The following is a 56,152-nucleotide window of genomic DNA, read 5'->3' as shown; positions in this document are numbered from 1 at the left end:
CCCCCCGCCCTCACCTCACCAGCGCGTCGATCATGCAGTTGTGGTGGGTCATGAGGCGGCATCAAGGCGGATGAAACGGGCGCCAAAACTGCATGATCGACGCCGCGCTGGGCGACGCCGCGCTGGGCGACGCCGCGCTGGGCGACGCCGCGCTGGGCGACGCCGCGCTGGGCGACGCCGCGCTGGGCGACGCCGGGGATGGGGGCGGGGGCAGCGACGCCCCCGCTCGGCGGGGCCGGGCGGGGGCGTCGAGGTGGTGCGGGTCAGCCGAGGTCGACGGCCGGGTAGAGCGGGAAGCCGGTCAGCAGGTCGCTGGCCTGCTTGCTGATCCGGTCGGCGACGGCCGGGTCGAGGACGTACTTGGCCTTGGACGGGGTGCCGTCCGGGTTGGCGCCCGGCTTGGTCTGGCTGAGCACGGTGTGGATCAGCTCGGCCGTCTCGTCCATCTGCGCGGTGCCGAGACCCCGGCTGGTGAGCGCCGGGGTGCCGATCCGGATGCCGGAGGTGTACCAGGCGCCGTTCGGGTCCTGCGGGACGGAGTTGCGGTTGGTGACGATGCCCGAGTCGAGCAGCGCCTGCTCGGCCTGCCGGCCGGTCAGCCCGTAGCCGGAGACGTCGATCAGCACCAGGTGGTTGTCGGTGCCGCCGGTGACCAGCTTGCCGCCGCGCCGCAGCAGCCCCTCGGCGAGCGCCTGCGCGTTGTCGACGATCCGCTGCGCGTAGTCGGCGAAGTCGGGGCGGCGGGCCTCGGCGAGGGCGACGGCCTTGGCGGCCATCACGTGCGGCAGCGGGCCGCCGAGCACCATCGGGCAGCCCCGGTCCACCTGGTCGGCCAGCTCGGGCTGGCAGAGCACCATGCCGCCGCGCGGGCCGCGCAGCGACTTGTGGGTGGTGGTGGTGACGATGTGCGCGTGCGGCACCGGGTCGAAGTCGCCGGTGAAGACCTTCCCGGCGACCAGGCCGGCGAAGTGCGCCATGTCGACCATGAAGGTGGCGCCGACCGAGTCGGCGATCTCCCGCATGATCCGGAAGTTGACCTTCCGCGGGTACGCCGAGTAGCCGGCCACCAGGATCAGCGGCTTGAACTCGCGGGCCGCCTCGGCGACCTTGTCGTAGTCCACGAGGCCGGTGACCGGGTCGGTGCCGTAGCTGCGCTGGTCGAACATCTTGCCGGAGATGTTCGGCCGGAACCCGTGGGTGAGGTGGCCGCCGGCGTCCAGCGACATGCCGAGCATCCGCTGGTTGCCCAATTCCCGGCGCAGCGCGAACCAGTCCGCCTCGGTGAGGTCGTTGACCTGCCGCACCTGGGCCTTCTTCAGCGCCGGCGACTCCACCCGGTCGGCCAGGATCGCCCAGAACGCCACCAAATTGGCGTCGATGCCGGAGTGCGGCTGCACGTACGCGTGGGCGGCGCCGAACAGCTCCCGGGCGTGCTCGGCGGCGAGCGCCTCGACGGTGTCGACGTTCTGGCAGCCCGCGTAGAAGCGGCGCCCGACGGTGCCCTCGGCGTACTTGTCGCTGAACCAGTTGCCCATGGTCAGCAGGGTCGCGGGGGAGGCGTAGTTCTCGCTGGCGATGAGCTTGAGCGACTCGCGCTGGTCGGCGAGCTCGGCGCCGATGGCGTCGGCCACCCGGGGCTCGACGGCGCGGATCACCTCGAGGGCGCTGCGGAAGGCGGTGGATTCGGCGTTCAGCGACGACATGCGACCTCCAGTGACGTGCGGAAGGCCCAGGCGCTCGGCATGCGTCCTCATGACGGGACCGCTTCCCGATGGTTCTCCATCCCCACGCGCCAGTCACGGCCCGCGCCGATCCTACCGGGTCGACCCCGGCGGTCCCCGGCCCACCTCGCCCCGGCGGCGGGCCCCGGCGAGGTGGGCGGGTGCGGACGTGGGGGTTAGGCGGCCCGGGCCGGGGCACAGCACACCCGGGACGGGCTCGGGTGCGCGGGCCGCCCGCCGACGAGGGGAGTGACGAGCAGATGACCACATCGGGCACGGACCGGCCGTTCGCCGTGGTGACCGGCGCGTCCAGCGGCATCGGGTACGAACTGGCGGTCCAGTTCGTCGAGCACGGGTACGACCTGGTGATCGCCGCCGAGGACGACGGGATCGGCACCGTGGCGGAGCGGCTGCGGCGCGACGGGGGTCCGCGGGTGGATCCCGTCCGGGTCGACCTGACCCGCGCCGAGGGGGTCGAGGAGCTGGCGGCGGCGGTGGCGGCGGCCGGCCGCCCGGTCGACGCGCTGGCGCTCAACGCCGGGCGGGGCGCCGGTGGGGAGTTCGTCGGGGGCACCACCCTCGCGGACGAGCTGGCCGTCGTGGACCTGAACGTACGCTCGACGGTGCACCTGGCCAAGCTGCTGCTGCCCGCGATGGTGCGGCGCGGCGCCGGGCGGGTCCTGTTCACCTCGTCGATCGCCGCCACGATGCCGGGACCCTTCCAGGCCGTCTACAACGCGTCGAAGTCGTTCGTGCAGTCCTTCGCGGAGGCGCTGCGCAACGAGCTGAAGGACACCGGGGTGACGGTGACGTCGCTGATGCCGGGGCCGACCGACACGGAGTTCTTCGACCGTGCCGAGATGGCGGACACCCGGGTCGGCTCCGGGCGCAAGGACGACCCGCGGACCGTGGCCGAGCAGGGCTTCGCGGCGATGCTGCGGGGCGACCAGACGGTGACCGCGGGTTCGCTGCTCAACAAGGTGCAGACCGCCGCCGGCAAGATCGTCCCGGACAAGCTCAAGGCGGCGCAGCACCGCAGGATGGCCGAGCCTGGCTCCGGCAGCTGACCCCTTCCGGGTCCCGGCGGCGGGTCGTGCGGCCCGCCGCCGGCACGGGGGCCTCGCGGCCGGGCGCGCCGCTGCCTAGGATCAGCGGCATGGCGGGGGAGGACGGCGAGGGCGGCAGCCTGCTCGCCATCAGCGACCTGCACGTCGGTCACCGGGGCAACCGGGAGGTGGTCGAGGGGCTGCGCCCCGCATCGCCGCAGGACTGGCTGCTGGTCGCCGGGGACGTGGGTGACACCGTGGCCGACGTGGAGTGGGCCCTCGGCCTGCTCAGTCGCCGCTTCGCGAAGGTCGTCTGGGCGCCGGGCAACCACGAGCTGTGGACGCCGCCCGCCGACCCGGTGGCGCTGCGCGGGGCCGCGCGCTACGCGTACCTGGTGGACGCCTGCCGGCGGCTGGGCGTGCTGACCCCGGAGGACCCGTACCCGGTGTGGCGGGGGGCGGGCGGCCCGGTGCTGGTGGCGCCGCTGTTCCTGCTCTACGACCACAGCTGGCGCCCGGACGGGTTCGACACCCCCGAGGCGGCGCTGGAGGAGGCGTACCGGACGGGGATCGTGTGCACGGACGAGTTCCTGCTGCACCCCGACCCGTACCCGAGCCGGTCGGCGTGGTGCGCGGCCCGCGTCGCCGAGGCCGCGCGTCGGCTCGCCGAACGGGAGCCGGGGCTGCCGACGGTGCTGGTCAACCACTGGCCGCTGCTGCGCGAGCCGACCCGGGTGCTGCGCTACCCGATCTTCGCCCAGTGGTGCGGCACCGAGTCCACCGCCGACTGGCACCTGCGCTTCGACGCCGCCGCGGTGGTCTACGGCCACCTGCACATCCCCCGTACCACCTGGCACGACGGGGTGCGCTTCGAGGAGGTCTCGGTGGGCTACCCGCGGGAGTGGCGGCCCCGGGCCGCGCCCCCGGCGCTGCGGCGGATCCTGCCCGCGCCCCCGGCGTGACGACGGGCCCCGGCGCACCGGGGCCCGTGGAGGTTTCGTCCGCTCAGGCCGTCACGGCGTCCAGCGACTTCTTGATCGCCTTCGGGTCGGTCGGCTTGCGCGGTGCGTCCGCGCGCAGCGCGATCATCCGCTCGCCGATCTCCTGGAGCTGCTTACGGCCGAGGGCCTCGCGCACCTTCGGGAACCACTCCTGCTCCTCCTCCTCGACGTGGTGCAGGACGTTCTCGATCAGCACCGTGGTCTTGGCGTTGAAGCGCTCGTCGCCGGCGTCCATGGTGAACAGCTCGGCGCAGAGCACGTCGGCGACGTGGTGCTCCTCGTACGACTCGAGGATGTCGTCCTCCAGGTCGGGCAGGAGCTTGCGGACCTCCGGGTACATCACCTCGTTCTCGAGGTAGGTGTGGACCGTGAGGGCTTCCAGGATCTCGTTCACCAGCTTCTGCCGCCGCGCCGCCGGACCCTCCTCGGCATCCTGGAACGCCTTGAACAGGCGGCGCATCTCCTTGTGGTCCTCTTTCAACAGGACGATGGCATCGGTGGACACCGTTGACCTCCTCGCTCGGCTGACGACTTCTCCCGTACCCCCGGCGTGAGCAGCCAAAACGGGCAGGGCCCGGCGGTGAACCGCCGGGCCCTGCCACTGTCGTGCCGTGGTGTCAGCGCACCACGTTGTACGCGTTGACCATGCCGGAGCCGTAGAAGCCGTTGCGCTTGCCGCCGGAGCAGGTCGCGTCGTAGGCGTTCGGACCGGCCGCGATCAGCGGCACCGGGTTGTAGACGCCACCGGGGCAGGCGATCGCCTCGGTGGTGTTGCCCAGGAAGGCCGACAGCTGACCGGGCGTCATGCCCGGGTGCGCCGAGACGGCCAGGGCCGCCACGCCGGCGGCGTGCGGCGAGGACATCGAGGTGCCCTGCTTGTAACCCCAGCCGTTGGTCTTCGTGGTGGTGTTGTAGGTGGTGGACAGGATGCCGTCGGAGGGGGTCGAGCTGGCACCCCGGGTGCGGAAGCGGGTGTCGCCACCCGGCGCCGTCACCTCGACCACGCCCTGGCCGTAGGAGGAGTAGTAGCTCTTCTGCCCGGTCGGGCCGACCGCCGACACGGTCACCACACCCGGCGCCTCACCCGGCAGGATGAGGCAGGAGTTGGTGAGGTTCTCGCGCTCCTCGGGCGTCCCGTTGTTCGGGCTGCCCGTGTCGGTGATCTTGTGGGCGAGGTCCCAGTTGCTGTTACCCGCGGACGCCACGTGCAGCACGCCCTTGCCCTGCGAGTAACGCAGGGCCCGCTGGACCGCCTTCCACACCGGACGCTGGCGCGCGTCGTTGCGGCAGTTGAGCTGCCACGGGTCGATGTAGTAGCTGTTGTTGGTCACCTGCATGCCCTGCTCGGCGGCCCACATGAACCCGCAGACCGCGGCCTCCGGGTAGATGTAGCCGTCGTCGTTGACCACCTTGACGGCGGCCACCTTGACGCCCGGGGCGACCCCGGTCACGCCGACGCCGTTGACGGCGGCGGCGATGGTGCCGGCCACGTGGGTGCCGTGGTCGGAGGTGGTCGGGTTCCAGGCGGCCTCGGTGGTGTCGGAGACGCCACCGATGCAGGACGTGCTCTTGTTCTTCGCGATCTGGCTGGCCAGATCCGGGTGGCTGGAGGAGATGCCGCTGTCCAGCACGCCCACCACCACGCCGGCGTTGCCGGCGTTGACGGCGTGGGCCTGCGGGACGTCGATCATCGGCATGTCCCACTGCTGACCGAAGAGGGGCTCCTTGGTCGGGTCGGCGGTCGTGTTGGCCGGCTCGGCCGCGGAGACCTCGACGGTCTCGCCCTCGTCGAGGGCGCTGCCCAGGCCGGCGGTGGACGCCACCGAGTCGACGCCCGCGCCCGCCACGTCCGTGGCGAAGGCGGGGTTGGTCGACCGGACGACGAGCACGCCGATCTGGTCGTAGCTGGCCACCACGGTGCCCTTGGCGGCGGCCACGCGGGCCGCCGCCTTGTCGGTCTTGGCGCCCTGCGGAGCGAGCACCAGAAACGTGGTGTCCGGCCCGGCGGCCGACGCCGCCGGGGTCAGCCCGCCGGTGACGGCGAGGCCGACACCGAGCGTCACTGCGGACGCGGCAGCCAGTGTCTTGCGACGGAGGTTCTTCACACAGACTCCCAGGGGCTGTCTCCAGCCGGGGTACGCCCCCTGGCGGGGAGCGGCCGGCGGGAGGCGGGCGGAATGCACGCCTCCGCAACCACCAGCGCCGCGTGGTGAGCTGGCGTTACACGCCTGCGTGGGTCCCGGACAAAAGGTGTCAGACGGTCGCCAGGGTGTGGGGAATCTCGTCGAGCAGCTCCCGGGCGAGGAATCCGATCCGGCCGAACCGGGGGACCAGCCGCTGACCGCTGACCGCGTGGGCGAACGCCGCCCAGCACGCCGCCTGTGCCGGCTGCGCGCCCCGCGACAGCAGCCCGGCCAGCAGCCCGGCGCGGACGTCCCCGCTGCCGGAGGTGCCCAGTCCGGCGTCGCCGCTCTCCTCCCGCCAGCTCCGGCCGTCGGGGGTGGCGATGTGGCCGTAGAGCGACACCACCGCGTCGTACCGGCGGGCCAGCTCCGTCGCCTCGGCGTCGAGGTCGTCACCGGGCTCCCGGTCGAGCAGGTGCCGGGCCTCGGTGAGGTTGGGGGTGAGCACCACCGGCCGCCCGGACCCGACCAGCAGGTCCGGGGCGTGGCTGAGGGCCCCCAGGGCGTACGCGTCGAGCACCAGTGACGTCTCCGGACCGGCCGCGTCGAGCACCACGCGCAGCAGACGGCCGGTCTCGTCGATGTCCTTGAGGCCGGGGCCGACGGCCACCACGTCCGCCTCCGCCACCAGGTCGCCCAGCAGCTCGCCGGGCTGCCCCGCGACCGCCCCGTCGGCGGTCTCCGGCAGCCCCACCACCAGCGCCTCGGGCACCTGGATGCTCAGCGCGGCGGCGGTGGACTCGGCGGCGGCGAGCTGGAGCACCCCGGCCCCGGCCCGCAGCGCGGCCACCCCGGCGAGCAGCACCGCGCCGGGGGTGAAGCGCGAGCCGCCGACCACCAGCACCGTGCCCCGGGCCTCCTTGCCACCGGTCGGCACGGGCAGCGCCCAGTCCCGCAGCAGGCCGGGGGTGATCACCCGGGTGTCAGACCGGTTCGGCATGGACCTCGTCCTCCCTGGTCGGCCGGGCACCCTGCTCGTGCAGGTGGCCGACGTCGTTGAACACGTCCGGGGCCAGCCGGCCGTCGGCACCGGCGGACCACGCGGTGATCGAGCAGTTGGCGATGACGTGTTCGCGGGTCAACGCCATCAGCTCCGTCTCGGTGAGCCCCTCCACCAGGTAACGGGTCAGGAAGACCAGGGCGTCGTGGCCGAACAGCAGCACGCGCCGGCCCTCGTGGTCGCGGCGCAGGTCGCCGAGGAGGGCACGCAGGCGCAGCGCCACGTCGGTCCAGGACTCCCCGCCCGGCGGCCGGTAGTAGAACTTGCCGAGCCGGTCGCGGCGCGCCGCCTCCTCCGGGTGCCGCCGGCGCACCCCCTGCCCGGTCAGGCCGTCCAGGATGCCCAGCTCCCGGTCGCGCAGCCGTTCGTCGCGGGTGAGCGGGATCCCGGTGCCGGCCAGGGCCAGCTCGGCGGTCCGCACCGCCCGCAGGTACGGCGACACCACCGCCACGTCGGGCCGGCGGGCCTCGGGCAGCCCGGCCAGCCACCGTGCGGTGGCCCGCGCCTGCTCCTCCCCGGTGGGGCTCAACGGCACGTCCGCGTCCCGGTGGGTCAGGTCGATCAGCTCGGCGCCGGACGCCTCGGCCGCCGTGGCCGCCACGTTCGCCGTGCTCTCGCCGTGCCGGACGATCCAGAGCGTCGCCAGTTCCGCCATGCGGCAACCCCTACCCGGGGCACGCGCCGGGTAACCGCACCCGCTGGCCGACAGTGTCCGCTCCCACTGGAGACCGGCCGGTCCCGCCACCGGTTCCGTCCGCACCGGGCTCCGTGGGGCGGGGCCGGTGCGGTTCGATACGCCGGATGACACGGTGCGCCGGGCGGCCAGCCCCGAACCCGGCCGCCCGGCGCGACCGGTCACCGCCGGCGGGTCGGCGTGGCGCGGGCGACGCCGAGGACCTCCCGCCGGATCTCCTCCAGCCGGTCGGCCAGCTCACGCGGCCGGCTGAGGGCCACGGGATGCCCGCCGTCCATCTCGTCGGGCGTGACGCCCAGCCGGTCGGACACCAGCCGGCGGAGGAAGTCGATCGGGAAGAAGCGGTCCCCCCGGCAGAGCAGCGCCCGGGTCGGCACCTCGGGCCAGGCGCCGAGCGGCCAGGGCCTGCCGAACGGCGTCCCCGACTGGTCCCGGGCGTTCGCCGTGGCCTCCTCGACCAGCGGCGGCGGCAGCTCGTGGAAGAAGATGACGCCGGGGTCCCCGTCCTGCTCCGGCGTCCAGCCCTCGCGCTCGGCCTGGACCTGCCTGGCGTGCGCGTAGCCGGTGTTCTCCCACCACTCGCCCGGCGACTCACCGGGCGAGGGCACCATCGGGGTCAGCAACACGAGCAGCTCGGCGTCGACGCGGTCGCACACCAGCGGGCCGGTGAACGCACCGAACGACTGGGCCACGACGACCAGGTCCGTACGGTCTCCGATGGCCCGGACGGCGGCGTCGGCGTACTCCGTCAGTCCCGCCGAGTCGTCGGCGCACGGCAGGTCGACCGCCACCACGTCGTGCCCCCGGTCCCGCAACTGGCCTGCCAGGAGGTGCCAGTACCAGGGCCCGCTGCCCGCGGGGGGAATCAACACGTAGGTCGCCATGGTCAGCGCTGCTCCAGTTCCGTCGGGTGGCCGACGACCCGCGCGGGCATCCGGTCACGATGCCCGGTCCCGTGGTGTCGATCGTCGTACCGGTCGTGGTGCCGCCACCACTGCTGCGGGTATTCCAGCTCCGCCTCCTGCCGGCCCAGCGCCGTCAGGTCGAGGTAGTTGTAGGTGTTGATCAGCGCGTCGCCGCCGCGGGAGAAGGCCGAGTAGGTGTGGAACACGTCCCCGCCGTCGCGCAGGAACACGCTCAGCCCGGAGCACTCCGCGTCGCCCCTGGTGGCCCCGAAGTCGGGATTGAAGTCCCCACCGAAGGACGAGAACCAGGCGACCGTCCACCCCATCCGCCGCCGGAACGGCTCGATCCTGGCCAGCGGTGCCCGGGACACCAGCACCAGCCTGGTGTCCCGGGCGTGCAGGTGAGCCGGGTGGCCGAGGTTGTCGACCTGCAGGGAGCAGCCGACGCAGCCCTCGTCCCAGTCGGGATGGAACATGAAGTGCCGGACGATGAGCTGACGACGGCCGTCGAACAGGCCCGGAAGGTCCACCGGGCCGTCCGGAGACCCGAAGACGTACTCCTTGTCGATCCGGACCATCGGCAGCCGGCGCCGTTGGGCGCTCAACGCGTCGCGTGCCCGCGTCAGCTCCTTCTCCTTGACGAGCAGCTCCGCACGGGCCGTCTCCCACTCGTCCCGGCTGACAACTCTCCGCTGGGTCATGCTGGTTCGCTCCTGCCTCTGTCTCCCGGGTGCGTCAGCGGCGCGCCGCCACCGCCGGCCGCCCTGGTTGAGACGGTCGGGGCACGGCGAACTCATCGCCGCCGCCGTGGTCACCGGGTCAGCGGCAGCCCGAAGGCCGCAAAGACGCGGGGCGGGAACGCGGTCACCTCCACGATCTCGCCACCCTCGATGCGGAGCACGTCGAGGCCCAGCGCCCGGTAGCGGGCCCGGCCCGGCTCACGCACGTAGCCGGCGACGGCGGGCTGGCGGTTTGCCCGGATGGGCACGTGACACCAGTCCTTCCCGCCGGCGGGTCCGACCAGCGCGGGGGCCCAGCACTCGACGATCGCGGCCCGTCCCTCGTACCAGGTCGGTTCGGGTGGCATGGTGAAGCGGGCGTCCTCACTCAGCAGCGCCGCCAGTGCCGTCAGGTCCCCGCGTTCGGTGGCCTCCACGTACCGCTGGAGCACCGCCCGTTCCTCATGGCTCGGATCGGTCGTCGTCGACCACTCCATCCGTCGTCGCGGCAGGTGCTGCCGGAGGGTGGCGCGCGCCCGCTGGAGGGCGCTGTTGACCGCGGCGACCGTGCCGTCGAGCAGCGCGGCGGTGTCGGCCGCCGGCCAGCCGAGCACGTCGCGCAGGATGAGCACCGCCCGCTGCCGGGACGGCAGGTGCTGGATCGCGGCGAGGAACGCCAGCTCGATGGTCTCCTTCGCCACCAGTGCGGTGTCCGGCTCGCCGTCGGACGGCGCGGCCGGATCGAGCAACCGGTCCGGGTACGGCTGGAGCCAGGGGACCTCCACCTGCGGCAACGAGGTCCGGCCCGGCTTGGCGGCGCGGGACACGGTCGGCACGACGAGCGGACGTGGCTGCCGGTGACGGCGGTCGAGGAAGTCGAGGCAGGCGTTGGTCGCGATCCGGTAGAGCCAGGCCCGCACCGTGGACCGGCCCTGGAAGGTCTCCCGCCTGCGCCAGGCCCGCAGGAACGTCTCCTGCACGAGGTCCTCGGCGTCGTCGAACGAGCCGAGCATCCGGTAGCAGTGCACCTGCAACTCCCGCCGGTGCCGATCGGTCAGCTCCGCGAACGCCTGTGCGTCGCCCTCCCGGACGGCGTCACCCACCGTTCTCTCGCCGACCCCGCCCGGTCCCGTGCCACCTTCACCCACGAACCGTCCTCCGTCCTGTCCACCCGATCATCGCGTGCCGCCGTCCGGAGATATGACGACCGGCGGACGACGGAGTCATCGCCCCGGGGCGTCCGATCTCGGAGGAGACCGTCGACCAGGTCCGCCGGGAGGCGCCGGGACCCGCCGCCGGGCGTGATCGGTGCCGGGCCGGGTAAGCGTCGCCTCCACCGATCACCGAGACGGGGAGGTGCGCCATGGGCACCATGGTCACAGGGTTGGCGAGCCCGGTGATGGACCAGAACTACGACCTGATCCACGTGTTGCAGGAGTCTTTGCAGCACATCGGGCGGTTGGAGACGTACATCGCCGACGCCGACGCGCGGGGCGACACGGAACTGGCCACCTGGTTCCGGAAGATGCAGGAGAACAACCGCAGGGCAAGCGAACAGGGCAAGAAGATGCTCATGGCGCGCCTCCAGGAGGAGATGAGCTGACCCCGCGTGGAGGGTGTAAGGAAGGGCCCCTTGTTAACGCATAGCGTTAACAAGGGGCCCTTCCTTACACCCGGCGTGGGGCGCGGCGGGTGGGCGGGCGGTTACGGTGTGGGCGTGGCGACGCCGGCAGAGGAGATCCAGGTGGGGGAGCGGCTGGTGCGCGTCTCCAGCCCCGACAAGCCGTACTTCCCGGAGCTCGGGCTGACCAAGCGGGACGTGGTGTCCTACTTCCTCGCCGTCGGCGACGGCATCCTGCGCGCCCTGCGGGACCGGCCGACCATGCTGGAGCGGTGGCCGCGCGGCGTGTTCGAGGGGGCGAAGATCGGCACCCGGCAGGACAACCGGGGCGACGCCTTCTACCAGAAGCGGCTGCCGGCGGGCGCGCCCGACTGGGTACGCACCGCCCACATCACCTTCCCGAGCGGGCGTACGGCCGACGAGGTCGCGCCGGGCGAGCTGGCGGTGGTGATCTGGGCGGCCAACCTCGGCACGCTGCGGTTCCATCCGTGGCCGGTCTCCGCCGCCGACGTCGAGCGGCCCGACCAGCTGCGCATCGACCTGGACCCGATGCCGGGGGTGGGCTTCGACCAGGTGGTGCCGGTGGCCCACGAGGTACGCGCGTTCCTGACCGAGCTGGGGCTGACCGGCTACCCGAAGACCACCGGCGGACGGGGCCTGCACGTCTACCTCTCCATCGAGCCCCGGTGGAGCTTCGGCGACTGCCGGCGCGCGGTGCTGGCGCTGGGCCGGGAGATGCAACGCCGGCTGCCGGAACTGGTCACCACCACATGGTGGCGCGAGCAGCGGGACCGGCCGATCTTCGTCGACTACAACCAGATGTCCCGGGACCACACGATGGCCTCGGCGTACTCGATCCGTCCCACCCCGCAGGCGCTGGTCTCCGCGCCGCTGGACTGGTCGGAGCTGGACGACGCCCGGCCGGAGGACTTCGCCGTCACCACGATGCCCGCCCGGTTCGCCGAGCGCGGCGACCCGCACGCCGGCCTCGACGACCGGCGGTTCTCCCTGGAGCCGCTGCTGGAACTGGCCGACCGGGAGGGGCTGGAGGCCCCACCGGAGCGCTGAGCGGGGAGACCGCCGCGCCGGTTCACTCCCACGGGCTGCGTTCGCCGTCGAACTCCTCGAAGACCAGCCAGGTGCGCGTGGAGAGCACGCCGGCGATGCTCTGCACCCGACCCAGCACCACGTCGCGCAGGGTGGCGTTGTCCGGCGCCCGGACCAGGGCCAGCACGTCGTGGTCGCCGCCGAGCAGGGCGGCGTGCTCGATGTAGCGGACCCGGGCCAGCTCCGCCGACACCTCCCGCCAGGTGTTCTGTTCGATCTTCAACGCGATGTACGCCGAGGTGCCCAGCCCCGCCGCCTCGGGCGCGACCTGGGCCCGGAAGCCGGTGATCACCCCGTCGCGCAGCAGCCGCTCGACCCGGGCGTACGCGTTGGTGCGGGAGATGTGGATGCGCTCGGCGAGGGTGCGCACCGACGTGCGGCCGTCGCGGACCAGCTCGTCGAGGATCCGCCGGTCCACGTCGTCCAACGGTCGCGCCGAACGTCCCGTTCCGGCCACCGGCTCCGCCGCGCCCCCGGACTCCTGGCTCATCTCGCCGCCTGTCCCATGCCATCCGTCCCGCGTTTGTCCTGGATCTTGAGTCAATCATCCGACAGCAGGAGCATAGGCCCACCACACGTCCAGGAGGTCCCGCCGTGACGACCACACCCGAGGCGGTCCGCAGGGCATCCCCGCGCAGCCGTCGGAAGGCCACCCCACCCGACTCGGCCACGCCGCTGCTCCCGGCCACCGAGCCCGTCCGCCTGCTCGATCCGACCGGCACGCCACTGCGCGCCCCCGCCGACTACCCCGAGCCGCCCGTCGAGGCGCTCGTCGAGATGCACCGGCGGATGGTCGTCGGCCGCCGCTTCGACGTCCAGGCCACCGCCCTGACCAAGCAGGGCCGGCTGGCCGTCTACCCGTCCTCGCGCGGCCAGGAGGCCTGCCAGGTCGGCGCCGTCCTCGCCCTGCGCGACACGGACTGGGTCTTCCCGACCTACCGGGAGTCGATGGCCCTGGTCTCCCGGGGCATCGATCCGGTCGAGGTGCTGACCCTGCTGCGCGGGGACTGGCACTGCGGCTACGACCCCGCCGAGCGGCACACCGCCCCGCAGTGCACCCCGCTGGCGACCCAGTGCGTGCACGCCGCCGGGCTGGCCTACGGCGAGGCGTACCAGGGGCGCGACACCGTCGCGCTGGCGTTCATCGGTGACGGGGCGACCAGCGAGGGCGACTTCCACGAGGGCGTCAACTTCGCCGCCGTGTTCAAGGCCCCCGTCGTCTACTTCGTGCAGAACAACCGGTACGCCATCAGCGTCCCGCTGTCGCGGCAGACCGCCGCGCCGTCGCTGGCGTACAAGGGCGTGGGCTACGGCGTGCCCAGCGAGCAGGTCGACGGCAACGACCCGGTCGCCGTGCTCGCGGTGCTCACCCGCGCGGTGGAGCACGCCCGTTCCGGCAAGGGCCCGTTCCTGGTCGAGGCGCACACCTACCGGATGGAGGCGCACACCAACGCCGACGACGCGAGCCGCTACCGCGACGGCGCCGAGGTCGAGGCGTGGCGGGACCGGGACCCGGTGGCCCGGCTGGAGACGTACCTGCGGGCCCGGGGCGCGCTCGACGACGCCGCCGTCGCCGCGGTCGCCGAGGAGGCCGAGGCGTACGCCGCCGACCTGCGCACCCGCATGAACACGCAGCCGACGGTCGACCCGATGAGCCTCTTCGCGCACGTCTACGCCGAGCCCACCCCACAGCTGGTCGAGCAGCGCGAGCAGGTCCGCGCCGAGCTGGCCGCCGCCCAGGACGAGGAGGGTGAGCGCTGATGGCCGCCCTGACCATGGCGAAGGCGCTCAACGCCGCGCTCGCCGACGCGATGCGCGACGACGACCGGGTGGTCGTCTTCGGCGAGGACGTCGGGGCGCTCGGCGGCGTCTTCCGGATCACCGACGGCCTCCAGGCCCGCTTCGGCGACAAGCGCTGCTTCGACACGCCGCTCGCCGAGGCCGGCATCGTCGGCTTCGCCGTCGGCATGGCCATGTCCGGGCTGCGCCCGGTCGTCGAGATGCAGTTCGACGCGTTCGCCTACCCGGCGTTCGAGCAGATCGCCTCGCACGTGGCGAAGCTGCGCAACCGCACCCGGGGCGCGCTCAGCGTGCCGATCGTGATCCGGGTGCCGTACGCCGGCGGCATCGGCGGCGTCGAGCACCACTGCGACTCCAGCGAGGCCTACTACGCGCACACCCCCGGCCTGAAGGTCGTCACCCCGGCCACGGTCGAGGACGCGTACTCGCTGCTGCGCCAGGCGATCGACGATCCCGACCCGGTCGTGTTCATGGAGCCGAAGAAGCTCTACTTCTCCAGCGGCGAGGCGGAACTGCCGGCCAGCACCGCGCCGATCGGCCGGGCGGTCGTGCGTCGCCCCGGCCGCGACGCCACCCTCGTCGCGTACGGGCCGGCGGTGCCGGTGGCGCTGGAGGCCGCCGAGGCAGCCCGCGAGGAGGGCTGGGACCTGGAGGTCCTGGACGTGCGCAGCATCGTGCCGTTCGACGACGAGACCGTCACCGCGTCGGTCCGGCGTACCGGCCGGTGCGTGGTGATCCAGGAGGCGCAGGGCTTCGCCGGGGTGGGCGCCGAGATCGCCGCCCGGGTGCAGGAGCGCTGCTTCCACGCCCTGCACGCCCCGGTGCTGCGGGTGTCCGGGCTGGACATCCCGTACCCGGCGCCGATGCTGGAGCACACCCACCTGCCGTCGGTGGACCGGATCCTCGACACGGTGGCCCGGCTCCAGTGGGACGACCAGCCCGACGGGCGCTGGCTGAGCCGGGGGAGCGCGGCGTGACCGCCGTGGACGGTGCGCAGGTCTTCCTCCTGCCCGACCTGGGCGAGGGGCTGAGCGAGGCCGAGATCGTCGAGTGGCGGGTCGCCGTGGGCGACGTGGTCACGGTGGACCAGAGCGTCGTGGAGGTGGAGACCGCCAAGGCCGTCGTCGACGTGCCCTGCCCGTACGCCGGGCGGGTCGTGGCGCTGCACGGCGCGGCGGGTGAGACCCGCCCGGTCGGCCAGCCGCTGATCACCATCGCGCCCCTGGACGGCGACGGCGGGGCCGGCGACGAGCCCGCCGCGCACGCCACCTACCGCGAGGAGGAGCGGGCCGGCTCCGGCAACGTCCTCATCGGGTACGGCACCGGCCACGGCGGCGCGGGGCGGCGGCGTCGCCGGCCCCGTCTCGTGGCCGCGCCCGATCCCGCCCCGGCGGCTCCCGCCCCGGCGGCTCTGCCGGCGGCTTCCGCCCCGGCGACGACGCCCGCCCCGGCGACGACGCCCGCCCCGGCGGCGACGACTGCGGCCGGCGCGGCCGACCACCCGCGCGGCGCGGCGGCGCCCCTGGTCATCTCGCCGATCGTGCGCCGGCTGGCGCGCGAGCACGGGCTCGACCTGGCCGCCCTGCGCGGCACCGGCCCCGGCGGCGTGGTGCGCCGGGCGGACGTGGAGGCCGCCGCGGCCCGGGCGGCGACGCCGGCCGCCCGGTTGGCCGCGGTGCCCGACGAGCCCGTCGCGTCGGCGGTCTCCGGCGCCGAGGACCTGGTCGTCCCGCTGACCGGCATCCGCAAGGTGATCGCCGACAAGCTCTCCCGCAGCCGGCGGGAGATCCCCGAGGTGACCATCTGGGTGGACGTGGACGCCACCGGGCTGCTGGAGACCCGGGCGGCGATCAACGCGGCGACCCCGGACGCGCCGGTGAGCATCCTGGCCCTGCTGGCCCGGATCTGCCTGTCCGGGCTGCGCCGGTACCCGCAACTCAACGCCCGGGTCGACACCGAGGGCCAGCGGATCGTCCAGTCCGCCGGGGTGCACCTGGGCATCGCCGCCCAGACCGACCGAGGGCTGGTCGTGCCGGTGCTGCGGGACGCGCAGCGGCTGACCACCGCCGAGCTGGCCGCCGAGCTGACCGCGACCACCGCGGCCGCCCGGGCCGGCACGCTGCCCCCGGCCCGGCTGACCGGCGGCACGTTCACGCTCAACAACTACGGCGTCTTCGGCGTCGACGGCTCCACCCCGATCATCAACCACCCGGAGGCGGCGCTGCTCGGGGTGGGACGGATCGTGGACAAGCCCTGGGTGGTGGACGGGCAGCTCGCCGTACGGAAGGTGACGCAGCTCAGCCTGACCTTCGACCACCGGGTCTGCGACGGCGGGGTGGCCGGCGGCTTCCTGCGGCACGTCGCCGACTGCGTCGAGCGGCCGGCGGTGCTGATCGCCAACGTCTGACCCCGGACGCGACGGTCCCGGCTCCGCCTCCCGGCGGCGCGGGGGCCGTCGCCGTCGCGGCAGGCGTTTCCCCGAAGACGGGCCGGGAATGCGGGCCGGGCAGTTTCGCCGAGGGGAGGACGAGGTGGCGTATCCGGACACGCCCTCCGCCGGCGGCGTGCGCCGTCACGCGGTGGCCGGCGCCCCGCTGCTCTGCGACGCCCGGGAGCACGGCCTGGTCGGCGACGGGACGGCCAACGACCAGCCGGCGCTCGCCGCGCTGGTGGACCGGCTCGGCGACGCGTACGCCGCCGACGGCCGGGCCCGGATCATCTACTGCCCGCCCGGGGTCTACTCGATGCGGGACTCGGGCACCGTGTGGCGCAGCGGGGTGTCGCTCGTCGGCGCCGGTCCGGGGGCGACCCGCTTCGTGCTCAGCAACTCGGGCAACCGGGCCGATCCGGCGCCGCTGGCCTTCTACACCGCGCTCGAGCACGGCGCCGACCGGAACCGGCACCTGGCCGACTGCACCTTCGCCGACTTCGAGATCGACGGCTCGGGAGTGGCGTCGGCGGACTACAACCCGCTGGCCAAGGGACTCGGGTTGCAGTACGTCGTGCGGGGCACCTTCCGCAACCTGTACATCCACCACACCGCCGCCACCGGCCTGGGCTGCGACTTCCTCCAGGACTGCCTGATCGAGGGGGTGCTGGTCGTCGGGTGCGGGCGGCTGGACAGCGGCACCGAGATGGGCGGCGCCGGCATCGGCGTCGGCATCGGCGGCTGGGGCAGCGTCGAGCGGTTCAACATCGTCAACTGCAGCGCGGTGGCCAACGCCACCAACGGCATCTTCCTGGAGCTGCAGGAGGCGGACCACCTGCGCCCACGGGGCGTACGGATCATCGGCTGCCACGCCCAGGGCAACCGCTTCGGCATCTCCGACTGGGGCGCCAACGGCCTGATCGTTTCCTCCTGCACCATGACGGGGAACCTGGAGGCGGGCTTCCACGTCTCGGCGAAGGGCACCACGCACACCGCCGGGCGGGGCGGCATCCTCACCGACTGCGTCATCGACGGCAACCTGCGCGACGGGGTCAGCATCGGCAACACCCCCGGCCCGTACACGATCCGCGGCAACCGGATCAGCGGCAACGGCCGGTACGGCTACCACCAGCGCAACCTCGGCGGGTCCGAGGAGCGGATCGCCGAGGAGATCGTCATCGAGAGCAACGACTTCTACGGCAACAGCGCCGACGCCATCCGCATCGACCGTCCGGTCCGCGACGCCTTCCTGGTCGCCAACCGGATCCGGAACAACGGGCGGCAGTGGGCGCCGGCGACGAGCGGACACGGGGACTCGGTGCGCTACACCGAGAAGTCGGTGGTGAACCGGCGGGCGACCTGGCCGAACGACGGCCACCGGGGCAAGGTGGTGCGGGTCGGCGAGCGCATCGCCGTGGTGGCGGCCAACGACGACACCGAGCTCACCCTCGCGCCGATCCGGCCGGACTCCCCGAGCGGGTGGAGCGGGGCCACTCCGGCGCCGGGCACCGCGTACGAGCTGTCCGCCGGGCCGCCGGTGCGGGCCGGCATCGCGATCAACGCGGCCGTCGAGTCGGCCACCATCCGGGGGAACCGGATCTGGGACAACCGGGAGCCGAGCACCCAGAACCACGGACTGTGGGTGACCGGGCAGGGCAGCTGCGTGGACTGCCGGGTCGAGGACAACGACTTCGTTGGCAACGCGGACTCCGCCCTCCGGCTGGACACCCCACCGGTCGGCGGCCGGTGGGAACGCAACCACGGCTGACGGCAGTGCGCCGACACCGACGACGCCATGGCCCCGAACCGGGACGGGGCGGGAGTCCGGGGGCCGCCGGTGGGCGCGCCGGACGATTCCGGACGGACCCGGAAACCGGCGCGTGCGGCCCTTTTCCGTGCAGTGCGGGAATCGCTTCCCATAATTGCTTTCGCAATTCCGTGGAAATTGCGCGTCCACCCGGCGCGGCGTGGAGAGAATGTGGCTGAGGACACCAGACAACGGGGGGACGCATCATGGAGTTGAGGCGGCGACTGACGGTGCTGGCCGTGACCATCGCGGCCGCGCCGTTGGCCCTCGGCGGGTGCACCGCCGACCGCAAGCCGGGTGCCCGGCCGGCCGAGGGGCAGGCGGCGGCGCCGGAGTTGACCGTGACGCCCACCGACCGCGCGCGCGAGGTGCCGATCACCGCCGAGGTGGGAACCGCGGTCAGGAACGGGAAGGTCACCGCCGTGCGGATCACCGACGACAAGGGCGCGCAGGTCGCGGCGGAGCCCCGGGAGGACGGCTCGGGCTGGGTGCCGAAGGCGCCCCTGAAGCCGCGGCGCACCTACACCGCGGAGGTGACCGCCACGGGCGACTCGGGCACGACGACGACCCGGAAGACCACCTTCACCACGATGCCGAAATCGACGAAACCGGAAATCACCAGCACGTTGTACTTCGCCGGTGATCGGACGTACGGGACCGCGATGCCGGTGACCGTGGCATTCGACCCACCCATTCCCAAAGAGGCCAGGGACGACGTTCAGCGCCGATTGTTCGTGAAGACGGATCCGCCGCAGCCGGGCGCCTGGTCGTGGGTGTCCGACGGCAGTCAGGCCTATTACCGGGCCCCCGATTTCTGGCGCCCGGGGACCCGCATCAGCGTCCGGGCCGGGCTGGAGGGCCTGCCGATCGGCAAGGACCGGGTCGGCGACTCCGACCGCACCGCCACGTCGAAGATCGGCCGGCAGGTGGCCCTGGAGATCGACAACGCGACCAAGCAGATGTCCGTGCTGCGCGACGGCAAGGTGGTCCGCAGGATCCCGGTCAGCATGGGCAAGCCGAGCACGCCGACCTCCAGCGGCAAGATGGTGATCATGGAGAAGCACGATTTCACGACGTTCGACACCCGGGGCTCGGCCGACCCCTACGTGGTCGACGTCGAGGACGCCCAACGACTCACCTGGGGCGGCGAGTTCATCCACGCGGCGCCGTGGTCGGTGGGGGACCAGGGCAACACCAACGTCTCGCACGGCTGCACCAACGTCTCCAACGAGGCCGCGGACTGGCTGATGGGCGTCACCCAGGTCGGCGACCTGGTCACCATCAAGGGCACCGAGGTCGAGCTGACCGAGGGCAACGGCTGGACGGCCTGGAACGTCAGCTGGGACGAGTTCGTCAAGGGCAGCGCGCTGCCCGTGCCGGCCGGGCTGCGGCCGTCCCCGTCGGCCGTGCCGCACCCCGGTGCGGTGGCCGGGGGCTCGCCGGCGCCAGCGCCGTCCGTCCGCGGCGGCTGACCCGACCGTACGCACACCCGGGGGACCGGTCCGCCGCCACGCGGGGCCGGTCCCCGGCGCGTCGATCGCACCGGGGCGTTCCCCGCCGACCCCGCCACACGGGCCGGTTCCCGGCGCGGTGGTCGCACCGGCGTTTCCCGCCGACCCGTCCGGCGTCGCGGCTCAGCCCAGCGGCACCCGGGCCACCCCGGGGCCCGTGAGGCTGCCCAGCCACAGGTGGTCGCCGTGCTGGCGGACGCCGGTGACCATGTCGTAGGTCCCGCGCGGGCCGTGCAGGGTCCGCAGCACCCGCCCCTCGCCGTCGACGAGGGCCACCAGGCCGTAGCGCAGCGGCTTCGGCTGCACCGCCGCCGGCAGCACCGCCACCAGCTGCCGCAGCCGGGGGTGGGGCAGCAGCCGCTCGACCACCGGCACGCGGGGGCTGGGCAACGCGATCCAGTACGTCCCGTCGCCCACCGGGGTCAGGTTGTCCGGGTACGCCGGCAGGTCGGCCAGCACGGTGACCGCGCCGTCGGCCAGCGCGACCCGCACCAGTCGATGGGCGGCGGTCTCGACCAGCATCAGCGCCGACTCGTCCGGGGTGAGCGCGAGCCCGTTGGGGAAGTAGAACCCGGCGCGGACGACGTCGGTGCGCCCGCTGCGCGGGTCGTACGCCAGCACCCGCCCGTTGGGCCGGTGCTCCAGCAGGTCGTGCTTCCAGTGCGAGAGCGGGAAGCGGTCGGACGAGTCGGTGAAGTAGACCGTGCCGTCGCGGGCGACGGTGGCGTTGTCGGCCAGGTGCGCCCTGGCCCCGAGGCCGCCCAGCTCGTGCACCGCACCGTCGCCGGTCACCCGCAGCAGCCCCCGGTACGCGTCGCAGACCACGAGGCTGCCGTCGAGCGGGTCGACCTCCACGCCCAGCGGCCGGCCCCCGGTGTCGGCGAGCGGCCGGGGCCGGGTGCCGGGAGGCGCGTCGACCGGCCACCACCAGAGCCGGCCGTCCTCCGTCCCGCTGACCACCCGGCCGGACGGGTCGACGACCACGTCCTCCGGGCCCGACACCCCGTCGGGCAGGGGCAGCAGCTCCACCGAGTCGAGCCGCCGGTCGGCGGGCGTCCACGGCCCGTCGAGCGGCGGCGGGACCGTGGCGGGCTCGCGGACGGGGCGGATCAGCCGGGGCGCGCGGCGGCGGCGGGGAGCGACCATCGGCTCATTCTCGCCCGCCGATGTGCAGCCCGCAGGCCCCCGTCGCGTCATCCCTGAGGGGGATCCGGGAGTCTCGGGGTATGACCCTGGGCGTACCCGGATCCGGTCCCTCAGCAGGGCGGAAATGTCGGTGGCGGGGGATAGGTTCGTCGCATGGGACAGCGCGACGACCGGCTCCACGTGGACATCACCGTGGCCGACCACGAGGTGGAGGTGCGGGCGACCGGCGAGGTCGACATCGCCACGGTCGCCGCGTTCCGCTCCGCGCTCTGGGCCGCCCCGGCCCGGCCCGTTCTCCGGCTGGATCTCTCCGGCGTCCGCCTGCTCTCCGCAGCCGGGGTGCGGGCGCTGGTCGCCGCGCACCTGCGCGTGCGTGCCCGAGGGGGTGAGCTGGTGCTGGTCCGCCCCGACCCGGTGGTCGAGCGGGTGCTGCGGGCCACCGGCCTGCACCGGGTCATCCCGATCGTGGACCCGTGCGCCGACCGGGAGCTGGTGCCCTGCTGACCTCCGGCGCCCGAGGTCCAGGGGCACCGTGACGTGCAACGCTTCGACTGGGAGCCCGCCCAGCCAGTGCACCGACGTTGGCAGCGGGCCGGTGCCGACGGCGTCGTCGACCGTCCGCACCGGCCCGTTGCCCGGCGGTTCGCCGTGCACTGAAGCGGTGCACCGTCCGTTCGGAGGATCATCCCCCGCCCGGCGGTGCCCGACCGCTCAGTGGGTCATCCTCCGCTCAGCGGACGCCGAGCAGGTCGACGACGAAGACCAGGGTCTCGCCCGGCTTGATGACGCCGGCGGCACCCCGGTCGCCGTAACCCAGGTGCGGCGGGATGGTCAGGCGGCGCCGGCCGCCGACCCGCATGCCCACGACGCCCCGGTCCCAGCCGGAGATGACGTGACCAGCGCCGAGCTGGAACTCGAACGCGTCACCCCGGTTCCACGAGGAGTCGAACTCGCGACCGTTGGAGTGTGCGACCCCCACGTAGTGGACGCTGGCCAGCTGCCCCGGCTGGGCCTCCGGCCCCTCGCCGACGGTGATGTCCTCGATGACGAGGTCGGCGGGCGGCGCGCCCTCGATCGGACCCACCTCGGGCTTGCCCGAGCGGGCGCCTGCTGCCTGGTTCATTCGGGAGTCTCCTACCGTTTCGGTCCTGATGTCCGTCACCCGAGATCCTGCCCGATGGCGTCCGACCGATGTGTGGCGGTCCCGGCGCACGCGTCGCGGCCGGCCCTCGGGGCGACGGCGTGACGCGGTGGGCACGCCGAGCGGGCGTCACCGGTGGTGACGCCCGCCGAGGGGGAGATACCGCGCCGGGTCAGCGCAGCCAGGGGAACCGCCGCACGATCGGGAGCTTCGCCCACGTCGCGCCCAGGCCGAGGGTCGCGCCGGCGTTGACCAGTGCGAGACCGACCAGCAGCGCCGCGTTGATCAGGTGCTCGTCCATGAAGGGGTTGTTCTCGGGAGGCAGGACGACCGTCCACATCATCACGTAGAGCACCGCTCCCGCGACGGCGGCGATCCGCATCCCGATGCCGAGCAGCAGCGCGACGCCGATCGCGGCCAGGCCGGCCATGAAGAGCACGTCCGCCCAGGCGGCCCCGGCGATGCCCTGGTAGAAGTCCGTAAACGGGCCGGCCGCGCCGAAGGTCAGGAAGCCCTTGGTGGGGCTGCCGCCGTTGATCCAGGCGTTCTTCGCCTCGGTGGCGAACCCCAGACCGAAGACCTTGTCCAGGAACGCCCAGAGGAAGGTCCACCCGAGGGCGATCCGGATGCCGGCGAAGATGTACCGGGCGGCCCGTTCCCTGGGGGTCTCGCCGACGTGCCGGGTCTCCGCCACCGCAGCGTCGGTCCCGACGGTGGTGCGCTCGATCGTCGCGGCCATTGTCTCCACGTCCCTTCGTGTGCCTCGCACCGCGCTTTCCGGTGGCATCTCCATTGGACGCCCGCCGGCGCCGGGCGGGCAGGGCCGACCGGGCCCCACCGGAGGGGGACCTTGGACCCCTTCCGCACCGGTCCGTACGGCCGTGCCGGTCCGGTCCGGCGGCCCTGACCGGCGGCCCGCCGCGGTCGTAGCGTCGCGGTGGGGAACGACAGGGAGGTCGTGATGAGGACGTGGCAGGTGGGCGACGTGATGACCCGGGAGGTCACGACGGTGGGGGAGGAGACCCCCTACCGGGAGATCGTCGACGCGGTGGTCCGGCGGGGCATCAGCGGGGTACCCGTGGTGGACGGCTTCCGTCGGGTCCTCGGCGTGGTCTCCGAGTCGGACCTGCTGCACAAGGTCGAGCGGGCCGGCCACCCGGACGAGCGGCGGGTCTTCGAGGGGCGACGACGCCGCACCGCCCGGGAGAAGGCCGAGGCGCTGCTGGCGCGTGACCTGATGACCGCCCCGGCGGTGGCGACCTGGCCGGAGGCGACGATCTCCGCCGCGGCCCGGCAGATGGACCGGGAGTCGGTCAAGCGGCTGCCGGTGCTCGACGACCTGGGCCGGCTCGTCGGCATCGTCACGCGCGGTGACCTGCTGCGGGTGCACCTGCGCACCGACGCGGAGATCCGCGAGGACGTGGTGCAGGAGGTGCTGCGCCGGGTGCTCGCGGTGCGGGACGGGCTGGTCACCGTCCGGGTGCGCGGGGGTGAGGTGACGCTCGACGGCCGGTTGGACCGGCGCAGCGCCGTCGAGTTGGCGGGCCGGCTCGCGGGGCAGGTCAGCGGCGTGGTCCGGGTGACCAGCACCCTCGCCTACGACGTCGACGACACCACCCTCGCCGACCTGGACCCGGCCCGGATCACCCCGGTGGCCTGACGTCCGGGCCCGCCCGGCCCGCCTGACATCCGGGCGGGCCGGGCGCGCCTGACATCCGGTCGGGCCGGGCGCCTGAAGCCCGGACGGGTTGGACCCGTCGGCGGCGCGAACTGTCCGGCCCGCCGGGCATCGAACCGTCCCGTCGACGGCATCGACTTGCCCGGACCGCCGCCGGCCGGTGGGCGGCTCGCCTAGGCTCGGGATCGGACGTGCTCCGGGCCCGCCGCCGGGCCGCCGAGGGCGCACCCGCGCCGCATGCCGGTGGGGGCGTATCCGCGCCGCAGGCCGTCGGGAACCATGCGAGCCGGACCGGGCCGCGCGTCGGGAGCGGAGCCGCCGTCGGGGATGCGGAGGACGCCGGGTGGACGAGGCGACGTTCGCGGCACCCCTGTGGGCCTGGGCGGCGGTGGGCGCGGTCATCGCCGTCATGCTCGCCGTGGACCTGCTCTCCCACCGCGACAACCACGTCATCGAACTGCGCGAGGCGCTGCTGTGGAGCGGCGTCTGGATCACCGCGGGGCTCACCTTCGGCCTGGTCGTCTGGCTGTGGCGGGGCGGCGAGCCGGCCGTGGCGTACTTCTCCGGCTACCTGTTGGAGAAGGCGCTCTCCGTCGACAACGTCTTCGTCTTCGCGCTGCTGTTCGGGTACTTCCGGGTGCCGGCCGCGTACCAGCACAAGGTGCTCTTCTGGGGGGTCGTCGGTGCGCTCGCGTTCCGGCTGGCCTTCATCTTCGCCGGCGCCGAACTGCTGGAGCGGCTGACCTGGGCCGGCGTCGTGCTCGGCGCCTTCCTCATCTGGACGGGGTGGCGACTCGCGGTACGCGGTGAGCCGGACGTCGACCCCGACCGCAACGTCGTGGTGCGGGCGTTCCGGCGGCTGGTGCCCACGGAGCCGGGCTACCACGGCGGCCGGTTCACCGTCCGGGTCGACGGCCGGCGCAGTGCCACCCTGCTGCTGGTGGCGCTGGTCGCGATCGAGGCCACCGACGTGGTCTTCGCGATCGACTCGGTGGCGGCGATCCTGGCCATCACCACCGACACGTTCCTCGTCTGGACGGCTACCGCGTTCGCCGTGCTCGGCCTGCGCAGCCTCTACTTCTGCCTGGCGGGGCTGCTGCGGCACTTCGGCTACCTGCGGTACGGGCTGGCCTTCCTGCTGGCCTTCGCCGGGGCGAAGCTGATCCTGGCCGAGACGCCGGTCGGGAAGCTGCCGGTCTGGTCGACCCTCGCGGTGGTGGTGCTGACGCTGTCCGTCGCGATCGGGTGGAGCATGGTCGCCGCCCGTCGGGAACGGCGCCGGCGGGCGGGCGGGTGACCGGTCGAGGTGGGGGCGCGGCGGTCAGCCCGGGTGTACGACCGGGTCGGCGAGCTGGGCGGAGAGCACGGCGGGCGCTTCGGCGAGCGACGGGCCGTACCAGGTCAGGTGCCTGCCGGAGAGCAGGGCGCAGGGGGTGCCGGGGAACGCCTCCGGCCCGTCCTCGGCGGTGAAGCGGTACGGCTCGTCGGGCAGCACCACCAGCTCCGGCGCGCGGGCGCGCAGCGCGTCGAGGCCCGGCCGGGGATAGCGCTCGACGTCGTCGGCGTACGCGTTGGTGACGCCGAGCCGGCGCAGCACGTCACCGGCGAAGGTGTCAGCGCCCAGCACCACCCACGGTCGCCGCCAGACCGGCACCACCGCCCGGCGGGACGGCCGGGCGGTGGGCAGCCCGGCCCACGCGCCGCGGGCCTCGGCGAGCCACTCCGGTTCGGCCGGGGCGCCCAGGTCGCGGAGCAGGTCCGCCAGCTCGGTCAGCGCCTCGTCGACGGTACGCGGATAGGTCACCCGGACCGGCACGCCGGCGGCGGTCAGCGCGTCGGCGTCCTCCCGGCGGTTCTCCTCGACGTTGAGCAGGACCAGGTCGGGGCGCAGCGCGCGCACCCGGTCCAGGTCCGGGTACTTGCTCCCGCCGACCCGCGCCACGTCCAGCCCGGCCGGGTGGGTGCACCAGTCGGTGGCGCCGACCAGCAGACCCGGCAGGGTCAGGGCGACGGCCTCGGTCAGCGACGGCACCAGCGAAACGACCCGCACCCCGCGTACCTCCCCTGTCCCGTGCGCCGACCACCGGCGTACCGGTCGATCATGCCCCGGCCCGTGGCGGGGTGGCGGCCCGGGCGTCCCTTGCGGGGTCTCTACAACGTTGTAATACTCGGCTGGTCCCGTCAGGAGGTTCGATGAGGTCCCACTCCACCGCGCCCGCGCCGCGCACCGACCAGCCCGTCGCCCCCGTCGAGGACGAGGAGGTTCCGCTGGCGGCGCTCGGCGACCTCTACCGGGACGGCATCACCGCATGCCGGGGCGCCTTCGCCGTGGACTGGGTGGACCGGGTCGGCGAGGACGTCGAGGCCGCCTTCCGGGAGGCCCGCTCCCGCCCCGACGGCGCGGTCGGCCGCGGCCCGCAGCGGTGGTACGTGGAGATCCACCCCGAGCAGCTGCGCGGCTTCGTCGACCTGGTGACCCACCCGTGGGTGGTCTCGGTGTGCCGGGCCGTGCTCGGGCCCGACTACCAGATCGTCGAGCTCGGTTTCGACATCCCGTTTCCCGGCGCGGCCATGCAGCCGTGGCACCGGGACTTCCCGATGCCGGAGGACACCCGCCGGCAGCGGCGGCTGACCTCGCTGGCCTTCAACCTGACCACGGTGGACACCGTGGAGGAGATGGGTCCGTTCGAGATCGCCCCGGGCACCCAGTGGGACGACGGACGCGACTTCGACCACCAGATGTTCCCGCCCAGGGACCGCCACCCCCGCTACGCGCAACGGGCCGTCCGCAAGTATCCGCGGCGCGGCGACATCTCCGCCCGGTCCGCGCTGACCATCCACCGCGGCACGCCGAACGTCTCCACCCTGCCCCGCCCGGTGCTGGTGCTCGGCGTCGACGCGCCGGGAGCGGGCAACGCCGCGCACCACGACATGGCGGTCACCCGGGGGTACTGGGCGGGCCTGCCCGAGCAGGTGCGCGCCCACCTGCCCTGCCCGGTGGTGGACGCCCTGACGCCGATCCGGCAGAAACACACCATCGAGGGCCTGGTGATGGGCGCGGAGTGACAGTCGGCTCGCCGGGCCTAGGCGGCGTCGCGGCGCAGCCACCGCTGCCGGGTCAGCGCGTACTCCACCTCGCCGTGCTCCGCGCCGTCGATCGGCTCCGGCCAGTCCCCGACGTACGTCCGCACGAGCCGTAGCCCGGACTTCTCCATGACCCGACGCGACGCGGCGTTGACGGACATCGTGTTCGCGGTGACCCGCTGCACGCCGAGCGCGGTGAAGCCCTCGTCGATCAGCGCCCGGCAGCCCTCGGTGGCGAGGCCGACGCCCCAGGCGGAGCGGCGCAGCCGGTAGCCCAGCTCCACCTCGCGGGCGTCGCCCTCGCGGGTCGGGCGGAACTCGAACCAGCCCAGGAAGTCGCCCGAGCCGCGGCCCAGCGCCGCCCACCACCCGAGCCCCGGCGGTCGCCGGTAGTGGGCCAGGATCCGGGGCAGGACGCGCTCCCGGACCGCCTCGGGCGGGGTGGGGCGCCCGCCGGTCAGGTACCGCATCACCTCGGGGTCGCCGTCCAGCTCGACGAGCAGGTCGACGTCGTCGGCGGTGAACTCGCGCAGCACCAGCCGCTCGGTGCCCAGGAAGACGCTCACCCGCCCATCCCACCGGCGCGGGCGGATGACCTCAAGCGAATTGCGGGCCGACGGGCCGACGGCCCGAGGGGCACCACCGGCACGCCGGTCATGATCGACGGCCTAGACTCGCCCCGGCCGACGCGTCGGCCTCGGTCGGCGGCGGGACGGACGGATCAGGCGGATGACGGGCACCGGTGGTGGGGACGGCTCCTGGCTGCGCGCGGTCGCCGGGGACGGTGGACGCGGCCCGCTGCTCGCCCGGGGCGGCCAGCTCGTGCACGGCCCCCGCCGGCTCGGCGAACTGGTGCAGGGGCGTCCGCCGGGCGTCACCGGCAGCCAGTGGAGCACGGCCAGCCGGGAGGGCTACGACCTCGTCGTCTGCGCCGCCGACACGGCCCGGCCGGTCTTCGCCGTCGAGGTCGGCCCCGTCGCGGCCCCCGGCTCCGCCGCGCAGCGGGTCGAGCGGCTGAAGAACGCGGTCGCCGAGGCGGTCGGCCTGGCGGTGCTGCGGATCGGGTCGCCGACGCTGCGGGCCGGGGAGCACGGGCGCCGGATCGTGGCGTACGTGATCGACGCGCGCGCGTACGCGGCCCCCGGCGCGGGGGAGCCCGACGACACGGGGGTGCCCCCGGTCGGCTTCCGCGACATCCTCGGTCGGCTGCCCGACGGGCGGACCGGGCACGTCAACGACCTCGGCGCCCTGGCCCGGGCCGCCGCCGTCGAGGCGTACGTGTCGCGGCGGCTGGCCGACCCGATCGTGCGGGGGCTGCACGTGCGCTGGACGGGCGGGCCCGCCGAGGGATGGAGCTGGGTGCGGGTGCGCCCCGACGCCTGCCTGGTGGAGCGGGTGACGGTGCACCCCCAGCGCGTCTCCGCCGGGGTGGATCCGGGACGGCTGGCTGAGGACCTGGCGGCGGTGGCCGTCGGGGAGCGGCTGCGCGCGCTGGACGCCGCCGAGGCGGTCCTGACGCCCTGGGACGGGTTGCTCGCCGAGATCCGGGGACTGGAGTCCCGGCACGACGAGATGACGGGCGGCTTCGCGTTCGCCCACCTCTGCGCGGACTGACCCGCCCCTCTCCGGCGCGCCACCGGTCACCGGCCCGGCACACGTCACCGGTCGACGCCGGGCCCCGCCCGGATTCCCCGAATCGCGTTGAACCTTCGCGCCGGCCGTCCCGTACTCCTGCGGGAATGGACAGGATCTCCCCGACCGCGCCGCGCGGCGCGGAAGACGGTGCGGAAAGGGCATCGTCGGTCATCGACGTGCCACCTGGACGCCGCGACGGTCGCCGTCGGGCGCGCCCCGCAATTCCGTCGGTCCGCCGAGGTCTCGAATCAACTACCGGATCGCGAAGGAGAGCAATTCGATGCGCAGGTCCACACGGGCGCGCCGGTCATCCGGTAGCGCGCGGAGCAAGCGACTGCTGGCCGTCGTCGGCACGCTCGCGGTCTTCGGCGGGATCGTCGCCGTGACCCAGATCTCGTCGGCCGAGGACCGGCGGCCGACCAGCACCCGACCGGCCTCCGCCGCCTGCGTGGAGCCGAGCCCGGGCGCGACCGCGCCGAGCGGGCGGGGCACCAGCCGGACCTGGCAGGACGGCCGCTGGGTGCGCAACCACTGGGGGGACGGGCAGCAGTCGGTCGCCGAGTGCGAGCAGACGCGCGGTGGCGGCGCCGACAACGGCGGCTCGGCCGTGGCCTGCCCGGACGTGGCCGGCCGGCTGCCGCGGGTGCCCGACCGCGCCCGCGCCGAGGTCGACCGGAACCTGAACCTGCTGCAGGCCCAGATCGCCGAGGCGGACCGGCGGCTGGCCGCCGAGGGCCGGCGGGGCGAGGAGTTCGTCCGCACCTCGATCCTCCAGCCGCTGGCCGGCAAGCGCCGGGCGACGCTGGAGCGGATCACCATCGCCATCGACCGGGTGGGCCCCCGGCCGCAGGGCCTGGCCCGGCTCGCCGAGTGCCAGGTGGCGCCGACCGGCAACAACAACGGCGGTGGGAACAACGGCGGTGGGAACAACGGCGGTGGGAATGGTGGGCCCGGCGCCGGGCTGGGAGTGATCGCGAACGACTGCGAGGACAGCCGGTTGCAGCCGCACGACGGTTTCCAGAACGGCAACCGCTGCGTCAGCACCGCGTTCGGCGAGGTGGGGCCCGCAGCCGACAATCCGTCGCTGCTGATCACCGATTTCCCCGACCGGGTCGGGTCGAACCAGCCGTTCACCCTCCGGGTCTCCACCCGCAACCTCGTACGGGACCGCTTCCTGGCCGCCGGGCAGGGCGGGTACTACGTGGAGAGCTCGCTGCTCAACGAGCAGGGACTGGTGCGGGGCCACTTCCACACCGCCTGCCGGATGCTGGGCAGCCTCCGGCAGCCGCCGCAGCCGCAGGAGGTGCCGGCGTTCTTCGTCGCCACCGAGGACAGCCGTGGTGGCGCCGAGCCCGACGACGTGACCATCCAGATCCCCGGGCTGCCCGGATCCGGCACCGCCCAGTGCGCGGTCTGGGCCGGCGACGGCTCGCACCGGGTGCCGATGATGGAGCGGGCCAACCAGACGCCGGCCTTCGACGTGGTGCGCATCCAGGTCGGCTGACGACCGCTGCGGGGTTGTCCGGGCGCACCCCGGCGGCCCCGTCAGCGGCGCGGTCACGTCAGCGGCGCGGTCACGCCAGCGGGCGGTCACACCAGCGCCGCGGCCTCGCGCGGGGCGGCGGGCGCCGCGGCGGCCCGCAGGGCGGTGATCCGCCGGGCCCGGGGCCGCACCGCCAGGAGGTTGCCGGCGGCCACCAGCAGGGCCAGCCCGAACAGCCCCAGCCAGAGGACGTCGGTGGAGAACCGGGCGGCGACCAGGCCGCCCAGCGTCGGCCCGGCGAAGCTGGCGAAGGCGTGACCGAGCGAGTAGACGCCCTGGTAGCGGCCGCGCTGGGCGGCCGGCGCCAGGTCGGCGGTCAGCGCCGAGTTCGACGGGGTCATCAGCATCTCGCCGAGCGTCCAGACGGCCACCGTGAGCGCGTAGAACCAGACGGCGTCGGCCAGCGCGGTCAGGGCGAAGCCGGCGCCGATCACCACGACGGCCACGGCGACGGTGCGGGACCTGTCGAAGCGGCCGATCAGGCGGGGCACGAAGAGCTGCCCCAGCACGATCATCAGGCCGTTGACCGCGATGACCGGCCCGAACGCCGACGCCGGCAGCCCGTCGGCCTGCAACGCCACCGGCAGCATGGCGCTGCTCTCGATGCAGAGCCAGGCCAACCCGGTGAGGGCCGTGAAGGTCAGGAAGACCCGGTCCCGCAGCACGGTGCCGAGCCCGCCGGAGTCGACGCGGGCGACCTGCGCGACGGCCACCGGGGCGGGGCGCGACTCGGGCACGGTCAGGCCGATCAGCGCGGCGGTGCCGAGCAGCACCGCCGCGTTGATCGCGAACAGCAGCAGCGGCTCGACCCGGACCAGCAGGCCGGCCACGGTCGCGGCGACGGCGAACCCGATGTTGATCGCCCAGTAGTTCAACGTCAGCGCGCGCAGGCGGTCCCGTTCGCCCACCACGTCGATGACGGTCGCCGTGAAGGCCGGCCGGGCGACGCCCAGGCAGAGCCCGAGCAGCAGGGTGAGGGCCGCGATCGCCGCGGGGTGCCCGCTCAGGCCCAGCGCCAGCGCCGCCGCCGCGGCGGCCACGTTTCCGGTCAGCATGGCGGGCCGTCGCCCCCACCGGTCCGCGACGATCCCGCCGAGCACGCCACCGGCCGCGCTGCCGGCTCCGTGCAACCCGATCACGATCCCGGCGTACGCGGGACTGAGGCCGCGTACCGACACCAGGTAGACGCCGAGGTAGATGGCGACGAAGCTGCCCAGCCGGTTGATCAGCGTGGCCGACCAGAGGTACCAGAAGACGCGGGGCAGTCCCCCGGCCGTCTGGCTCCACCATCGCGTCATCCGCCACCCCCGAGATCCGCACCGGTAATGCTCGACAAAGCTGTCGCTCATTACACTCGGGAAGTGTGGCGTCCCGGCTGCGCGCCGGGGTGATCGTGGCGATGATCACGCTCGCCGCGCTGGTGAACGGGCCGTTGTCGGCCGATCCGAAGCGACCCGGCGACCCGCCGATGGTCGAAGTGCAATCGTGGCGGGCCGGGAATGGGCCCGCCGACGGGCGCGGGTCGTGCGAATGGACGGGCGTGGGAAAAGACCGGCGGGGCCGCGCTGATTCCTCAGCGTGACCCCGCGCGAGCCCGAGCGTGAGCCCGGTGCCGGTCAGCGGTTCTTGTACGCCTCCACGACCTCGACCGGGATGCGGCCGCGCTCGGAAATCTTGTAGCCGTTCTTGGTGGCCCATTCCCGGATGGCCCGGTTCTGCTCGCGGTCCATTCCCGAGCCGCCCGGCGTGCCTGCCCGCCGAGGTGCCCGCCCGGTGTCGGCGGTCCCGCGACCGATCCGCCGGCCAGCGTTGATGTACGGGTCGAGGGCCTTGCGCAGCACGCCCGCGTTCTCGTCGGAGACGTCGATGGTGTATGCCACCCCGTCCAGACTGAACTCGACGGTCCGGTCGGCCTTTCCACCGTCGAGGTCGTCGGTCAGGACCGTGATTACTTTTCTCGCCATCGTCAATTACTCCCTGTGTGGGGCGGGGTGTGGTCAAAGTTTGACGTATCCCACGGCTAATCCGCAACAATGCGCGTCGTCCTCATTTCGGCGCGTCGCGTTATCGCGGGAAAACGGCTTGGCGCAAAGCCCGGGCTCAGTCGCCGAGCAGCCCTGCGTGACCGGCGAGCGCCGCCGCCTCGGCCCGGGTGGAGACCCGCAACTTTCGCAGCAGCGCGGCGGTCATCCGCTTCACGGTGCGTTCCGAGACGTGCATCCGTTCGGCGATCTCGACGGTGCTGCGGCCCGCAGCGATGGCCCGGAGCATCGCCCGTTCCTCGTCGTCCAGATCGACCGGGGCCGCCCGGCCGGGCCGCAGCAACGCACGGAGCAGGTGCCCCGGCAGCACCGCCCAGCCGTCGAGGACGGCCAGCAGCGGGGGCAGCAGCTCCTCCGGCTCGGCGGTCTTGGGCAGGAAGGCCTCGGCGCCGGCGCGTAGCGCCTCCAGGGCGGGAGCCGGGTCCTCCGCGCCCGACATGGCCACCACCCGCACCCGGGGCGTGGTGCGCCGGATCGCCGCCACGGCCCGGATCCCGCCCGGGGGCGGCATGTGCAGGTCGACCAGCGCCAGGTCGGGCAGGCAGCGGCCGACCAGCGAGGCGGCGGCCGACGCGTCGCCGGTGGAGCCCACCACCTCCGCCCGCCCGTCGGTCGTGGCCGGCAGCAGCAACTCCAGCCCGCGGACGAACAGCGGGTGGTCGTCCACGACAGCCAACCGGACGACGGGGGGAGCGGGCATGCCTGGTCCGTTCCCGAGCGGGTACCGATCATGCGGCCGAACGAGGGAGGTCGGGCGGATGCGCGGACGGCACGGGGGGCGGGGCCCGTTGCGGCTGCTCCGGTGGGCGGGGCCCGAACCCGGTCCGGCCGACCCGGCGGCCCTGGACACCGACCCGGAACTGCTGCTGCGCGTGCTCTGCCACGAGTTCCGCACCCCGGTCAGCGCCCTCACCTCGCTCACCCGGGCGCTCGCCGACGAGCGGCTCCCGCTCACCGGCGACGACCGGCGCGCCATCACGGCGCTGGCCCACGAGCAGGCCGTACACCTGCAGGGCCTGCTGCGGGACGCTGCCGCCGGCACCGGAGCCCTCGCGCCGGCGGCGGATCCGGCGGCGCCGTTGGCGCAGGTCCTGCGCGGTGCGGCGGCCCTCGTGCCCCCGCACCGGCGGCTGACCGGTGTGACGCGGCGGGCCGGGAGCTGCCCGGTGCCGCGGCGGCGGACCCGGCAGGTGGTGACCAACCTGGTGGAGAACGCGCTGCGGCACGGGCCGGCCGAGGGCCGCGTCGGCATCCACGCCGCGCTCGGCCGCTGCGGTCTGCGCATCGTCGTCACCGACGAGGGGCGGGTCGACCCGCCCCTCGTCGAGGCGCTGCGCCGGCCCGCTCCCGGCGCCGGGGCCTCCGGGCTGGGGCTGTGGATCGTCCGGCGGCTGCTCGCCGCCGACGGCGGACGGCTGCGCCTGCACCGGCTGCGACCGCGCGGGGTGGCCCTCGAGGTCGTGCTGCCGGCGTTCCCCGCGACAGGTTGACCCCGCCGGGCCGCCGGTTGGCCCGATAGGGCCGGCCGTCGCGGGAACCGCCTCGGTGACAGCCCGACCGGCACCGAGGAGGACACGTGTTCAGCCACATGAAGGATCTGCAGTTCGAGGCCAAGCCGGATGGCCCGGACGCCGCGTTCGCCCGCCGGCTCCAGGAGGTCCTGGGCGGCAAGTGGGGCGAGATGACCGTCGCCAACCAGTACCTCTACCAGGGCTGGAACTGCCGCCTGCCCGGCAAGTACAAGGACCTCTTCCTCGACGTCGGCACCGAGGAGATGGGCCACGTCGAGATGATCGCCACGATGATCACCCGGCTGCTGGAGAACGCGCCGCTGTCGTTGCAGGAGGCCGCCGCCGACAACCCGATGGTGGGCGCGATCTACGGCGGGTCGAACCCGGCGCACTTCATCCACGGCGGCGGCGGAGCGCTGCCGGTGGACAGCGCTGGCGTGCCCTGGAACGGCAACTTCATCACCGCCAGCGGCAACCTGATGGCGGACTTCCAGCTCAACGTCACCGCCGAGGCGCAGGGCCGGCTCCAGGTGGCCCGGCTGTTCAACATGACCGACGACCCCGGGGTCAAGAACATGCTGCGCTTCCTGCTGGCCCGCGACACCATGCACCAGAACATGTGGATGGCGGCCATCGAGCAGCTCAAGGAGGACGGCCTCGAGGAGATGCCGGTGCCCGACGCGTTCCCGGACTCCAAGGAGTTCACCGAGCAGTTCAGCTACACGTACCTGGACTTCTCGCCGGGCACCGACGCGTCGGAGGGGCGCTGGGCGTCCGGGCCGGCCCCCGACGGCAAGGGCGAGTTCCGCTACGACCACAGCCCGCGCGCGCACGCGCCCGAGCCGGTCCTGCCGCCCGGCGACCCGCGGCTCTACGGCACGAACCCGGGCCTCGCCAAGGGCGCCGTCAACAAGGTCAAGAGCAAGCTCACCTGACGCCGTCGCGCCGGGTCGTCCGCGAGCGGCGGACGGCCCGGCGGCACCGTACCGGAGGAGGTGCGCCGTGACCGAACTCGTGCTCCGCCCGCTCGCGGACGCGTTCATGCAGGTGGGTGTCTACGTCGCCGTCATGGTGGCGCTCTTCGGCTGGCTGCGCTGGCGCCACGGCGACCGGGTCACCGACGGGCTCACCAGCCGGCCCCGGCTCGGTCCGCTGGTCGGCGCCCTGCTGGGCGTCAGTCCCGGCTGCGGCGGGGCGATCATCCTGATGCCGCTGTACGCCCGGGGGAAGGTCTCCTTCGGCACCGTGGTCGCTGCCCTGGCGGCCACCATGGGGGACTCGTCGTGGGTGGTGCTCGCCTGGAACCCCGTGTTCGCCCTCAAGATCCACGCGCTGCTCTTCGCGGTCGGCCTGGTGACCGGCTACGTCGTCGACGCGCTCGGCATCGACCCGGCCCGCGCGGTCCACCACCGGGTCGCCGCCGCGCCCGCGCCGGTCGGCCTGGCCGCCGCGGGCGGGCCGGACCTCGCCGGCTCGCGGCGGCTGCTCGGCGGGCTGCTGCCCCGGGTGCCGGCGTCCACGGCGTTCTGGGGGCTGACCACGCCGGCGTTCGCGGTGTCGGTGCCGGTGGTCTTCCAACTGGTCGACCCGGGCGCGCTGACCCGCTCCTTCGGTGGCGTCGACCCGTACCTGGCGCTGGGGGTGCTCGGCACGCTCACCGCGGCGCTGATCTTCGCCGGAGGGCGCGGGAAGCTGGCCGACGACAGCCTGGAGACCGCGCAGCCCCGCTCGCTGCGGGAGACGTTGCGGCACAGCGCGCACGAGGCGTCCTTCGTCACCGTCTGGGTCGCCGTGGCGTACCTGGGCTGGCAGGTGGTGACCACCACGACGGGCTTCGACGGCTCCCAGCTCGCCCTCACCGGGCTCGTCGGCGTGCTGGTCGGCGCCGGCATCGGCCTCATCCCCGGGTGCGCGGTGCAGATCGTCTTCACCGGCCTGTACGTCAGCGGCGGCCTGCCGCTGCCCACCCTGGTCGCCAACGCGATCAGCCAGGACGGCGACGCGCTGATCCCGCTCGCCGCGCTGCGCCGGCACTCGGCGGCGCTCGCCACCGTCGTCACCACCGTGCCGGCGGCAGCCGTCGGCGCCGCCCTGCTCGTCCTGCTCTGATCCCGTACGGAGGGGAGATCCCGATGTCCGTCGCGATCCCGATCGCCCGCACCCGTCGCAAGCTCCTCGCCTTCGCCGTGCTGACCGGCGTCGCCGCGGTGGCCGGCCTGCCGGGCTGGACCGTCGCCGCGCTGGCGCTGACCTGCCTGGCGATCCCGCTCGCCGTGGCGGCCGCCGGGGGCGCCGGCCTGGCGCGCGAGCTGCTGCGCCCGCAGCGCCGTCCCACGCGCGGAGGTGGTCTGGGTCACAGCCCGGAACAAGGGGAACGATTTGTTACTTGAGTTGGACACGCTCAACTCAACGCGATAGCAGGTGTTCGATGGCAACTCTCCCGGTACTTCCCCTGACCGACGCCGTGCTCCTGCCCGGCATGGTCATCCCGGTGACCCTCGACCCGACCACCCAGGCCGCCGTCGACGCGGCCCGCGCCACCGGTGACCACAAGCTGCTCGCCGTGCCCCGCCTCGACGGCGAGTACGGCCCCGTCGGCGCGGTCGCCACCATCGAGAAGGTCGGCCGGCTGCCCAGCGGCGAACCGGCCGCCGTCATCCGCGGCCTGTCCCGCGCCCGGATCGGCTCCGGCGTACCCGGGCCCGGCGCGGCCCTCTGGGTCGAGGCGACCGAACTCGACGAACCCGCCCCCGCCGGCCGCGCCCGCGAACTCGCCCGCGAGTACCGCGCCCTCATGACGTCCGTGCTCCAGCAGCGCGGCGCCTGGCAGGTCATCGACGCCATCGAGCGGATGACCGACCTCTCCGAGCTGGCCGACTCGGCCGGCTACGTCTCCTGGCTCAGCCTCGCCCAGAAGACCGAGCTGCTCGCCGCGCCGGACGTCACCGCCCGGCTGGAACTGCTCGTCGGCTGGGTGAAGGCACACCTGGCCGAGCAGGAGATCGCCGAGCAGATCAGCACCGACGTCCGCGAAGGGCTGGAGAAGTCCCAGCGGGAGTTCCTGCTGCGCCAGCAGCTCTCCGCCATCCGCAAGGAAATCGGCGAGGACGAGCCGGACGGCTCCGCCGACTACCGGGCCCGCGTGGAGACCGCCGACCTGCCCGACAAGGTCCGCGAGGCGGCGCTGCGCGAGGTCGGCAAGCTGGAACGCGCCAGCGACGCCTCCCCGGAGGCGGGCTGGATCCGGACCTGGCTCGACACGGTGCTGGAGATGCCGTGGGGCACCCGTACCGAGGACGACACCGACCTGGCCGCGGCCCGCGCCGTGCTCGACGCCGACCACGCCGGCCTGGCCGACGTCAAGGACCGCGTCCTGGAGTACCTCGCCGTGCGCAACCGGCGGGCCGAGCGCAACCTCGGCGTCGTCGGCGGCCGGGGCTCCGGCGCGGTGCTCGCCCTCGCCGGCCCGCCCGGCGTCGGCAAGACCAGCCTCGGCGAGTCGATCGCCCGTGCGCTCGGCCGCAACTTCGTCCGCGTCTCGCTCGGCGGCGTCCGCGACGAGGCCGAGATCCGCGGCCACCGGCGCACCTACGTCGGCGCGCTGCCCGGCCGGATCGTGCGCGCCCTGCGCGAGGCCGGCTCGATGAACCCGGTCGTGCTCCTCGACGAGGTCGACAAGCTCGCCGCCGGCTACTCCGGCGACCCGGCCGCCGCCCTGCTCGAGGTGCTCGACCCGGCGCAGAACCACACCTTCCGCGACCACTACCTCGAAGTCGACCTCGACCTCTCAGACGTGCTCTTCCTGGCCACCGCCAACGTGGTGGAGGCCATCCCCGGGCCGCTGCTGGACCGGATGGAGCTGGTGACCCTCGACGGGTACACGGAGGAGGAGAAGGTCGCCATCGCCCGCGACCACCTGCTGCCCCGGCAGCGGGAGCGGGCCGGACTCACCGCCGAGGAGGTCGGCGTCGCCGACGACGCCCTCGCCCGGATCGCCGGCGAGTACACCCGCGAGGCCGGCGTGCGACAGCTCGAACGGTCCCTGGCGAAGATCCTGCGCAAGGTCGCGGTGACCCTGGCGACCGACCCGGCGCCGGTCCGCGTCGACACCGGCAACCTCGCCACCTACCTCGGGCGGCCGAAGTTCACCCCGGAATCGGCGGAGCGGACGGCGGTGCCCGGCGTGGCCACCGGCCTGGCCGTCACCGGCGCGGGCGGCGACGTGCTCTTCATCGAGGCCACCAGCATGGAGGGCGAGCCGGGGCTGACCCTTACCGGCCAGCTCGGCGACGTCATGAAGGAGTCGGCGCACATCGCGCTGTCGTACCTGCGCTCCAACGGGCGCCGGCTCGGACTCGACCCGAACGCCCTCGCCGGACGGCGGATCCACCTGCACGTGCCGGCGGGCGCGGTGCCGAAGGACGGCCCCAGCGCCGGCATCACCATGGTCACCGCCCTGGCCTCGCTGGCCAGCGGCCGGCCCGTGCGGCCCGAGTTCGGGATGACCGGCGAGGTGACCCTCTCCGGCCGGGTGCTGCCCATCGGCGGGGTGAAGCAGAAGCTGCTCGCCGCCCACCGGGCCGGCCTGACCGAGGTGATCATCCCGGCCCGCAACGAGCCGGACCTCGACGACCTGCCCGCCGAGGTCCGGGAGGCGCTGACCGTGCACACCCTGGCCGACGTCGCCGACGTGCTCGCCCTGGCGCTGCGCCCGGCCGACGCCGACACCCGCCCCGACCCGGCCCTCGCCGCCGCCTGAGGTGTAAGGAAGGGCCCCCTGCTAACGCCTGGTGCATAGCAGGGGGCCCTTCCTAACGTGCGGGTCAGCGGCGGTCGCGGCGGTCGAAGTCCCGGTCGCGGCGCTCGCGCCGGTCGACCCCGTCGAAGCGGCGCTCGCCGCCGCCGTCGCCGTCACGGTCCCGGCGTACGGTCGCCTTGCGGCCCTTGATGGTGCTGCCACGCAGCCCGGCGATCACCTCGTCGGCGACGCTCTGGGGCACCTCCACCAGCGAGAACCGGTCGGCGATCTCGATCGAGCCGATGTCCCGGCCGCTGACCCCCGTCTCGCCGGTGATCGCGCCCACCAGGTCCTGCGGGCGGACCCCGGCGCGCCGGCCCAGCCCGATGAAGACCTGGGTGGTGCCCCCGGTGCGGGGCCGGGCACCGCCCCGGCGCTCACCCCGGCCACCGGCCTCCGGCCGCCCCTCACGCGGGCCCCGGACGGGGACCTGGGGGATCTCCTCCTCGTCGTCCGAACCCGGCGACGTCGCCTCGTGCGCCAGCTTCACCGCCGCGAGGGCCACCTCCACCAGGTCGAACTCGTCGGTCAACGACTCCACGATCGCCCGGTACGGGTCGAGGTCGTCCTCCAGCAGGCTCTCCCGCAGGGCGCCCTGGGTCAGCTCCAACCGCCGGGTACGCATGTCCGCCACCGTCGGGATCTTGTCGATGGCGATGCGCTGACCGGTGACCCGTTCGATGGTCTTGAGCATCCGGTGCTCGCGCGGCTCGGCGAGGGTGATCGCCACGCCCTCCCGCCCGGCCCGGCCGACCCGGCCGATGCGGTGCACGTACGACTCGGGGGCCGACGGGACGTCGTAGTTGACCACGTGGGTGAGCTGCTCGACGTCCAGGCCGCGGGCGGCCACGTCGGTGGCCACCAGCAGGTCCGCGGTGCCCGTGCGCAGCCGGCCCATCACCCGGTCGCGCTGCTCCTGGCTCATCCCGCCGTGCAGCGCCTCGGCCCGGTAGCCCCGGCCGTTCATGGTCTCGGTGAGCCGGTCGACCTCCTCGCGGCTGCGGCAGAAGACGATCGCCGCCGTGGGGGACTCGACGTCCAGCACCCGGCCCAGCGCCGCCGGCTTGTGCGCCCGGGCGACGATGTACGCGCTCTGCCGTACCCGGGGTGCCTCGCCGGCCACGGGCTGCTCGCGGGCGATGAGGATGCGTACCGGGTCGGTCAGGTGCTTGCGGGCCAGCCCGTCGATGCGCGCCGGCATCGTCGCCGAGAAGAGCACCGTCTGGCGCTGCTCCGGCGCGTGCTCCAGGATCGCCTCGATGTCCTCGGCGAAGCCCATGTCGAGCATCTCGTCGGCCTCGTCGAGCACCACCGTGGCCAGCGAGCCCAGGTCGAGGGTGCCCCGGGCGATGTGGTCCAGCGCGCGGCCCGGGGTGGCGACCACGACGTCGACCCCGAGGTCCAGGGCGCGCAGCTGCCGGCCGATCGGCTGCCCGCCGTAGATCGGCAGCACCCGCGCGCCCAGGTCCTTGCCGTAGCGGTGGAACGCCTCGGAGACCTGCACGGCGAGCTCGCGGGTGGGCACCAGCACGAGCGCCACCGGGGCGCCGCCGGGTCGGTCGTCGGGCATCCGCTGCAACAGCGGCAGCGCGAAGGCGGCCGTCTTGCCCGTACCCGTCGCGGCCTGGCCCAGCAGGTCCCGACCGGCCAGCAGGGGTGGGATGGCCTCCCGCTGGATCGGAGTGGGCTCCTCGTAGCCGAGGGCGTTCAGCGCGCCCAGCAACTCGGCGCGTAGTCCGAGGTCCGCGAAGGCGCTCGTGTCGTCGAGGGTGTCGGGGCCGGGCTCGGTGGGCGGGTCGTGCCGTACGGGTGCGGAACTCATGCCGTCAAGCTTTTCATCACCGCCGCGACGCCGTTTCGCCGACCGGCACAACGAGCGCCCGCGCGGGTCCGGCGGGCGCCCGTCGCCGTGCTCCGGCGGGCTAGCCTGGCGGCGTGCGTACGGTCGAACTGGTCTGCTCGCCCGACCTGGAGGCCGCCGTGCGCGGCGCCTGGGAGCGGCTGGCCGCGGTGGGGCTGCCCAGCCTGGCCCGCAACGCCCACCCGACGAACCGGCCGCACCTGACCCTCGCCGCGGTCGACGAGTTCCCGCCCGGCACGCAGCGGCGGCTGGCCGACCTGTTCGACGCGGGGTTGCCGCTGCCCGTGCGGCTGGACCGGATCGCGGTGCTCGACGGCAGCGCCCCGCTGGTGTGGCTGGTGCACCCGTCGCCGGAGTTGACCGCACTGCACGCGTCGGTCTGGGACGTCCTCGCCGCGGCCCCGGGACAGCGTCCCTGGCACGCTCCGGGGCGCTGGCGCCCACACCTGAGCCTGGCGCTGCGCTTCCGCGACGCCGATCGCCGGCTGGCCCGCGCGGTGGCGGGCGTCGACCGCCCCGACGGGGCCTTCGTCGCCGGGCGCAGTTACGACGGACAGAGCCGGACGGTCAGCCCGCTCGGCGGCGCCGGCCGCCGCACGTGACCGCCAGGCCCCGCCGCCGGACGTGACCGCCCGGGTGCCGCGCCGGCCCCGCCGCAGGGGCCGCCGGACGTGACCGCCGGGGTGCCCCGTCGTCGGGCGCCGGGAACGGGATCGGGCCCCCACCGTCCGGCGGGGGCCCGATCGTGCGGGGGTCAGCGGTGGAAGCGCAGGTAGTCGAAGTGCGCGGTGACCGCCGGGTCGGCGCCGCCGTGCGCGACCAGCCCGATCCGGGGGGTGGTGTCGGCCGGGAAGGTCCATACCCCGCCCCACGTCCAGTTCCGCCCGTCCCGGCTGGAGCCGGCCCGGAACTCGTGCTCGCCGGTGGCCGGGTCGACCCGGTGCGCCAGCCGCAGCCAGGTGGTGGTCGCCGGGGTGCCGACGATGTTGCCGCCGTAGACCGGCTGGCCGGCGAAGGGCAGCTCGTAGCCGTACTCCACCTGCCTGGTGTTCCAGATCGCGACCTGCGCCAGCCGGGCGAAACGGTCGTCGTCGACGTAGGCGACCAGCCCGGCCTGCTGGTAGTTGCGGACGGTCTCCTCGCCGAGGTCCAGGGTCACCTTCGTCTCCACGACGTAGTCGCCGCCCGGCGCGTCGCGCAGCAGCACGCCGGCGGTGTTGCCGGTGCCGGTCAGGTCGGCGCCCTGCACCGGCCAGCGCAGCGCCCCGCCGGACACGGTGGCCGCCGGGTCCGGTCGGACCCACCGCCACGCCGGGTCCAGCCCGCCGGTGAACTCGTCCGAGAACGCCGGCAGCAGGCGGCCCGCCCGCGGCTCGGCGACGGCGTGGCGCACCGGCCGGTGCAGCCGGGCGACGCTGACGTTGTCGAAGCCGGCGGCCCCGCCGGTCGCGGTGAGCATGAGCCGCCCGGCCACCGGCCGCGCCAGCCGCAGCGACACCACCGCCAACTGGTCGCCGAGCCGGGCCGGGCTCAGCTCGGCCACCAGGTCCCGGCCGCGTACCTCGACGGCGAGGTGGTGCCCGGCCGCGGCGTCGAAGCCGGCGGGCAGCGGCGCGCTCGCGGTGCGCCCGCCGTCGGCGACGACCAGCCGACCGGCGGCGGCGTCCACCCGCACCGAGACCCGGTCGCCGAGCGTGAGCCCGGCCGCCCCGGCGGCGGGAAGCCGCAGGTCGGCCTCCGCCCGCAGGTCCCCGCCCACGGTCGTACGGCTGGTCAGCGCGCCGCTGCCGGTGAGTCGGCCGTCGGCGACCCGCCAGTCCCCGGAGCCGCGTCGCCAGCCGGCCAGCCCGGCGTCGAAGCGCTCGTCCACCCGGCCGGTGGTGACCGGCGCGGGCCGGGGGCCGTCGGAGGGGCCGGCACCGGCGTTCACCGTCGGCCAGCCGTCGATCCAGTCGAGGCGGTCCAGCAGCATTGGCCGCTCGTTGATGCCGAACGGCTCGTCCAGGTACGGGTCGGCGCGGTCGATCGCGTGGTAGACGATCCAGTCCTGGCCGGAGAGGTCGGTGAGAAAGCCGTTGTGGCCGGTGCCGATCCACCGGTTGCCGTTCTGGGCGAGCACCGGCGTGCCGCCGGCCCGGGAGGCGGTCAGCGAGATGCCGTCGCGGTCGACGAACGGCCCGCGCGGGTCGCGGGACCGGCCGACGTGCACGGAGTAGCCGGTGGCCGGGCCGGCGCAGCAGTTGGCCGCGGAGGCGAACAGGTAGTACCAGCCGTCGTGGCGCACCACGTGGCTGCCCTCGAACTTGTTGTCGACGGCGACCAGGGTGGGTGAGCCGACCGCGCGCAGCCCGTCGGCGGAGAGCTCGGTCACCGAGATGCCGCCGTAGTAGCTGCCGTGGTAGAGGTAGTGCCTGCCGTCGACGTCGGTGAACTGGCTCGGGTCGATGGTCCACAGCCAGCCCCCGCCACCGCCGGGGCGGGGCGCGACCACGGGCTCGTCGGCGAAGGTCCACGGGCCGGTCGGGGTGGGCGCGGTGGCCGCCCCGACGGCGAAGTCACCCCCGTCGGGGGACACGGTCGTGTCGGTGACGGTCACGTACATGACCCAGCGGTCGCCGATCCGGCGCACGTCGGGGGCCCAGAAGCCGGCGCCGGAAGCCGCGTACGCGGGGCGTTGGCCGGCGCCGAAGGCGTCTCCGACGTACGTCCAGCCGACCAGGTCGGCCGAGCGGGCGATCGGGACCCCGTGGAACGTCCCCTCGCCCTCGCGCAGCGGGTCGGTGGTGCCGTACGCGTACCAGAAACCGTCCTCACCGCGGACGATCACGGGGTCGGCGAAGGTGTCGGCGAACCCGGCCGAGACGGGGTTGCGGTAGCGGGGCTCGGGTGCGGCGGCGGCCGGCGCGGACGCCGCCGCGGCCAGGACCAGACCGACGACGGCGGCGAGCGCCCCGGCGCGGCGGAGATGTCGCATCAGACCTGCCTCGGGGTGCGGGAGTTCGATCAGGATCGGTGCGTGTCCGTTTGTACAACGTTGGATACAACGTTGTAAAGACTCGACGGACGTTCGGCGGGCGCCGAAGGGTGCCCGTGTCAGCATGGGGCGGTGACCACCGCCACCACGCGGGGCCGGGCCCTTGCCCGGCTCGCCACCCTGCTCGCCGACGACACCCGGGCCACCATCTGCCTGGCCCTGCTCGACGGCCGGGCGTGGACGGCCGGGGAGTTGGCCCGGCTCGCCGGCGTGGCACCCTCCACGGCCAGTGACCACCTCACTCGCCTGGTCCGGGGCGGCCTGCTGGTCGAGGAGCGGCAGGGCAGGCACCGCTACCTCCGGCTCGCCGGTCCCTCGGTCGCCCAACTCGTCGAGGACCTGGCCGGCCACGCCCCCGGTCGGCCGGAGCCGGCCCGCTCGCTGCGCGCCGCCCGCGCCGGCGCCGCCCTGGCGTACGCCCGCACCTGCTACGACCACCTGGCCGGACGCCTCGGGGTGCTGCTGCGCGACCGGCTGCTGGCGTGCGGGCTGCTCGACGACGCCGGCGGGCTGGCGCTGACCCCGGCCGGGCTGGGCTGGCTGGACGGGTTGGGGGTGCCCCTCGACCTGCTGCGGTCCGCGCGCCGCCCCCTCGTGCGCGACTGCCTGGACTGGACCGAGCGCCGCCCGCACCTGGCCGGTGCGCTCGGCGCGGCGCTGTGCGGCCGGTTCCTCGACGCGGGCTGGCTGGTCCGGGGCGGCGACCGGTCGCTCCGGCTGACCCCGGCCGGCGGCCCGGCGCTCGCTGCCGCGTTCGGCCTCGCCCCGGCCGACCTCGCGCCGGACGCGGCGCCGGACACCGGCGGCGGCTGCGCCTGACTGCCGCCATGGGCCCGAAGCGCGAGCCGCGCGACACGCCTGTTCCCGTCGGTCGGTGCGTCACGTGCGGGGTCTGTTCGGACGGCACGTCGAGGCCGGCCCTCGGGAGACCCGGCGGTCTCGCGCCTCTCGCGTCGCATAACTGACGGTGATGATTGGGGATTGTTGCTGACCGTAGTGGTCGACGCTCCAGCCGTATGGGTCCGTCGAACCCCTTTGCTCTGCACCCATCGACGCACCATGCCTCTGAGCTGGCCTTTCCTGGCAACGTGCGCTCTGGGGGTGCACGCCCTTGCTTACATTCCGTAGCTGGTGCGTCCGAGCATGCAAAGCAAAGGGGTCGAGAGCTGCGGCATCCGCCCGGCGCGTCCGGGATCTTGGCACGCAACGGCCGCCCCAGGGGCCCTCCCATACCAAGATCTCCCGCCTCCCCGGGCAGCCCGGGTCGATCATGCAATTGTGGCGTCCCGATAAGGTGCGATCCCGGACACGACGCCCACCACAACTGCATGATCGAAGCCGGCCTGCAGCGCCCCCGACGACGGCCGTGCAACGCCCCCGACGACGGCCGTACGGATCACGAGGGCCACCGCCCGTCGTACGCGGAGCTGATTACGCTGAGTATCTGTCGGCAGTGTCAGCCCAGCGCTCCGACGCGGCGGCCGGTGGCGCGGCCGACGCGCCCTGGTGTCCACCGTGCTCGGCTGGTGCGAAGGCGCGGGTTCCGGTCCGCTCGGCCCGCGGGTCGTGGCGCCGCTCGTGCCCGGTGGCGGACGTTTCGGGGGCGGCCGAAGTATCGCGGCCCTACCGTCGCCCGGTGACCGTCGACGACCTCGTGATCGCGCCCGCGCCCGACACCCCACCGTGCGGACCGCCCACCCGTCACCCCGACACCGGTTGGACGGTGACCCGCCACGCCGACGTGTGGGCGGTGCTCACCGACCCGGCCTGTCAGGTGCCCGTCGCCCCGGGTGGGGCGCCCGGCACGCTGGCCTGGCTGCGCGGCACCGTCAGCCGGTTCAGCGCCCCGCACCGGCACCCGGCCCGCCGGGCCGCCGGGGTCGCCGCGCTGGCCGCGGTCGACCACGACGAACTGCGCGCCGCCGCTGCCCGGCTCACCGGGGAGGTGCTCGACCGTGCCGGCGACCGGCTGGAGGTGATGTCCGGGCTCGCGCGCCACGTACCGCTGCGGGTGCTGGCGGCGCGGCTCGGGCTCGCCGATCCGGTGGCGGCCGTGCCGGCGGTGACCGCCGTGGCGGCGGCCTACCACCCCGGCGCCGACGCGGCGCGGGTCGCCGCGGCCGACCGGGCGGTCTCGGCGCTGCTCGGGATGACGCCGTCGGGCCCGCCCGAGGCGGTGGCGAACCGGATCGGGCTGCTGGTGCAGGCATGCGACGCGACCGCCGGGCTGATCGGCGCCGCGACCGGCCACGGTCTGGCACTGCCCGCGACCGTGTCGACCGGCGACCTGGTCGCCGAGGTGCTCCGGCTCGACCCGCCGGTGCGGGGGACCCGGCGGGTCGCGGTCGCGCCGACACGGCTGGCCGGCCGCGACCTGGCGGCGGGCGAGGAGGTGCTGCTGCGCTTCGACGCCGCCAACCGGGATCCCGCTGCGTACGCCGACCCGGACCGGTTCACGCCCGGCCGGTCCGGCACGCCACTGACCTTCGGCGCGGGACCGCGCGGCTGCCCCGGCGAGCGGCACGCCGTGGCCCTGGCCACGGGGGTGGTGCGGGTGCTGCGCCACCGCTGCCGGACCGTGCCCGCCCCGCTGACCCACGAACCACACGCGCTGCTGCGCGTCCCGACGACGATCGACTTGGAGATCCGATGAACGAGCGCTGCGCCGCCTTCCACGCCCTGCACCACGCCGATCGGCCGCTGCTGCTGCCCAACGCCTGGGACCACGCCAGCGCCGCCGCGTTCGTCGCGCGTGGACATCAGGCGGTCGGCACCACGAGCCTCGGCGTAGCGGCGGCCGCGGGCCTGCCGGACGCGGCGGCGGCCACCCGGACCGAGAACGTCCGGCTGGCCCGGGCCTTGCGCAGGCTCCCGGTGCTGCTCAGCGTCGACGTGGAGGCGGGCTGCGACGACGACCCGGCGGCCGTCGCCGACCTGGCGGCCGAACTGGCCGCCCTGGGCGTCGTCGGGATCAACATCGAGGACGGCCGCGCCGACGGCACCCTCGACCCGACGGAGCTGACGGCGGCCAAGGTGGCCGCCGTCAAGGCCGCGGTGCCGGACCTGTTCGTCAACGCCCGCACCGACACGTGGTGGCTCGGCACCCCCGATCCGCTGCCGCAGGCCCTCGCCCGGGCCCGTACCTATGCGGCCGCCGGCGCGGACGGCATCTTCGTGCCCGCGGCGCCGGACACCGGGACGATCGGCGCGCTCGTCGCCGGCATCGACCTGCCCCTGAATGTGCTGCACCGGCCGGGCGGACCCACCCTCGCCGAACTGGGGGCGCTCGGCGTGGCCCGGGTCAGCACGGGCTCGCTGCTGTTCCGGGCCGCGCTCGGCGCCGCCCTGGACACCCTGGACGCCGTCCGGACCAGCGGCGGGTCGCACCCGGAACCGCCCTCGTACGCCGAGGTGCAGGGGTTGAGCGCGGCGTCCCGACCGTAGCGGTTCGTGCCCGGCCGCACCCCACGGCCATTCCATAGGAGGAGATAAGAGGAATGTTCGGACTCATCCCGTCACGCCTGATTACGGTGTGTGCAGGGCGATGCACAGTGATGCCGTGACGGGAGAGAGGACCCGACCATGCGAGTGCCCAGCCGAAGCCCGGGACAGCAGCCCGGCTCCTCCGTCACACCCGCCGCCCCGGCCCGGCGGCGCGCGTTCTCCACCCCGACGCGGCCCGCCGCCGTGCCGGACCTCGACGCCTACCGGACGGCCGTGGCCGAGCTGCTGGTCGAGGTCGGCGCCCTGGCCGGCGCGTCCTGCACCGCCGCCCGGCAGGTGCTGATCGACGACCGGCTGCGCGAGCCCGCGATCGCCGCCGTGCTCGACGCCACCCCGCAGGGGCTCGTCGGCGCCCGTGAGACGCTGCTGCTGGAGATGGCCCGCTACCAGCCCAACGCGCGCAGCTCCGCCGCCGACCTCACCGCGCTGGTCCGGATCTACCTGCTCTCCCGCGTCGACGTGATGTGGTGGCGCGACACCCCGACCTACCTCACCGACGCCCAGGTGGACGCCAGCCCCGAGCTGGTGGACCTGGAGTGGCTGCGCCGCCGGGACCTGCTGCGCTTCCGCTACACCGAGCAGCCGCGGACGCTGCTCCGCCGCGGGCTGCGGGCGGTACGACGCCAGCTGCGGCCCGACGCCACGCCGCGCACCGCCGGACTGCGGTTCCGGCGGGCCCGCCGCGAGATGGTGGCGCTGCTCAACGACATCGCCCGGCAGTTCGCCGCCAGCACCCCGCCCGCCACGCCGCCGCTGTGGGTGACCAGCCTGGTCCGCAGCGCCGAGCACCAGCACCGGCTGCGCCGACTCGGGTACGCGGCCATGATGCCCAGCGGGCACTGCCTCGGCTGGGCCGTCGACGTCGAGATGGAGTGGTTCGGCCGCTTCGGCGCGCGGGACACCCTGGCCGAGCTGCTGCTGGCCCGGCAGCGGGCCGGCGAGGTCAACGTGGTCGACGAGGGGCAGGCCTGGCACGTGTGCCTCGCGCCGGCGGCGCGGCGGCGGCTGCGCCGGGCGTACGAAGCCGAGATGGGGGTCTGAGCCCATGTGTGGCATCGCGTTGAGCCTCGGCCCCGAGGCCGATCCGACGATCTTCCGGCGGATGCTCGCCACCCTCGCCCCACGCGGCGAGGTCACCGAGACGCGCTACGAGAACGGCCTGCTCACCGGCACCCGCCGGCTGCCGATCGTGGACCGGAGAAGCGCCGTGCAGCCGTGGGCCTCCGCTGACGAACGGTGGCTGCTCTGCTACAACGGCGAGGTCTTCAACCACCCCGAGCTGCGCGCGGAACTGGTCCGGCGGGGACACCGCTTCCGCGGCACCGGCGACACCGAGGTGGTGCTCGCCGCGTTCCTGCAGTGGGGCGAGGGCATGGTGACCCGGCTGCGCGGCGAGTACGCCTTCGCCGTCGTGGAACGGGCCACCGGCCGGGCCTACCTGGTCCGGGACCCGCTCGGCGTCAAGCCGTTGTACTGGGCCCGGACGCCCGGCTGTCTGCACGTCGCCAGCGAGGTCAAGGCGCTGGTCGGGCACCGCGTGCCGATCGTCGAGGTGCCGCCCGGGCACCACGGCTGGGTTGAGCCCGACGGGCCGGTCCGGCTGCGTGCGTACGTTGACCTGCTCACCCTCGGCGACGGGCTGCCGGTGGTGGACGACCCGGACGAGGCCGCCCTGCTCGTCCGTGCCGCCCTCACCGACAGCATCCGGATGCGGGTGGACACCGACCTCACCGTCGGGGTGGTGCTCTCCGGCGGGCTGGACAGCTCGCTGGCCCTGCTGCACGTGCGCGAGATGCACCCCGACTGCGTCGCGGTCACGGTCGGCGTGCCCGACAGCCCCGACGTCGCGTACGCGCGGCGGCTCGCGAAGGACCTGGGGGTGCCGCACGAGGTGGTCGAGCTGCGCCCGCGCGACATCCGGCTGGCCGACATCCGGGAGGCCATCCGGATGTCCGAGCTGACCGAGTACGGCGACATCATCAACGCGGTGGTCACCGTGCCGCTGTTCCGCCGGCTCCGGGAGCTGGGCGTGAAGGTGGTGCTCACCGGCGACGGCTCCGACGAGCTGTTCGGCGGCTACCCGATGTACCACGAGGTCGGCCCCGAGGCGTCCCGCCGGCTCTTCCTGCACAAGATCCGCAACCTCTGCCGTACGGAGTTGCAGCGCGTCGACCGGGCCAGCATGGGGCACGGGGTGGAGGCCCGCGTGCCGTTTCTCGACCTGAGCCTGGTCGAGCTGGCGATGCGGCTGCCGATCGGGCTGAAGATGCGCGACGGGCAGGAGAAGTGGATCGTCCGCCGGGCCTTCGCCGACCTGCTGCCCGACTACGTCCGGCGCCGGCCGAAGAACCCGATGTCGTACTCCTCGGGGCTGCACGAGCGGGCCCGGCTCTACAAGCCGCTCTTCGCCCGGCTGCACCGCTCGTTCGGCTACCACCTGCTCGAACCGGTGCGCCGCGACTTCGACACGGTGCTGACCCGGTGCGGCAACGACCTGGACCGGGCCATCGCCGACGGCCGGGCCCGGCCCGACTACACCGTCCTCGAGCACGCCCGCGACCTGGTGGGCGCGGCGAAGTGGAACGCCGCCCCGATGGTGCGCCGGCTGGTCGGGCCGCGCCGCACGCGCGGCGACGAGGCGCCGCTGCCCGGTTGACCGCGCGCCATGCACCCCGCGCGTCGTCGGCCGGGGCGCGCCACGCGACCGGCGACGCCTCCCGCTCGGCGCGGATCGACCCGGGCGCTCGCGGGTAGTGGTCCGGGCATGGCGGGACTGGACGTGATGGTGGTCGGGCAGGTGGCGCGGGATCTCGTGCTGCGGGTGGACGAGGTGCCGGAGGCCGGCGGGACCGCCCCGGTACGGCGGCGGCGGGAGCTGCTCGGCGGCAAGGGGGCCAACCAGGCCGTCGGGCTGGCGCAGCTCGGCGCCGCCGTCGGTCTGCTCGGAGTGGTTGGCGACGACGAGGTGGGGGAGCGGCTGCTGGCGCTGGCGCGGGCCGACGGCATCGACGTCCAGTGGGTACGGCGCCGGCCCGGCACCCCGACCGGGCTCATCGTCGACGTGGTCGACGCCGACGCGGACTGGCGCTACCTGGAGGACGTCGCCGAGGCCACCCTGCTCACCCCCGACGACGTCGCCGGGGCGGCATCCGCGCTGCGGGCCGCGCGGGCCGTACTGGTGCAGCTCCAGCAGCCGGCGCGGGCCGCCCTGGCCGCGGCCCGGATCGCCCGGGAGGCCGGCCGGCTGGTCGTGCTCGACGGCGCACCGACCGACGCGGCCGACGCCGACGCGCTGCTCGCCCTCGCCGACGTGCTGCGGGCCGACGCGCAGGAGGTGGAGCTGATCACCGGCCACGCGCCGCGCGACGCCGAGGCGGGGCTCGCCGCCGGGCGTGGGCTGCTGCGCCGGGGCCCGTCGCTGCTGGCCGTCGAGGTGGCCGGGAAGGGCAACGCGTTCGTCTGGCCGGACGGCGAGCTGTTCCTGCCGCTGAGCGAGACGCCCACCGTGGACGACACCGGCGCCGGGGACGCCTTCGTCGCCGCGCTGACCCTCGGCGTGCTGCGCGGCGAGCCCCGGGAGCGGGTCGCCCGGCACGCGGTCGCGGCGGCCGGCGCGACTGTCGGCCATCCGGGCGGCCGGCCCGCGCTGACGCCGGAGGCGCTCCGCGCGCAGCTCGACCGGATCCCGGCCCCGTGACGGGTCGTCACCTTTCTCCGGGTGCCGGTGGCGGCGACGGACGGTTTGTCCACCCAGGAGGGTTTTCCGCCACCGGGGCCCGGGTATCCCGGTGGCCTGACCGAGAGGCGGGTGACTGACATGAAGCGCAACCAGTACCACGTCGTACCGAACGACGGCGGTTGGAAGGTCGAGCAGGGCAACCAGGTCGTCGGTACGTTCGACACCAAGCAGCTCGCCGTCGAGGCGGGGCGCCGGGCGGCGCACGGCAACGAGCCGAGCCAGCTCGTCGTGCACACGTCCGACGGCAAGATCGAGACGGAGTACACCTACCAGGACGACCCGTACCCGCCGGCCGGCTGACCGGCGCGTCCACGCTGGACACGAACGGGCCCGACCCCCGCGGGGGTCGGGCCCGTCGGCGCGCTGCGACTACCAGCTCAGGTAGCTGGGCTGGGTCTGCACGTTCAGCTCGCGGTAGCGGACGAGGTTCGCCGTCCAGGTCCGCCAGTCGGTCAGCTTGAGGACGTCGAAGCCCTTGGCCATGTCGTTGGAGTAGATGTAGCCGTTGTAGTAATAAGCCGACCAGGAGCCGCCGCCGACGAGCCGGTCGGTCGAGATCGGGCCCCGCTCCCAGAACGCGATCTCCTGCGGGTTGGCCGAGTCGGTGAAGTCCCAGACGGAGATGCCGCCCTGGTACCACGCCTGGACCATGATGTCGCGCCCGAGCACCGGGATCAGCGAGCCGTTGTGCGCCACGCAGTTCTCGGTGTCGGCGTTCATCCGGGGGATCTTGTAGTAGCTGCGGAAGACCATCGTCCGGGCGTCGCCGCGACCCGTGATGTCGTAGATGGCGTTGGCGCCCCGCTCCGGTCCGACGGCCTCGTTGCAGGTGGCCGCGCTGCCGCCGCCCAGCTCGTCGGTGAAGACCACCTTGGTGCCGGCGTTGTTGAACGTGGCCGAGTGCCAGAACGCGAAGTTGACGGTGTCCCGGACCCGGTTGATCAGTCGGGGGGCCTCCCGGTCCGAGATGTCCATCAGCACGCCGTCGCCCATGCACGCGCCCGCGGCGAGGTTCTTCTCCGGGTACGCCGTGATGTCGTGGCAGCCGGTGGTCGCCGAACCGCCGGGCCGGCCCTCGTAGCCGCCGTCCGGGAAGAGGTTCGGGGTGGCCACCACCGCCGCGTCCGTGGGCGACTGCACCGGCACCTTCACGATGGAGACGGAGTCGTGCGGGGGCTGGCAGTCGGGGAACTCCGCCCGGGGGCTGTACGAGGAGACGTACAGGTAGACGGCCTTGCGGTCCTTGCCCGGCACCAGGGTGTGGGTGTGCGACCCGCAGGCCGTCTCCACCGCCTTGACGTAGCGGGGGTGGGCCTTGTCGCTGATGTCGAAGACCTTGATGCCCTCCCAGGACGCCTTCTCCGTCGCCGGCGCGCTGGTGCTGTTGCAGGAGTCGTCGCTGCGGGAGGAGTCGGTGGAGAGGAACAGCAGGTCACCGTGGACGGAGATGTCGTTCTGCGATCCGGGGCAGTACACCTGCGACACCACCGTCGGCGCGGTCGGCCGGGAGATGTCGTAGATGACGAAGCCGTTGTAGTTGCCGGCGAAGGCGTAGCGGCCCTGGAAGGCGAGGTCGCTGTTGGTGGCGTCCAGCGGCGCCTGCTTCGGCAGGTTGGCGATCTGCCGGAGGTTGGGGCTGCTGACGATCTCGTCGACGCCCGGGATGGCGTTGGCGGTGTCCGCCGTGCCCGAGGGGGCGGACCGCGCCGGCACGCCGGCACTTCCCGGCGTGGCGGTGGCGACGCTGGCGAGGAGTAGACCGGCCGCGGCCAGGCTCACGGTGGTGAGCCGCCTGGCCCGCAAGGTGCGGAAACTGGTCATCGGCGACGTCCTTCGCAAGGGGATGACGATGGTGCACACCTTACAGTCCAAAGAGTTCCATCGATGTGATGTAAGTCACGTCGGAGCCCTTTCATCGATGGATAGCATCGCCATGACCTCTACCGGGGGGAGTGGCCCATGACCAACCCGCGCGCGCGGATCCTCGCCGTCGTCACAGCCGCCTGTCTGCTGGCGGTGGCGGTCGTCGTCCTGTCCCGTTCCGCCGGCCCGGCGGTGCCGGCGGGACAGGTCGCCGCCCCGACGTCCGCCCCGGCCGGTCCGAGCCGACCCGCGGTGATCGTTCCCGGTCGGCCCGGCGAGACCGCCGCGGTCCGGCCCGCCGAGGAACTGCGCGACGCCACCGCGGCCCGGCACAACTCGATGGACGTCTGGTTCGTCCGGATGATGATCCCGCACCACGCCCAGGCGCTGGCGATGGCGGAGTTGGCCGGTGACCGCGCCGGCAACCCGGCCCTGCGCGCCCTCGCCGAGCGGATCCGGGCCAGCCAGGGCCCCGAGATCGGCCTGATGCGGGGCTGGTTGCAGGCGCGCGGGCTCTCCACCGAGGTGGCCGGGCACGACCACGAGGGCATGCGGGGCATGCAGACGCCCGAGGCCATCCGGCAGCTCGCGGCGGCGCGGGGCGCCGAGTTCGACCGGCTCTTCGTGCGGATGATGACGGAGCACCACCAGGGCGCGGTCCAGATGGCCACGGACCTGCTCAAGGTCGGCGCCGACCTCACCCTCTCGGAGTTCGCCAACTCCGTCGCCACCGAGCAGACCGTCGAGATCGACCGGATGCGCGAGCTGCTGGCCTGACCCGGGCGGGCGGCCCGGCCCCGGGCTCGGGGCGGAGTGACCCCCTGACCTGCGCCACGTACGCTGGGTGACCGTGAACCGCGCGATCCTCGGCCGTCCCCTGCGCGGCGTCGCCTTCGACGCCTTCGTCTCCGCCACGGTGGCGCTCCTCGGCCTCGCCGGCATGGCGAACCAGCCCGGCGGTGGGAGGGCCACCCTCGTCGGGGCCGCGATGGCGGTGGCGCTGCTGTTCCGCCGGGTCCACCCGTCGGCGGTCGCCGCCGTGGTGGCCGCGCTCGCGATGGTGCAGGTGGTCGCCGGGTGGGGGCCGCTGCCCTTCGACGTCGCGGTGCTGATCGCCCTCTACAGCGTCATCAAGTACGCCCACCGGCTCCGCGACGGGGTCCTCGCCGGGATCGGCGCCGCCGTCGGGGTGGTGCTCGCCGGCCTCCAGACCCCGGGAGCCATCGCCTGGTGGGCGGCGGCCATCTACTACGGGCTGGTCACCGGGGCGGTCTGGCTGGTCGGGCTGAACGTGCGCACCCGCCGGCTCTACGTGCTCAGCCTGGAGGAGCGGGCCGCCACCCTGGAGCGGGAACGCGAGGCCGAGGCGCGCGCCGCGGTCGCGGAGGAACGCACCCGCATCGCCCGTGAACTGCACGACGTGGTGGCGCACAGCATGGCGGTGATGATCGTGCAGGCCGACGGGGCGCGGTTCACGCTCGACCGGGACCCGGAGACCGCCCGACAGGCGGTGAAGGTGGTCGCCGACACCGGCCGGCAGGCGCTGGAGGAGATGCGCCGGCTGGTCGGCGTACTGCGGGAGCCCGCCGCGCCGGACGCGCAGGCCGGGCCCGGCGCGGCGGGTGCGCCCGGCGACGCCGGGGCGACCGCCGACCCGGCGCACCGCCGGTTGGCGCTGGCGGAGCTGCCCGCCCTGCTCGACCGGTTCCGCGCCGCCGGCCTCCGGGCCCGGCACGCGGTCACCGGGGCGCCGGCGCCGATGCCGCCCGGGCTGGAACTGACCGTCTACCGGGTGGTGCAGGAGGGGCTGACCAACGCCCTGAAGCACGCCGGGGTCGGCGCCGACGTCGAGGTCACCGTCGCGCACGCCGGCGACGCCGTGCTGGTCCGGGTGGTCGACGACGGGCGCGGCCGGCCGCCGGTCAGTCCCGCGCCGTCCGGCGGGCACGGCCTGGTGGGCATGCGCGAGCGGGTCGGCGTGTACGACGGCAGCCTCACCGCCGGCCCTCGGCTCGCCGGGGGCTGGCAGGTCGAGGCGCGGCTACCGCTACCGTCGACGTCCCCGACGACGGAGGTGACGGCGGCATGACGGTCCGCGTGGTGATCGTGGACGACCAGGCCCTGGTCCGTGCCGGCTTCCGGATGGTGCTGGGCTCCCAGCCGGACCTGGAGGTCGTCGGCGAGGCGGTCGACGGGGCCGACGCCCTGCGGCTGCTGGCCCGCGTCGAGGCCGACGTCGTGGTGATGGACGTCCGGATGCCGACCATGGACGGGGTGGAGGCGACCCGCCGGATCTGCCGGGACCGTCCCGCCGGACCGCCCCGGGTGCTGGTGCTCACCACCTTCGACACCGAGGCCGACGCCTTCGCCGCGCTCCAGGCGGGCGCCAGCGGCTTCCTGCTCAAGAACGTCCCGCCGGAGGAGCTGCTGGCCGCCATCCGGGTCGTCGCCCGGGGCGACTCGGTGGTCGCCCCGCCCATCACCCGGCGGCTGCTCGACCGGTTCGCCGGCCGGCTCGGCCCCGGGCCCGCCGAGGACCCCCGGATCGGCCAGCTCACCGAGCGCGAGCGGGAGATCCTCCTGCTGGTGGCGCAGGGGCTCTCCAACGCGGAGATCGCCGCCCGGGTGCACGTCGCCGAGGCCACCGTGAAGACGCACGTCGGGCGGATCCTCGCCAAGCTCCAGCTCCGCGACCGGGTGCAGGCCGTGGTGCTGGCCTACGAGACGGGGCTGGTCACCCCCGGCGGCTGAGCCGGTCTACGACCCAGGTCGTACGGGCCCACCCCGACAGGGGCGCCCGAGGTCGCAGCGGGATCACCACGCGCGGGTGGACGCGGCCGGACCGGCGGCGCCCATAGCGTCGGAGACGTCCCAGCCACGATCTCCACGGGGAGCTCCACGTGTCCGTCGCACCTCCCGCGCACGCCACCGCCGGCGTGGCGGTCACCGCCCGCGGCCTGTCCAAGCGGTACGGCGCCGGCCCGGCCGCCGTCGTCGCCCTCGACGGGGTCGACGTCGACTTCGCCGCCGGCCGGTTCACCGCCATCATGGGCCCCTCCGGCTCCGGCAAGTCCACCCTCATGCACTGCCTCGCCGGCCTGGACCGGCCCACCTCCGGCAGCGTGCGCATCGGCGACGCCGACCTCGCCGGCCTCGACGACAAGCGGCTCACCCTGCTGCGCCGCGACCGGGTCGGCTTCGTGTTCCAGAAGTTCAACCTGCTGCCGGCGCTGACCGCCGAGGAGAACATCGTGCTGCCCCTGGCGATCGCCGGCCGGCGGCCGGAGCGGGCCTGGCTGCGCCAGGTCGTGGCGGCGGTGGGGCTCGCCGACCGGCTGCGCCACCGTCCCGCCGAGCTCTCCGGCGGCCAGCAGCAGCGGGTGGCGGTCGCCCGCGCCCTGATCACCAAGCCGTGGGTGATCTTCGCCGACGAGCCGACCGGCAACCTGGACTCGCGCTCCGGCGCCGAGGTGCTGCGCCTGCTCCGCGAGGCCGTCGACACCCTCGGCCAGACGGTGATCATGGTGACCCACGACCCGTCGGCCGCCGGGCACGCCGACCGGGTGGTCTTCCTCGCCGACGGCCGGCCGGTACGCGACCTCACCGCGCCGACCGCCGAGCGCGTGCTCGACGCGCTCGCCGGCCTCGACGCGGCGCGCGTACCGGCCGCCGGCCGCGAGGCGGTGACCCGGTGATCAGGACGACGTTGCGCCAGCTCCGCGCCGAGGCGCTGCGCCTGATGCTCTCCTCGCTGGCCATCGTGCTCGGCGTCGCGTTCATCGCCGGCACGCTGATCTTCGTCGACGGGATGCGCACCGGCGCGTACGAGCGGGCCGGGGCGTTCGACCGGCACACCGACCTCGCCGTCCACTCCACCACCGACGACCCGTTGCCGGCCGCGCTGGTCGAGAAGGTGCGCTCCCTCGACGGGGTCGCCGCCGCCGAGGGCGAGCTGCTCGGCTCCGGCGGCATCGTCGGCGCCGACGGCCGCCCCGTGCTCGGCTACGCCGTCCTCGCCGCCATCCCCGTC

General features: G+C 74.4%; 54 protein-coding genes and 1 riboswitch (1 of these 55 only partly in view). Of the genes, 34 read left to right on the top strand and 20 right to left on the bottom strand.

Translation table 11 applies throughout. From position 1 onward, the window contains the following. Positions 1–263 precede the first annotated feature (263 nt). Positions 264–1,703, bottom strand: coding sequence for a glycine hydroxymethyltransferase (locus RM555_RS08555; RefSeq protein WP_311411219.1), 1,440 nt, complete (start codon positions 1,701–1,703; stop codon positions 264–266). Positions 1,704–1,720: 17 nt separating this feature from the next. Continuing rightward, positions 1,721–1,810: riboswitch (ZMP/ZTP riboswitch) on the bottom strand. A 171-nt stretch (positions 1,811–1,981) separates the two neighbouring features. Here RM555_RS08555 and RM555_RS08550 point away from each other — a divergent pair. After that, entirely contained in the window at positions 1,982–2,788 is an 807-nt protein-coding gene (locus RM555_RS08550; protein ID WP_311411218.1) for an SDR family NAD(P)-dependent oxidoreductase, read from the top strand. Between the two features lie 89 nt (positions 2,789–2,877). Further along, complete coding sequence (locus tag RM555_RS08545) at positions 2,878–3,729, top strand: metallophosphoesterase family protein (RefSeq protein WP_311411217.1); 852 nt, start codon at positions 2,878–2,880, stop codon at positions 3,727–3,729. 43 nt (positions 3,730–3,772) lie between these two features. Here RM555_RS08545 and RM555_RS08540 read toward each other — a convergent pair whose 3' ends face one another. From RM555_RS08540 to RM555_RS08510, 7 genes are all read right to left on the bottom strand, one after another. After that, positions 3,773–4,273, bottom strand: coding sequence for a hemerythrin domain-containing protein (locus RM555_RS08540; protein WP_132234652.1), 501 nt, complete (start codon positions 4,271–4,273; stop codon positions 3,773–3,775). A 112-nt stretch (positions 4,274–4,385) separates the two neighbouring features. Further along, positions 4,386–5,873 (bottom strand): S8 family peptidase, encoded by a 1,488-nt coding sequence (locus RM555_RS08535; protein ID WP_311411216.1) that lies wholly within the window; start codon positions 5,871–5,873, stop codon positions 4,386–4,388. A gap of 148 nt (positions 5,874–6,021) precedes the next feature. Next, positions 6,022–6,891 carry an NAD(P)H-hydrate dehydratase gene (locus RM555_RS08530; protein WP_311411215.1) on the bottom strand — a complete coding sequence of 290 codons (870 nt, stop codon included), beginning with the start codon at positions 6,889–6,891 and terminating at the stop codon, positions 6,022–6,024. Then, the gene (locus RM555_RS08525) at positions 6,875–7,606 is read right to left on the bottom strand and encodes a histidine phosphatase family protein (protein WP_311411214.1); all 732 of its coding nucleotides are present in this window, start codon (positions 7,604–7,606) and stop codon (positions 6,875–6,877) included. The genes RM555_RS08530 and RM555_RS08525 overlap by 17 nt, the downstream gene beginning before the upstream one ends. A 200-nt stretch (positions 7,607–7,806) precedes the next feature. After that, positions 7,807–8,529: an alpha/beta hydrolase gene (locus RM555_RS08520; protein ID WP_311411213.1), complete on the bottom strand. Its 723-nt coding sequence runs from the start codon at positions 8,527–8,529 to the stop codon at positions 7,807–7,809. Positions 8,530–8,531: 2 nt separating this feature from the next. Next, positions 8,532–9,251, bottom strand: coding sequence for a DUF899 domain-containing protein (locus tag RM555_RS08515; RefSeq protein ID WP_311411212.1), 720 nt, complete (start codon positions 9,249–9,251; stop codon positions 8,532–8,534). A 110-nt stretch (positions 9,252–9,361) separates the two neighbouring features. Beyond that, the gene (locus RM555_RS08510; protein ID WP_311411211.1) at positions 9,362–10,372 is read right to left on the bottom strand and encodes a sigma-70 family RNA polymerase sigma factor; all 1,011 of its coding nucleotides are present in this window, start codon (positions 10,370–10,372) and stop codon (positions 9,362–9,364) included. Positions 10,373–10,641: 269 nt separating this feature from the next. Between RM555_RS08510 and RM555_RS08505 the strand changes: the two genes are divergently transcribed. Both RM555_RS08505 and RM555_RS08500 read left to right on the top strand, forming a co-directional pair. Further along, a complete protein-coding gene (locus tag RM555_RS08505) occupies positions 10,642–10,872 on the top strand; it encodes a hypothetical protein (RefSeq protein WP_311411210.1) in 231 nt (76 codons plus the stop codon). Positions 10,873–10,986: 114 nt separating this feature from the next. Beyond that, on the top strand, positions 10,987–11,958 hold the full coding sequence (locus tag RM555_RS08500) for a DNA polymerase domain-containing protein (RefSeq protein ID WP_311411209.1): 972 nt from the start codon (positions 10,987–10,989) through the stop codon (positions 11,956–11,958). 22 nt (positions 11,959–11,980) lie between these two features. Here the strand turns inward: RM555_RS08500 and RM555_RS08495 are convergent, their stop codons facing one another. Beyond that, positions 11,981–12,487 (bottom strand): Lrp/AsnC family transcriptional regulator, encoded by a 507-nt coding sequence (locus RM555_RS08495; RefSeq protein ID WP_132234638.1) that lies wholly within the window; start codon positions 12,485–12,487, stop codon positions 11,981–11,983. Between the two features lie 104 nt (positions 12,488–12,591). On the opposite strand from RM555_RS08495, the gene pdhA reads away from it, so the two are divergent. The 5 genes from pdhA (at position 12,592) to RM555_RS08470 (ending at position 19,504) form a co-directional block, all read left to right on the top strand. Beyond that, positions 12,592–13,758 carry a pyruvate dehydrogenase (acetyl-transferring) E1 component subunit alpha gene (pdhA, locus tag RM555_RS08490; RefSeq protein ID WP_311411208.1) on the top strand — a complete coding sequence of 389 codons (1,167 nt, stop codon included), beginning with the start codon at positions 12,592–12,594 and terminating at the stop codon, positions 13,756–13,758. Beyond that, complete coding sequence (locus RM555_RS08485) at positions 13,758–14,774, top strand: alpha-ketoacid dehydrogenase subunit beta (RefSeq protein WP_311411207.1); 1,017 nt, start codon at positions 13,758–13,760, stop codon at positions 14,772–14,774. Before pdhA ends, RM555_RS08485 begins: the two co-directional genes overlap by 1 nt. Further along, entirely contained in the window at positions 14,771–16,204 is a 1,434-nt protein-coding gene (locus RM555_RS08480; protein ID WP_311411206.1) for a dihydrolipoamide acetyltransferase family protein, read from the top strand. The genes RM555_RS08485 and RM555_RS08480 overlap by 4 nt, the downstream gene beginning before the upstream one ends. Before the next feature lie 88 nt (positions 16,205–16,292). Beyond that, positions 16,293–17,993 (top strand): right-handed parallel beta-helix repeat-containing protein, encoded by a 1,701-nt coding sequence (locus RM555_RS08475; RefSeq protein WP_396888716.1) that lies wholly within the window; start codon positions 16,293–16,295, stop codon positions 17,991–17,993. 245 nt (positions 17,994–18,238) lie between these two features. Continuing rightward, entirely contained in the window at positions 18,239–19,504 is a 1,266-nt protein-coding gene (locus RM555_RS08470; RefSeq protein WP_311411204.1) for a L,D-transpeptidase, read from the top strand. 162 nt (positions 19,505–19,666) lie between these two features. On the opposite strand, the gene RM555_RS08465 is transcribed toward RM555_RS08470, so the two are convergent. Then, entirely contained in the window at positions 19,667–20,689 is a 1,023-nt protein-coding gene (locus tag RM555_RS08465; RefSeq protein WP_311411203.1) for an SMP-30/gluconolactonase/LRE family protein, read from the bottom strand. A gap of 153 nt (positions 20,690–20,842) precedes the next feature. Between RM555_RS08465 and RM555_RS08460 the strand changes: the two genes are divergently transcribed. Continuing rightward, positions 20,843–21,193: an STAS domain-containing protein gene (locus RM555_RS08460; protein ID WP_311411202.1), complete on the top strand. Its 351-nt coding sequence runs from the start codon at positions 20,843–20,845 to the stop codon at positions 21,191–21,193. Positions 21,194–21,419: 226 nt separating this feature from the next. Here the strand turns inward: RM555_RS08460 and RM555_RS08455 are convergent, their stop codons facing one another. Beyond that, entirely contained in the window at positions 21,420–21,812 is a 393-nt protein-coding gene (locus tag RM555_RS08455) for an FKBP-type peptidyl-prolyl cis-trans isomerase (RefSeq protein ID WP_311411201.1), read from the bottom strand. Between the two features lie 190 nt (positions 21,813–22,002). After that, positions 22,003–22,578, bottom strand: a complete 576-nt coding sequence (locus RM555_RS08450; protein ID WP_311411200.1) for a DoxX family membrane protein — start codon at positions 22,576–22,578, stop codon at positions 22,003–22,005. A 213-nt stretch (positions 22,579–22,791) separates the two neighbouring features. Between RM555_RS08450 and RM555_RS08445 the strand changes: the two genes are divergently transcribed. Continuing rightward, entirely contained in the window at positions 22,792–23,490 is a 699-nt protein-coding gene (locus RM555_RS08445; protein ID WP_311411199.1) for a CBS domain-containing protein, read from the top strand. A gap of 361 nt (positions 23,491–23,851) precedes the next feature. Next, the gene (locus RM555_RS08440; RefSeq protein ID WP_311411198.1) at positions 23,852–24,805 is read left to right on the top strand and encodes a TerC family protein; all 954 of its coding nucleotides are present in this window, start codon (positions 23,852–23,854) and stop codon (positions 24,803–24,805) included. 24 nt (positions 24,806–24,829) lie between these two features. On the opposite strand, the gene RM555_RS08435 is transcribed toward RM555_RS08440, so the two are convergent. After that, positions 24,830–25,558 (bottom strand): helical backbone metal receptor, encoded by a 729-nt coding sequence (locus RM555_RS08435; RefSeq protein WP_311411197.1) that lies wholly within the window; start codon positions 25,556–25,558, stop codon positions 24,830–24,832. Positions 25,559–25,701: 143 nt separating this feature from the next. On the opposite strand from RM555_RS08435, the gene RM555_RS08430 reads away from it, so the two are divergent. Beyond that, the gene (locus RM555_RS08430) at positions 25,702–26,574 is read left to right on the top strand and encodes a phytanoyl-CoA dioxygenase family protein (RefSeq protein ID WP_311411196.1); all 873 of its coding nucleotides are present in this window, start codon (positions 25,702–25,704) and stop codon (positions 26,572–26,574) included. Between the two features lie 17 nt (positions 26,575–26,591). Here RM555_RS08430 and RM555_RS08425 read toward each other — a convergent pair whose 3' ends face one another. Next, positions 26,592–27,158, bottom strand: a complete 567-nt coding sequence (locus tag RM555_RS08425; protein ID WP_311411195.1) for a GNAT family N-acetyltransferase — start codon at positions 27,156–27,158, stop codon at positions 26,592–26,594. A 163-nt stretch (positions 27,159–27,321) separates the two neighbouring features. Between RM555_RS08425 and RM555_RS08420 the strand changes: the two genes are divergently transcribed. Both RM555_RS08420 and RM555_RS08415 read left to right on the top strand, forming a co-directional pair. Continuing rightward, positions 27,322–28,206 (top strand): PDDEXK family nuclease, encoded by an 885-nt coding sequence (locus RM555_RS08420; RefSeq protein ID WP_311411194.1) that lies wholly within the window; start codon positions 27,322–27,324, stop codon positions 28,204–28,206. Positions 28,207–28,507: 301 nt separating this feature from the next. Then, positions 28,508–29,731 carry a hypothetical protein gene (locus tag RM555_RS08415; RefSeq protein WP_311411193.1) on the top strand — a complete coding sequence of 408 codons (1,224 nt, stop codon included), beginning with the start codon at positions 28,508–28,510 and terminating at the stop codon, positions 29,729–29,731. A gap of 86 nt (positions 29,732–29,817) precedes the next feature. On the opposite strand, the gene RM555_RS08410 is transcribed toward RM555_RS08415, so the two are convergent. Further along, entirely contained in the window at positions 29,818–31,068 is a 1,251-nt protein-coding gene (locus tag RM555_RS08410; protein WP_311411192.1) for an MFS transporter, read from the bottom strand. 65 nt (positions 31,069–31,133) lie between these two features. Here RM555_RS08410 and RM555_RS08405 point away from each other — a divergent pair, with 65 nt between their 5' ends. Beyond that, positions 31,134–31,352, top strand: a complete 219-nt coding sequence (locus RM555_RS08405; protein ID WP_311411191.1) for a hypothetical protein — start codon at positions 31,134–31,136, stop codon at positions 31,350–31,352. A 34-nt stretch (positions 31,353–31,386) separates the two neighbouring features. Here the strand turns inward: RM555_RS08405 and RM555_RS08400 are convergent, their stop codons facing one another. Continuing rightward, positions 31,387–31,734 (bottom strand): histone-like nucleoid-structuring protein Lsr2, encoded by a 348-nt coding sequence (locus tag RM555_RS08400; protein ID WP_132234604.1) that lies wholly within the window; start codon positions 31,732–31,734, stop codon positions 31,387–31,389. Between the two features lie 136 nt (positions 31,735–31,870). Then, entirely contained in the window at positions 31,871–32,512 is a 642-nt protein-coding gene (locus RM555_RS08395; RefSeq protein WP_311411190.1) for a response regulator transcription factor, read from the bottom strand. Between the two features lie 58 nt (positions 32,513–32,570). Between RM555_RS08395 and RM555_RS08390 the strand changes: the two genes are divergently transcribed. The 5 genes from RM555_RS08390 (at position 32,571) to lon (ending at position 38,082) form a co-directional block, all read left to right on the top strand. Then, entirely contained in the window at positions 32,571–33,302 is a 732-nt protein-coding gene (locus RM555_RS08390; RefSeq protein ID WP_311411189.1) for a sensor histidine kinase, read from the top strand. An 86-nt stretch (positions 33,303–33,388) separates the two neighbouring features. Continuing rightward, positions 33,389–34,258: a manganese catalase family protein gene (locus RM555_RS08385; RefSeq protein WP_132234598.1), complete on the top strand. Its 870-nt coding sequence runs from the start codon at positions 33,389–33,391 to the stop codon at positions 34,256–34,258. Between the two features lie 67 nt (positions 34,259–34,325). Then, entirely contained in the window at positions 34,326–35,432 is a 1,107-nt protein-coding gene (locus RM555_RS08380) for a putative manganese transporter (RefSeq protein WP_311411188.1), read from the top strand. A gap of 23 nt (positions 35,433–35,455) precedes the next feature. Further along, the gene (locus RM555_RS08375) at positions 35,456–35,713 is read left to right on the top strand and encodes a hypothetical protein (RefSeq protein ID WP_311411187.1); all 258 of its coding nucleotides are present in this window, start codon (positions 35,456–35,458) and stop codon (positions 35,711–35,713) included. A 38-nt stretch (positions 35,714–35,751) separates the two neighbouring features. Further along, entirely contained in the window at positions 35,752–38,082 is a 2,331-nt protein-coding gene (gene lon, locus RM555_RS08370) for an endopeptidase La (protein WP_311411186.1), read from the top strand. 64 nt (positions 38,083–38,146) lie between these two features. Here lon and RM555_RS08365 read toward each other — a convergent pair whose 3' ends face one another. Continuing rightward, a complete protein-coding gene (locus RM555_RS08365) occupies positions 38,147–39,943 on the bottom strand; it encodes a DEAD/DEAH box helicase (RefSeq protein ID WP_311411185.1) in 1,797 nt (598 codons plus the stop codon). A gap of 113 nt (positions 39,944–40,056) precedes the next feature. Between RM555_RS08365 and RM555_RS08360 the strand changes: the two genes are divergently transcribed. Beyond that, entirely contained in the window at positions 40,057–40,584 is a 528-nt protein-coding gene (locus RM555_RS08360; RefSeq protein ID WP_311411184.1) for a 2'-5' RNA ligase family protein, read from the top strand. Positions 40,585–40,736: 152 nt separating this feature from the next. On the opposite strand, the gene RM555_RS08355 is transcribed toward RM555_RS08360, so the two are convergent. Beyond that, a complete protein-coding gene (locus RM555_RS08355; protein WP_311411183.1) occupies positions 40,737–42,956 on the bottom strand; it encodes a family 43 glycosylhydrolase in 2,220 nt (739 codons plus the stop codon). A 132-nt stretch (positions 42,957–43,088) separates the two neighbouring features. On the opposite strand from RM555_RS08355, the gene RM555_RS08350 reads away from it, so the two are divergent. The 7 genes from RM555_RS08350 to RM555_RS08320 all read left to right on the top strand — a co-directional run bounded on the left by RM555_RS08350 (position 43,089) and on the right by RM555_RS08320 (position 50,559). Continuing rightward, positions 43,089–43,835: an ArsR/SmtB family transcription factor gene (locus RM555_RS08350; RefSeq protein WP_311411182.1), complete on the top strand. Its 747-nt coding sequence runs from the start codon at positions 43,089–43,091 to the stop codon at positions 43,833–43,835. 817 nt (positions 43,836–44,652) lie between these two features. After that, complete coding sequence (locus RM555_RS08345; protein WP_311411181.1) at positions 44,653–45,669, top strand: cytochrome P450; 1,017 nt, start codon at positions 44,653–44,655, stop codon at positions 45,667–45,669. Then, a complete protein-coding gene (locus tag RM555_RS08340) occupies positions 45,666–46,460 on the top strand; it encodes an isocitrate lyase/PEP mutase family protein (RefSeq protein WP_311411180.1) in 795 nt (264 codons plus the stop codon). Before RM555_RS08345 ends, RM555_RS08340 begins: the two co-directional genes overlap by 4 nt. Positions 46,461–46,598: 138 nt before the next feature. Then, complete coding sequence (locus RM555_RS08335; protein ID WP_311411179.1) at positions 46,599–47,561, top strand: DUF5715 family protein; 963 nt, start codon at positions 46,599–46,601, stop codon at positions 47,559–47,561. A gap of 4 nt (positions 47,562–47,565) precedes the next feature. After that, complete coding sequence (locus tag RM555_RS08330) at positions 47,566–49,176, top strand: asparagine synthetase B family protein (RefSeq protein ID WP_311411178.1); 1,611 nt, start codon at positions 47,566–47,568, stop codon at positions 49,174–49,176. Positions 49,177–49,284: 108 nt separating this feature from the next. Further along, positions 49,285–50,217 (top strand): PfkB family carbohydrate kinase, encoded by a 933-nt coding sequence (locus tag RM555_RS08325; RefSeq protein ID WP_311411177.1) that lies wholly within the window; start codon positions 49,285–49,287, stop codon positions 50,215–50,217. Positions 50,218–50,337: 120 nt separating this feature from the next. After that, positions 50,338–50,559 (top strand): DUF2188 domain-containing protein, encoded by a 222-nt coding sequence (locus tag RM555_RS08320; RefSeq protein WP_225852266.1) that lies wholly within the window; start codon positions 50,338–50,340, stop codon positions 50,557–50,559. A gap of 69 nt (positions 50,560–50,628) precedes the next feature. Here RM555_RS08320 and RM555_RS08315 read toward each other — a convergent pair whose 3' ends face one another. Beyond that, positions 50,629–52,080, bottom strand: a complete 1,452-nt coding sequence (locus RM555_RS08315; RefSeq protein ID WP_311411176.1) for an LVIVD repeat-containing protein — start codon at positions 52,078–52,080, stop codon at positions 50,629–50,631. Between the two features lie 138 nt (positions 52,081–52,218). On the opposite strand from RM555_RS08315, the gene RM555_RS08310 reads away from it, so the two are divergent. The 5 genes from RM555_RS08310 to RM555_RS08290 all read left to right on the top strand — a co-directional run. Beyond that, entirely contained in the window at positions 52,219–52,899 is a 681-nt protein-coding gene (locus RM555_RS08310) for a DUF305 domain-containing protein (RefSeq protein WP_311411175.1), read from the top strand. A gap of 67 nt (positions 52,900–52,966) precedes the next feature. Continuing rightward, positions 52,967–54,211, top strand: a complete 1,245-nt coding sequence (locus RM555_RS08305; RefSeq protein ID WP_311411174.1) for a sensor histidine kinase — start codon at positions 52,967–52,969, stop codon at positions 54,209–54,211. Then, positions 54,208–54,873 (top strand): response regulator transcription factor, encoded by a 666-nt coding sequence (locus RM555_RS08300; RefSeq protein ID WP_311411173.1) that lies wholly within the window; start codon positions 54,208–54,210, stop codon positions 54,871–54,873. Before RM555_RS08305 ends, RM555_RS08300 begins: the two co-directional genes overlap by 4 nt. Before the next feature lie 149 nt (positions 54,874–55,022). Next, positions 55,023–55,817, top strand: coding sequence for an ABC transporter ATP-binding protein (locus tag RM555_RS08295; RefSeq protein ID WP_311411172.1), 795 nt, complete (start codon positions 55,023–55,025; stop codon positions 55,815–55,817). Next, positions 55,814–56,152, top strand: partial view of an ABC transporter permease gene (locus tag RM555_RS08290; RefSeq protein WP_311411171.1) — the 5' end (the start) only. The gene runs 2,145 nt beyond the window's last position; only the first 339 of its 2,484 coding nucleotides appear in the window; the start codon lies at positions 55,814–55,816; its stop codon lies off the right edge, out of view. Before RM555_RS08295 ends, RM555_RS08290 begins: the two co-directional genes overlap by 4 nt.

This window comes from Micromonospora reichwaldensis (assembly GCF_031845925.1).
GTDB classification, from domain to species: Bacteria; Actinomycetota; Actinomycetes; order Mycobacteriales; family Micromonosporaceae; genus Micromonospora; species Micromonospora reichwaldensis.
Note: the sequence above shows the minus strand (reverse complement) of the source record. Positions and strands in the feature narration are given on the sequence as shown.

Bases quoted from the DNA above. Each gene is read 5' to 3' on its own strand.
- RM555_RS08530 (WP_311411215.1), bottom strand. From the start codon at position 6,891: ATGCCGAACCGGTCTGACACCCGGGTGATCACCCCCGGCCTGCTGCGG.
- RM555_RS08550 (WP_311411218.1), top strand. From the start codon at position 1,982: ATGACCACATCGGGCACGGACCGGCCGTTCGCCGTGGTGACCGGCGCG.
- RM555_RS08315 (WP_311411176.1), bottom strand. From the start codon at position 52,080: ATGACCAGTTTCCGCACCTTGCGGGCCAGGCGGCTCACCACCGTGAGC.
- RM555_RS08525 (WP_311411214.1), bottom strand. From the start codon at position 7,606: ATGGCGGAACTGGCGACGCTCTGGATCGTCCGGCACGGCGAGAGCACG.
- RM555_RS08300 (WP_311411173.1), top strand. From the start codon at position 54,208: ATGACGGTCCGCGTGGTGATCGTGGACGACCAGGCCCTGGTCCGTGCC.
- lon (WP_311411186.1), top strand. From the start codon at position 35,752: ATGGCAACTCTCCCGGTACTTCCCCTGACCGACGCCGTGCTCCTGCCC.
- RM555_RS08340 (WP_311411180.1), top strand. From the start codon at position 45,666: ATGAACGAGCGCTGCGCCGCCTTCCACGCCCTGCACCACGCCGATCGG.
- RM555_RS08495 (WP_132234638.1), bottom strand. From the start codon at position 12,487: ATGAGCCAGGAGTCCGGGGGCGCGGCGGAGCCGGTGGCCGGAACGGGA.
- RM555_RS08325 (WP_311411177.1), top strand. From the start codon at position 49,285: ATGGCGGGACTGGACGTGATGGTGGTCGGGCAGGTGGCGCGGGATCTC.
- RM555_RS08445 (WP_311411199.1), top strand. From the start codon at position 22,792: ATGAGGACGTGGCAGGTGGGCGACGTGATGACCCGGGAGGTCACGACG.
- RM555_RS08555 (WP_311411219.1), bottom strand. From the start codon at position 1,703: ATGTCGTCGCTGAACGCCGAATCCACCGCCTTCCGCAGCGCCCTCGAG.
- RM555_RS08520 (WP_311411213.1), bottom strand. From the start codon at position 8,529: ATGGCGACCTACGTGTTGATTCCCCCCGCGGGCAGCGGGCCCTGGTAC.
- RM555_RS08485 (WP_311411207.1), top strand. From the start codon at position 13,758: ATGGCCGCCCTGACCATGGCGAAGGCGCTCAACGCCGCGCTCGCCGAC.
- RM555_RS08390 (WP_311411189.1), top strand. From the start codon at position 32,571: ATGCGCGGACGGCACGGGGGGCGGGGCCCGTTGCGGCTGCTCCGGTGG.
- RM555_RS08355 (WP_311411183.1), bottom strand. From the start codon at position 42,956: ATGCGACATCTCCGCCGCGCCGGGGCGCTCGCCGCCGTCGTCGGTCTG.
- RM555_RS08505 (WP_311411210.1), top strand. From the start codon at position 10,642: ATGGTCACAGGGTTGGCGAGCCCGGTGATGGACCAGAACTACGACCTG.
- RM555_RS08375 (WP_311411187.1), top strand. From the start codon at position 35,456: ATGTCCGTCGCGATCCCGATCGCCCGCACCCGTCGCAAGCTCCTCGCC.
- RM555_RS08430 (WP_311411196.1), top strand. From the start codon at position 25,702: ATGAGGTCCCACTCCACCGCGCCCGCGCCGCGCACCGACCAGCCCGTC.
- RM555_RS08410 (WP_311411192.1), bottom strand. From the start codon at position 31,068: ATGACGCGATGGTGGAGCCAGACGGCCGGGGGACTGCCCCGCGTCTTC.
- RM555_RS08465 (WP_311411203.1), bottom strand. From the start codon at position 20,689: ATGGTCGCTCCCCGCCGCCGCCGCGCGCCCCGGCTGATCCGCCCCGTC.
- RM555_RS08310 (WP_311411175.1), top strand. From the start codon at position 52,219: ATGACCAACCCGCGCGCGCGGATCCTCGCCGTCGTCACAGCCGCCTGT.
- RM555_RS08545 (WP_311411217.1), top strand. From the start codon at position 2,878: ATGGCGGGGGAGGACGGCGAGGGCGGCAGCCTGCTCGCCATCAGCGAC.
- RM555_RS08415 (WP_311411193.1), top strand. From the start codon at position 28,508: ATGCGCAGGTCCACACGGGCGCGCCGGTCATCCGGTAGCGCGCGGAGC.
- RM555_RS08400 (WP_132234604.1), bottom strand. From the start codon at position 31,734: ATGGCGAGAAAAGTAATCACGGTCCTGACCGACGACCTCGACGGTGGA.
- RM555_RS08515 (WP_311411212.1), bottom strand. From the start codon at position 9,251: ATGACCCAGCGGAGAGTTGTCAGCCGGGACGAGTGGGAGACGGCCCGT.
- RM555_RS08460 (WP_311411202.1), top strand. From the start codon at position 20,843: ATGGGACAGCGCGACGACCGGCTCCACGTGGACATCACCGTGGCCGAC.
- RM555_RS08420 (WP_311411194.1), top strand. From the start codon at position 27,322: ATGACGGGCACCGGTGGTGGGGACGGCTCCTGGCTGCGCGCGGTCGCC.
- RM555_RS08320 (WP_225852266.1), top strand. From the start codon at position 50,338: ATGAAGCGCAACCAGTACCACGTCGTACCGAACGACGGCGGTTGGAAG.
- RM555_RS08455 (WP_311411201.1), bottom strand. From the start codon at position 21,812: ATGAACCAGGCAGCAGGCGCCCGCTCGGGCAAGCCCGAGGTGGGTCCG.
- RM555_RS08335 (WP_311411179.1), top strand. From the start codon at position 46,599: ATGCGAGTGCCCAGCCGAAGCCCGGGACAGCAGCCCGGCTCCTCCGTC.
- RM555_RS08475 (WP_396888716.1), top strand. From the start codon at position 16,293: ATGCGGGCCGGGCAGTTTCGCCGAGGGGAGGACGAGGTGGCGTATCCG.
- RM555_RS08470 (WP_311411204.1), top strand. From the start codon at position 18,239: ATGGAGTTGAGGCGGCGACTGACGGTGCTGGCCGTGACCATCGCGGCC.
- RM555_RS08395 (WP_311411190.1), bottom strand. From the start codon at position 32,512: ATGCCCGCTCCCCCCGTCGTCCGGTTGGCTGTCGTGGACGACCACCCG.
- RM555_RS08365 (WP_311411185.1), bottom strand. From the start codon at position 39,943: ATGAGTTCCGCACCCGTACGGCACGACCCGCCCACCGAGCCCGGCCCC.
- RM555_RS08330 (WP_311411178.1), top strand. From the start codon at position 47,566: ATGTGTGGCATCGCGTTGAGCCTCGGCCCCGAGGCCGATCCGACGATC.